Source organism: Pseudomonas sp. WS 5010 (genome assembly GCF_012985565.1).
Lineage (GTDB): Bacteria > Pseudomonadota > Gammaproteobacteria > Pseudomonadales > Pseudomonadaceae > Aquipseudomonas.
Window position 1 is genome coordinate 114,575 of the sequence record NZ_JAAQWQ010000008.1, and the last position, 57,671, is coordinate 172,245.

General features: G+C 63.3%; 32 protein-coding genes (2 of these 32 running past the window's edge). 13 read left to right on the forward strand and 19 right to left on the reverse strand.

The window, feature by feature from the left end; genetic code table 11:
• Together HBO11_RS24760 and HBO11_RS24765 are read left to right on the forward strand one after the other, a co-directional pair.
• Window positions 1-1,765 carry the final stretch of a non-ribosomal peptide synthetase gene (locus tag HBO11_RS24760; RefSeq protein ID WP_169954769.1) on the forward strand. 6,812 nt of this gene lie to the left of the window's left edge, so the window shows 1,765 of its 8,577 coding nt (coding positions 6,813-8,577); its start codon lies off the left edge, out of view; its stop codon occupies window positions 1,763-1,765.
• A gap of 69 nt (window positions 1,766-1,834) precedes the next feature.
• Window positions 1,835-2,791, forward strand: a complete 957-nt coding sequence (locus HBO11_RS24765; protein ID WP_169954770.1) for an alpha/beta hydrolase — start codon at window positions 1,835-1,837, stop codon at window positions 2,789-2,791.
• A gap of 67 nt (window positions 2,792-2,858) precedes the next feature.
• Here the strand turns inward: HBO11_RS24765 and HBO11_RS24770 are convergent, their stop codons facing one another.
• The 7 genes from HBO11_RS24770 to HBO11_RS24800 form a co-directional block, all read right to left on the reverse strand.
• Entirely contained in the window at window positions 2,859-5,402 is a 2,544-nt protein-coding gene (locus tag HBO11_RS24770) for a TonB-dependent siderophore receptor (protein WP_169954771.1), read from the reverse strand.
• Between the two features lie 245 nt (window positions 5,403-5,647).
• A complete protein-coding gene (locus HBO11_RS24775; protein WP_169954772.1) occupies window positions 5,648-8,134 on the reverse strand; it encodes a TonB-dependent receptor in 2,487 nt (828 codons plus the stop codon).
• A gap of 107 nt (window positions 8,135-8,241) precedes the next feature.
• A complete protein-coding gene (locus tag HBO11_RS24780; protein ID WP_169954773.1) occupies window positions 8,242-9,174 on the reverse strand; it encodes a FecR family protein in 933 nt (310 codons plus the stop codon).
• Window positions 9,171-9,677: an RNA polymerase sigma factor gene (locus HBO11_RS24785; RefSeq protein WP_262377088.1), complete on the reverse strand. Its 507-nt coding sequence runs from the start codon at window positions 9,675-9,677 to the stop codon at window positions 9,171-9,173. Before HBO11_RS24785 ends, HBO11_RS24780 begins: the two co-directional genes overlap by 4 nt.
• Before the next feature lie 125 nt (window positions 9,678-9,802).
• Window positions 9,803-12,973, reverse strand: coding sequence for an amino acid adenylation domain-containing protein (locus tag HBO11_RS24790; RefSeq protein WP_169954775.1), 3,171 nt, complete (start codon window positions 12,971-12,973; stop codon window positions 9,803-9,805).
• A complete protein-coding gene (locus HBO11_RS24795) occupies window positions 12,970-18,708 on the reverse strand; it encodes a non-ribosomal peptide synthetase (RefSeq protein ID WP_262381113.1) in 5,739 nt (1,912 codons plus the stop codon). The genes HBO11_RS24790 and HBO11_RS24795 overlap by 4 nt, the downstream gene beginning before the upstream one ends.
• Window positions 18,701-30,997 carry a non-ribosomal peptide synthase/polyketide synthase gene (locus HBO11_RS24800; protein ID WP_169954777.1) on the reverse strand — a complete coding sequence of 4,099 codons (12,297 nt, stop codon included), beginning with the start codon at window positions 30,995-30,997 and terminating at the stop codon, window positions 18,701-18,703. The genes HBO11_RS24795 and HBO11_RS24800 overlap by 8 nt, the downstream gene beginning before the upstream one ends.
• Window positions 30,998-31,193: 196 nt before the next feature.
• Here HBO11_RS24800 and HBO11_RS24805 point away from each other — a divergent pair, with 196 nt between their 5' ends.
• Both HBO11_RS24805 and HBO11_RS24810 read left to right on the forward strand, forming a co-directional pair.
• Entirely contained in the window at window positions 31,194-31,445 is a 252-nt protein-coding gene (locus HBO11_RS24805; protein WP_169954778.1) for a type II toxin-antitoxin system HicA family toxin, read from the forward strand.
• Complete coding sequence (locus HBO11_RS24810; RefSeq protein WP_169954779.1) at window positions 31,442-31,807, forward strand: type II toxin-antitoxin system HicB family antitoxin; 366 nt, start codon at window positions 31,442-31,444, stop codon at window positions 31,805-31,807. The genes HBO11_RS24805 and HBO11_RS24810 overlap by 4 nt, the downstream gene beginning before the upstream one ends.
• A gap of 1 nt (window position 31,808) precedes the next feature.
• On the opposite strand, the gene HBO11_RS24815 is transcribed toward HBO11_RS24810, so the two are convergent.
• Window positions 31,809-32,981: an MFS transporter gene (locus tag HBO11_RS24815; protein WP_169954780.1), complete on the reverse strand. Its 1,173-nt coding sequence runs from the start codon at window positions 32,979-32,981 to the stop codon at window positions 31,809-31,811.
• Window positions 32,982-33,112: 131 nt separating this feature from the next.
• Here HBO11_RS24815 and HBO11_RS24820 point away from each other — a divergent pair, with 131 nt between their 5' ends.
• Window positions 33,113-33,697 (forward strand): TetR/AcrR family transcriptional regulator, encoded by a 585-nt coding sequence (locus tag HBO11_RS24820; protein WP_169954781.1) that lies wholly within the window; start codon window positions 33,113-33,115, stop codon window positions 33,695-33,697.
• A gap of 22 nt (window positions 33,698-33,719) precedes the next feature.
• Here the strand turns inward: HBO11_RS24820 and HBO11_RS24825 are convergent, their stop codons facing one another.
• The 4 genes from HBO11_RS24825 to HBO11_RS24840 all read right to left on the reverse strand — a co-directional run bounded on the left by HBO11_RS24825 (window position 33,720) and on the right by HBO11_RS24840 (window position 38,714).
• Entirely contained in the window at window positions 33,720-35,240 is a 1,521-nt protein-coding gene (locus tag HBO11_RS24825) for an MDR family MFS transporter (RefSeq protein ID WP_169954782.1), read from the reverse strand.
• Window positions 35,230-36,381, reverse strand: coding sequence for an HlyD family secretion protein (locus HBO11_RS24830; protein ID WP_169954783.1), 1,152 nt, complete (start codon window positions 36,379-36,381; stop codon window positions 35,230-35,232). Before HBO11_RS24830 ends, HBO11_RS24825 begins: the two co-directional genes overlap by 11 nt.
• A complete protein-coding gene (locus tag HBO11_RS24835) occupies window positions 36,378-37,856 on the reverse strand; it encodes a TolC family protein (protein WP_169954784.1) in 1,479 nt (492 codons plus the stop codon). The genes HBO11_RS24830 and HBO11_RS24835 overlap by 4 nt, the downstream gene beginning before the upstream one ends.
• Window positions 37,857-37,970: 114 nt before the next feature.
• Window positions 37,971-38,714, reverse strand: coding sequence for a helix-turn-helix transcriptional regulator (locus HBO11_RS24840; protein WP_169954785.1), 744 nt, complete (start codon window positions 38,712-38,714; stop codon window positions 37,971-37,973).
• A 161-nt stretch (window positions 38,715-38,875) separates the two neighbouring features.
• On the opposite strand from HBO11_RS24840, the gene HBO11_RS24845 reads away from it, so the two are divergent.
• The 4 genes from HBO11_RS24845 (at window position 38,876) to HBO11_RS24860 (ending at window position 43,244) form a co-directional block, all read left to right on the forward strand.
• Window positions 38,876-39,676: a glucose 1-dehydrogenase gene (locus HBO11_RS24845; RefSeq protein ID WP_169954786.1), complete on the forward strand. Its 801-nt coding sequence runs from the start codon at window positions 38,876-38,878 to the stop codon at window positions 39,674-39,676.
• On the forward strand, window positions 39,669-41,495 hold the full coding sequence (locus HBO11_RS24850; protein WP_169954787.1) for a glycoside hydrolase family 15 protein: 1,827 nt from the start codon (window positions 39,669-39,671) through the stop codon (window positions 41,493-41,495). The genes HBO11_RS24845 and HBO11_RS24850 overlap by 8 nt, the downstream gene beginning before the upstream one ends.
• Window positions 41,496-41,701: 206 nt before the next feature.
• Window positions 41,702-42,274, forward strand: a complete 573-nt coding sequence (locus HBO11_RS24855) for a GNAT family protein (RefSeq protein WP_169954799.1) — start codon at window positions 41,702-41,704, stop codon at window positions 42,272-42,274.
• 37 nt (window positions 42,275-42,311) lie between these two features.
• Window positions 42,312-43,244 carry an alpha/beta hydrolase gene (locus HBO11_RS24860; protein ID WP_169954788.1) on the forward strand — a complete coding sequence of 311 codons (933 nt, stop codon included), beginning with the start codon at window positions 42,312-42,314 and terminating at the stop codon, window positions 43,242-43,244.
• Here HBO11_RS24860 and HBO11_RS24865 read toward each other — a convergent pair.
• The gene (locus HBO11_RS24865; RefSeq protein WP_169954789.1) at window positions 43,214-44,182 is read right to left on the reverse strand and encodes an AraC family transcriptional regulator; all 969 of its coding nucleotides are present in this window, start codon (window positions 44,180-44,182) and stop codon (window positions 43,214-43,216) included. The genes HBO11_RS24860 and HBO11_RS24865 overlap by 31 nt on opposite strands.
• Window positions 44,183-44,272: 90 nt before the next feature.
• Here HBO11_RS24865 and inhA point away from each other — a divergent pair, with 90 nt between their 5' ends.
• Window positions 44,273-44,953: an isonitrile hydratase gene (gene inhA, locus HBO11_RS24870; RefSeq protein WP_169954790.1), complete on the forward strand. Its 681-nt coding sequence runs from the start codon at window positions 44,273-44,275 to the stop codon at window positions 44,951-44,953.
• Between the two features lie 515 nt (window positions 44,954-45,468).
• On the opposite strand, the gene HBO11_RS24875 is transcribed toward inhA, so the two are convergent.
• From HBO11_RS24875 to HBO11_RS24900, 6 genes are all read right to left on the reverse strand, one after another.
• A complete protein-coding gene (locus tag HBO11_RS24875) occupies window positions 45,469-47,889 on the reverse strand; it encodes a TonB-dependent siderophore receptor (protein ID WP_169954791.1) in 2,421 nt (806 codons plus the stop codon).
• Between the two features lie 82 nt (window positions 47,890-47,971).
• Window positions 47,972-48,931, reverse strand: a complete 960-nt coding sequence (locus HBO11_RS24880) for a FecR family protein (RefSeq protein WP_169954792.1) — start codon at window positions 48,929-48,931, stop codon at window positions 47,972-47,974.
• Window positions 48,928-49,443: a sigma-70 family RNA polymerase sigma factor gene (locus HBO11_RS24885; RefSeq protein WP_169954793.1), complete on the reverse strand. Its 516-nt coding sequence runs from the start codon at window positions 49,441-49,443 to the stop codon at window positions 48,928-48,930. Before HBO11_RS24885 ends, HBO11_RS24880 begins: the two co-directional genes overlap by 4 nt.
• Window positions 49,444-49,572: 129 nt before the next feature.
• Window positions 49,573-50,127 (reverse strand): DUF4174 domain-containing protein, encoded by a 555-nt coding sequence (locus HBO11_RS24890; RefSeq protein ID WP_032862995.1) that lies wholly within the window; start codon window positions 50,125-50,127, stop codon window positions 49,573-49,575.
• Between the two features lie 164 nt (window positions 50,128-50,291).
• The gene (locus tag HBO11_RS24895) at window positions 50,292-50,924 is read right to left on the reverse strand and encodes a glutathione S-transferase (protein ID WP_169954794.1); all 633 of its coding nucleotides are present in this window, start codon (window positions 50,922-50,924) and stop codon (window positions 50,292-50,294) included.
• A gap of 50 nt (window positions 50,925-50,974) precedes the next feature.
• Window positions 50,975-53,332: a DNA polymerase II gene (locus HBO11_RS24900; RefSeq protein ID WP_169954795.1), complete on the reverse strand. Its 2,358-nt coding sequence runs from the start codon at window positions 53,330-53,332 to the stop codon at window positions 50,975-50,977.
• A gap of 227 nt (window positions 53,333-53,559) precedes the next feature.
• On the opposite strand from HBO11_RS24900, the gene HBO11_RS24905 reads away from it, so the two are divergent.
• The 3 genes from HBO11_RS24905 to HBO11_RS24915 form a co-directional block, all read left to right on the forward strand.
• Window positions 53,560-55,791, forward strand: a complete 2,232-nt coding sequence (locus HBO11_RS24905) for a TonB-dependent siderophore receptor (RefSeq protein WP_169954796.1) — start codon at window positions 53,560-53,562, stop codon at window positions 55,789-55,791.
• Window positions 55,792-56,026: 235 nt separating this feature from the next.
• Window positions 56,027-56,914 carry a LysR family transcriptional regulator gene (locus HBO11_RS24910; RefSeq protein ID WP_169957327.1) on the forward strand — a complete coding sequence of 296 codons (888 nt, stop codon included), beginning with the start codon at window positions 56,027-56,029 and terminating at the stop codon, window positions 56,912-56,914.
• A gap of 116 nt (window positions 56,915-57,030) precedes the next feature.
• Window positions 57,031-57,671 carry the 5' portion of a tartrate dehydrogenase gene (locus HBO11_RS24915; RefSeq protein ID WP_169957325.1) on the forward strand. Its footprint extends 466 nt past the window's final position, so 641 of the gene's 1,107 nt are visible here — the first part of the coding sequence; it begins with the start codon at window positions 57,031-57,033; its stop codon lies beyond the right edge, outside the window.

Below are 57,671 nucleotides of genomic sequence, written 5' to 3' on the forward strand. Positions count from 1 at the left end.
TGGCGGGGATGCGGTGGCTGATGCCAACTTTGAGCTGGTCAAGCAGTCCCTCAAACCTGCGTATTTGACCAATGGCTATGGCCCTACCGAAACCGTGGTGACGCCGCTGCTGTGGAAAGCCGCCGCCAATGAGACCTGCGGCGCGGTGTACGCACCGATTGGGACACGTGTTGGCAATCGCACATTGTATGTCCTCGACGAGCACCTCAATCCTTTGCCCGAGGGAGCAGCCGGTGAGTTGTACATCGGTGGTGAGGGCGTGGCCAGGGGTTACCACCAGCGTCCGGGGCTGACGGCCGAACGGTTTGTCATTGACCCATTCGCTGCCGACGGCTCACGTCTATACCGTACCGGCGATCTGGTACGACAACGCCATGACGGCGTGATTGACTATTTGGGTCGCCTGGACAACCAGGTGAAAGTCCGTGGATTTCGCATCGAACTCGGCGAAATCGAATCCAGGCTACGGGATATTCCTGGAGTGCAGGATGCGGTCGTTGTCGCTCACGAGACAGGGGCCAGCAAGCAACTGATCGGCTACGTCGTGACGCCAGCAGATGAGGCACCTGCAGAGCGGTTGCGGGGTTTGCTCCTGGCCGATTTACCGGACTATATGGTGCCCGCGCAGATCATCCGCCTGGTTGCTTTGCCGCTTAACCCCAACGGTAAGATCGACCGCAAGGCTCTACCCGATCCGGACTTCAAGGGCCGTGAGTTTGTGGCTCCGCGCAATGCAACTGAGCACGCCCTGGCGACCATCTGGCAGCAAGTGCTGGAACTGGAAACTGTAGGCGTGACCGACAACTTCTTCGAACTGGGCGGCGACTCACTACGGATCCTCAAGGTGCTGTCCAAAGTGCGCAGCATGCCTGAGCTAGGGCTTGAACTGAAATTGCGGGACATGATCGGCAAACCGACCATTGCCGAATTGTCGGGCTTTGCCCCGGCCACCGACCTGGATCCTTTGCTGCTGCTCAATAGCCGCGTCTCCCACGCCCAACCGCTCTTTTGCTTGCATGCTGGCTTTGGCACAGTGTTCGACTATGACACTCTCGCCCGTCGCCTGGAGGGCAAGCGCAGCGTCTATGGCCTGCAATGCCGGATGCTGCTCGACCGTGATTGGCAGGACGAATCGCTGGCGTCCATGGCTATCGACTACGCCCAGTACATCCGCCAGAAACAGGCCCAGGGGCCTTATCAATTGGTCGGTTGGTCACTGGGGGGAACCCTCGCGGTACTGGTGGCTCAGGAACTGGAAAAGCAGGGCCAGGAAGTAGAGTTCCTGGGACTGGTCGACAGTTTTATCCCTTGCGCCGCCCCGGTTGCGGCCGATCTGGATTGGGGCGAAGACTTGCGTGGTTTCCTCGCAGTGATCTTCGGCCAAGCTACCGAGCACCTGCCTGTAGTGGAATTGCCCGCCGACAGCCCTCATGCGAGGCTGGAGGGCTTGATCACGGATATCCGTCAACAAGTCACCGGCCCTTCAGCGTTCAGTGATATCAGCGTCGAGGAATTGGCCCATACATTTATGGTCGCGATGAAGCTCAAGGCACTTTCCCTGGGACTGACGGCGCTGCCCCAGACACGTGCCGCAGCCAGTTGCTGGTGGGCCTGCGACGCCAGTACCCCAGACTTCGCCAACCCGGTAGCGGGCAGTGTGCTGGACGAGCGGATCGTCGCCGGGCATTACCAGATGCTCAACAACAGCCAACTGCTGCACAGCCTGCTCCAGCAATTGACGCAGCGTGAAACGGTGACCGGTTAACCTGCTACCGCCCCGGACCTGTCGTGCGGGGCGTTTTTTTGTTTGGCACTACCTGATAAGGAACACGCAATGCCTCTGGACCCTGACCTCGAAGGTTTTCTGGAACTGGCCGAGATGGGCCGCCTGAGCGGCAAAAGCCAGCCGATGCACCAACTCACACCACAAGCTGCGCGTACCGAGTTCGACCTGACCTCAAAGATTCTCGACCCCAGCCCGCCCGGGGCGATCAGTGTCCACTCGTTACAGATCCCCACTCGCGACGGTCAACAGCTGGCTGCCCGCCTCTACCGCAAGACCGGTACAGAGCAGAGCGTGCTGCCGGTGATCCTGTATTTTCATGGAGGCGGTTATGTGGTCGGCAGTCTCGACTCCCATGACTCGATCTGCCGACGCCTGGCTGCCAGCGGCCGTCATGCAGTACTGGCGCCGGCCTATCGCCTGGCGCCTGAGTATCCGTTTCCTGCGGCAGTGAATGACGCTATAGACAGTGCAAACTGGCTCGCACGTCAGGGTGCCGAGCTGCATCTGGATTCACTTCAGGTGACCGTCGCGGGCGACAGTGCCGGTGCAACCCTGGCAACTGTCCTGGCCATCAGCGCCGTGCAACAGCCTGAAAATATGATGCTTATGCCCCAGGCTCAGTTGCTGTTCTACCCGGTCGCTGATACCCAGCGAACCCGCCCTTCCCACCAGCGTTATGGCGAAGGCTTCCTGCTGGAGAGCGAGACACTGCAATGGTTTTATCGACACTACACGCCTGACGCCGAGCAACGTGGCGACTGGCGTACCTCACCATTGCTGACCCAGGGACTGACTGCCTTGGCGCCGACCTATATCAGCCTGGCCGAATATGACCCTCTGTATGACGAAGGTCTGGAGTACGCGCAGCTTCTGAGGAACACGGGCACCCACGTGACCTTGCTGACACAAAACGGCCTGACCCATGATTTTCTGCGTATGTCCGGTATCACTGGAGACATTGCAGGGATTTACAGTGCGGTAGACAGTTGGCTGGACCAGCTTTAACCAGGTAAAAACAGGCAAAAAAAACCACCTCGATCGAGGTGGCTTTTTTGCGACGCCTAATGGGAACCTAGAACGTGCCGCGTACCGTCAACATGTAGTTGCGCGGTTCGCCATAGTAGTTACCGTACTCGGAAGTCTTCAGGGTCTCGAAGTACTTGCGGTCAAACAGGTTGTTGCCATTGAGGGCGACAGTCCAGTTTTCATCGACTTTGTACTCCACCATGGCGTCCCATACGGCGTAGCCGCCCTGAACCATATCAAAAGGCCGCTCATCGTAGACATCGTAGTAATTCTCCGTCGGATTTTTTCTGACTCGGTAGGCAGTCCCGCTGGCATAGCTGGCGCTCTGGATGTTGACACCACCACCGATTTTCCAGTCAGAAAGGCGATCAGGCAACGTGTACGCGGTCCACAACTTCGCCAAATGCTTGGGTGTAACCGTAGTGAGGAAAGTGTCCTTGGTACCATTGTCTGTAAGGTTCAAGGTGTACCCACCCATCACCATCCACCCAGGTAACACCTCACCACTGGCTTCAAGCTCAAGCCCCTTGCTGACGATCTCGCCTTGGGCGAGATAGCAGCAACTGCCGCCATACAAGACTGCTTCCGCCGCGTACCGCGGATCTTGAATCGCCTCCTTCTCTCGCTTGGTATAGAACAGCGCAGCCGAAACGTTCAGCGTTCCGCCGTAGAGTTCACCCTTAATGCCGGTTTCGTAAGTCTTGCCAACCATGGGTTCCAGGACTTTTCCAGAAGTACTTGGGCCTTGCAGTTGCTGGGCCTGGGGCTTGAAGATTTCCGAATAGCTGGCGTACGCCGACCATTCGTCATCAAGGGCATATACCAAACCACCGAAGGGAACCAACTTGGTGGGTTCACGATGATTACTCTGGGACTGAACATCCCAGGCGCCCGTACTATCATTTACGGTCTTGTAGGTCTGTTCGAACTTGTAGCGTTGCACTCTGGCACCGAGAATCAGTTTGAGCGGATCAGTCAATTGCAAGCGTAAGGTCGAGTACAAACCATACTGTTTACGAGTATTGGGGCTGTAGTCACGCTCCAGGGCACTACCGATACTGGAAGGCGGGAGTGCCGGTACATCCGGGTTGTAGACATCGATGGGATAGAACCCAGCCATGCCCCACGTCGAGCGCCAGCGACTGGTCACTTTCTGCGCATCCGCACCAATCAACAGCTCATGCTCACGATTGAACGCAGTAAATTTCCCGGACACGTTGGTATCAAACAACGACTGCTCGCTCCAACTTCTGACGAAACTCCCTCCCCAGGTAGCGCCTTCAAGGGTGATCGGGTCCGGAGCCCCCCATAGAAACACACCTTTGGTATCGGACTTGTTGAGGGTATTGGTGAAAGAAACGTTGAGTTTCCAGTCGTTCGCCAGATCCTGGTCGTATTTGGCGAACATTTCCTGGGTACTGATATCCGCATATGCCCAATTGGTCGTGTACCAGCTACTGCGCTTGAGTTTCAAATCCTCGCCGGTACTGAATCGAGGCAAACCATCCCCCGTGCCATTTTCATGGGTCTTCTCATAACGGCCACCGACGGTAACTCTGGCGGTGTCAGTCACGTCCGCCTCCAGTACCCCATAGATGAAAGGCTTCTCGGTACTACGCTTATCCATGAAGTATTGGCGGTCGGTATTGGCCACCACCACACGCCCTCGCAACTTGCCGTCAAAGGCCATCGGACCCGTTACATCAACTTCGCTACGGTAGTTGTCCCAGGAACCCGCCGAGGTATTGAACTTGAGTTGGAAGTAGTCCAGCGGACGTTTTCGCACAAGGTTGATAATACCGCCCGGATCACCAGTACCACCAAAAAGACCAGACGCCCCCCTCAGCACTTCGATATGGTCAAACTCGGCCATGTCATAGGTTTGGTTGGCATAGAACGTCCCTACACCAGAGCCGATGTCCATCGGCGAAGCACCATCAATCTGAATGTTATCGATGCGGAAACCACGAGAGATGAACTGCGGCAGGCGGTAGTTGGCATTTTTAACGGTGATGCCCGGCGTGCGTCGCATCGCATCGGACAGATCGACAATGCGCCGGTCTTCCAGAAGCTGCTGGGTGATGATCGACACCGACTGCGGCGTATCCTTCAAGCTGGTAGGCGTTTTGGAACCGGCACTGACAAGGCCGCTGGTATAGGAACCGGAGTTTTCCGTCATTTCTCCCATCCCCTGGCCCTGGATGGTGGTGGTCCCCAACTCCAGCGTTGTACTCGCGCCGTTTTCAGGGCTGAGGATAACCGTATTGTTTTCAATCCGAAAACTCAGGCCTGCACCTTTGAGCAGCGCTTCAAGCGCAACTGCAGGTTCCAGGCTGCCATTGACGGCGGTGGACTTCTTGCCCGCGACCATATCCGGCCCGAAAAGCACTTGCAGGCCGGTCTGCTTGCCCAGTTCGGTCAGCGCCTTGTCCAGCGACTGGGCTGGCACATTCACCTGTATGGGCTGGGCGAAAGCCACGCCGCAGACACTGAGAGCCAACCCAAGGACCGCCACCGACACGCAACTGCGGCAGGAAGAGAGGGGAGCACTGAAGAGTTTTTGCCTGAACCTTTTACTCTCGCGTTTCATTGTTTGGTTTAGCCCCAGATATGTCATTAATGTCGAAGGCCTCCCACTCTTGAGGCGGAATGACCTGAATTTAGTTAAACCGTCCAGACCCCACTCCCTGTTGCAGAGGGACGGTTTTGACTTGAATCGGTATCGAGCCATTAATGAACGTTCGGGATAAAAATAATTTAGAAGGATTCTCAATCACTTTGTAACAGAAACAAAAAAGGACATCTCACGATGTCCCTTTTCATTTCAAACCTTGCTTACCAGAAGGTACCGCGCAAGGTCAGCATGTGGTTGCGTTCATCGCCATACCAGTTGCCCGAGGACGGTGTCCCCAGTTTGCTGTAGTAATGCTTGTCGAACAGGTTATTGATGTTGTAAAGCACGCTCCAGTTCTCATCCAACTGATACTCGGCCATGGCGTCCCAGACGGCGTATCCGGACTGGCTGTATTTAAAATCGTAATACCGCTTTTGAGGGGCAAACCAGGTTGTCCCGCTGACATCCGTAGCACTCTGTAGATTCACGCCGCCACCCACCTTCAGGTCATTGAATACGCCTGGCAGACGGTAGGTAGACCAGAGTTTGACCTGATGCTTGGGTGTCACACTGCTGAACACTTTGGCTTGAGTGCGATTGCGGTTGTGGTTATAGGTGTAACCGGCCAGTACGTTCCAGTCCGGCAATACTTCGCCGGTGAACTCCATATCAACACCCTTGCTGGTTACCTCGCCTTGAGGTAGGTAGCAGCAGTTACCGCCGTGCAGCACACTGGACGCTTCGTAGCGAGGATCAAGTACTGCCTCGTTTTTACGGCTGGTGTAGTAAAGCGCAAACGACGTATTGACAGCCCCGCCCCACAGTTCTCCCTTGACCCCCGTTTCATAGGTCTTGCCCGTCATGGACTCGATAGGGCTGCCTGGATACGGCCCCATCAGTTTGGTTTGCTGTGGTTTGAAAATCTCGGAATAACTGGCGTATGTCGACCATTCATCCGTGAGGTCATAGACGATGCCGCCGTAAGGCACCACCTTCGTGGGTTCGCGAACAGAAACATCTGAATCAGTACCCCAGACCCCCTTGTCGCGAGAACGATAGAGTTGATCGAATTTATAACGTTGCGCACGAGCACCGACAATCAGGTGCAACGGCGCGGCCAATTGCAAACGCAGGGTGGAATACAGGCCGTACTGCACTTGGGTGTTAGGGCTAAAACGGTGGAAAAAATCTTTGTCGGTGTCGGGCTGTGGCCATGGTGCTGGGTTAAAGACATCGATTGGCACACCCGACCCAGTGGCCTGGGCAGTCCCCGCCCATGAACTGGTGATCTTCTGGTGATCCATCCCCACAAGGAGTTCGTGCTGCAACCCCATTGCCTCGAATTTGCCGGCGAGATTCACATCAAACAGCTTTTGATCGCTACGATATTTGTTATTAGAGCCCCCGGTATTTGGCCCTGTCATGGTCGCAGGATCAACCGCGCCAAATGAGAACGCGCTTTTGGAAAACCCTGAATCCAGGGTCTGGGTATAGGAAACGTTCCCCTTCCAGTTCTCGTTGAACTCATGATCGATCTTGCCAAAGATTTCCTGGGATCGACCATCCAGGTACGCCCAGTTCTGTGTCAGGCTGGCGCTTCGCGAAAGTCCTAGATCCCGGCCATCAAGGTAACGCGGCAAGCCCGTACCTGAACCCGTCTCGTGGATGCGTTCAGAACGCCCACCCAGGGTCAGTCGTGTGTCATCCGTGATATCCGCTTCCAACACCCCGTAGAAAATCGGCTTTTCCAGGGCGCGATCATCAGCCATGTATTGGCGATCCGTGTAGGCCGCCACCATGCGCCCACGAAGCTTGCCGTCAAACCCCAAAGGTCCGGTGACATCCATCTGCGTGCGGTAGTTGTCCCAACTCCCCGCCGAGACATCGATCTTTAACTGGTAGGCATCCAACGGGCGCTTGCGTACCAGGTTGATCATGCCGCCTGGATCGCCTGTACCGCCGAACAACCCGGACGCACCCCGCAAGACTTCAACGTGGTCATACTCCACCAGGTCGTAGCTCTTGTTGGAATAGAAACTTCCCGACGTGGTACCCAGGGCCATGGGAGCGGCACCGTCGATTTGAATGTTCTCGATGTTGAAGCCTCGAGAGGAGAAGTCTGACAACCGGAAGTTATTGTTGGTGACCGTAATACCTGGCGTGGTTTTCATCGCTTCGGCCAGGTCGGTCATGCGCTTTTCTTCAATAACCTTCGCAGTCACCACCGACACCGACTGCGGCGTCTGTCGCAGGCTGGTCGGAGTCTTCGAGCCGATACTGGTCAGGCCGGTAGTGTACGACCCCGAATTCTCCGTCATCTCCCCCATCCCCTGCCCCTGAATCGTGGTAGCCCCCAACTCCACCGCCCCTCCCTGCACCGGCGCCTTTTCAATCAAGATCACATCATCACTGAGCCGGGCGACCAGGCCGCTGTTCAGCAACAACCGGTCAAGCCCCTGCTGCACCGGGTAGTTCCCCTTCAACCCTTGCGACTGCTGACCCGCCACCCACTCGCTGACGACCATCAACCGCAACCCGGATTGCTCGGCAAAGCGCGTCAGTACCTGGTCAAGTTGACCGGCTTCGATATCGTAGGCCCGGTTGTCGGTCTTCTGCTGCTGCGCCGCCTGTGCCGGCAGGCTTATTCCCACGGCACTGGCCGTGGCTAGTGCCAGGCTCAAGGCGGTGTGCCTGATCAGATGCTGCATAACGCTCCCCCTGCTGAAATCAGCCAAATAAAAATCAATCTCAACAGGAAAGACGTCAGCCTTCTGAAACCCGACAGCGGCGGCCAGCGTATTTTTTGCGCACGGGGTTACTGTCGGGGCGAGTCGTCGCGCTCGATCACGGTCAGCCACGGCAGCAGGCGCACCCGCAGTGGCAGGGTGCGTTGCAGCAGTTTGAGTTGGGCGTCGGTATCGTCGGTGGCGATGATGCCGGTCACGGGCAGGTCGCGCAGGCTGTTGTCGCGGACCCAGATCACGCCGCGATGGTAGCGGCCCAGTTGCTCCAGCACCTCGCCCAGGGGTTGGCGGTTGAACACCAGTTTGTCGCGGCGCCAGGCCGTGGCGGTGCCGACATCGACCGGCTGGGTGCGCGCGTGGCCGTCCGGGCCGTATTGCACCGCCTGCCCGGCCTCGACATCGGTGGTCTGCGGGTCGCCGTCCAATGTCACGCGCACGGTGTGTTCGGTGACGACCATCCGCACCTGCTCGCCCTCGCGTCGCACGTCGAAGCCGGTGCCCAGCGCGCGCAGGCTGCCGCGCCCGGCGCGTACTTCGAAGGGGCGTTGGGTATCGGGGGCGACCTGGACGAACAGTTCGCCGGTATACAGATGCAGCACCCGGCGACCACCTTGCATGTCGATATCCACCCGGGTGCGCGGCGCCAGTTCCAGGTGTGAGCCGTCGTCCAGTGTGACGCGGCGGTGCTCACCCAGGCCGGTCACCTGGTCCGCCATCCAGCCGTGTTGCTCCGCCTGCCAGGACAAGCCGCCCGCCAGGCTCAATGCGACGACCAGCCCCAGTTGCAACAAGCGGCGTGACGATCCAGGTGGGCGCTCCAGTGCGCTGCCCAGGCTCTCCCACAGTCGTTCCGCCGCATGGGCGGCACGCTGGTGTTCGGGCGAGGTTTCGCACCACAGCAGGTAGGCATCCCAGGTCGGTGCCTCGGGGCTGCCCGAATGCAGGTCGACCAGCCACTGCAACGCCTGCTCGGTCAGCAATGGTGAAGGTTTTTCCAGTGTCACTCGGTCATCCCAAGACGCCGGGCGCAATGCAGCACCGCGCTCATGATGTATTTGCTGACCATACTGGGAGACACCCCGAGTTGCTTGGCAATCGCCGCATGGCCCAAGCCGTCGAGGCGGTTGAGCAGCAAGGCCTGGCGGCTGTTCTCGGACAATTCTCCCAACGCCTGCTGCAACAGCTGCAATTGCTGGCGCATTTCCACCAGTGCCGCAGGGCCCGGGCATGGGTCGAGCAACTCGTGTTGCACATCCTCCAGCGAGTCCATCGGCCCGCGCCGTGTGCGGCTGCGGCCCAGGTCGATGATCAGGTTGCGCAATACGCGAATCAGGAAAAAGCGCGGATTGGTGATGGTATGGGTGCGCTGCTGCCGGTCCAGGCCGACGTAGCGCACGAACGCGTCCTGCATGAGGTCGGCCGCCATTTCCCGGTCGCCCAGCCGACGGTAGGCAATCTGCTGCAGTTCGCGATGATAGAGGCGAAACAACCGATCCAGATTATCCAACGCACACTCCATGGGCATCCGTGTGCAGGGCACACATAGGGGGCGCTAGACTACAATTTATGAGAATCGTTCGCAACAGCATAAAACGTGCGGGCGCTGACTGACCGCCAGCGCCCGCAACCGTCTCAGCTCTGCACTGCCGCCTGTTGGCGCGCCTTCTCCAGCAACGCGGCCTTCTCCTCTGGGCTCAATGCATCCAGGCGCAAACGTGCCTGGGCCAGTTTCTCCAGTTGGCCAGGGCTGTCTTCCTGGGCGCGCAGGGCCTGGGCCAGCTCGCCGGGGCTTGGGTGGTCGAACACGATGCCGGGATGGACTTCGCAGTGCAGCAGTTTGCGAATCCCCGCCACCAGCTTGATCACCAGCAGCGAATGGCCACCGGCGGCAAAAAAGTCGCGGTCGCGGCCCAGGCGGTCACGACCCAGCAACTGGGCCATGCGGCTGGCCAGCAAGGCTTCGAGGGCGTCCTGGGGTTCGGCGAAGTTGTCGTCTTCATCGATGGGCTCCAGGCGCTGCAAGGCCTGGCGATCGACTTTGCCATTGCCCAGGCGGGGCATGTGCTGCACCACTTGGTACTGACGCGGCACCATCACCGCCGGCAAGTGCTCGGCCATGTGCTGCTTGAGGGTTTGCAGCCAGTGCGCTGGCGCGTCCTGCCTCGGCAGTACAAAGGCTACCGGCTCATCCTGCGCCAGCAGCACCACGGCTTCACTCACTCCTGGGGCACGCAGCAGGTGTTGTTCGATCTCTGCCAGTTCGATACGGAACCCGCGCACCTTCACCTGGTGGTCGCGCCGGCCATACAGGGCGATGCCGCCTTGGGCCAGGTAACGGGCCAGGTCGCCGCTACGGTACAGGCGCTCGCCAGGGACGAACGGACTGCTGATAAACGCGGCATCGGTCTGCACCGGGTCATTCAGGTAGCCTCGGCACAATTGCTGGCCGCCGATATACAGCTCACCCAGTTCACCGCTGGCCACCAGTTGCTGGTCCTCGTTGAGGATGTACAACTGGTTGTTTGGCAGCACCCGAGTCAGGGCAATCGCCATCTGCTGCAAGTCGTCCGGGCTGATCCCATGCACGGCGACGCCGACGGTGGTTTCGGTGGGGCCGTAGTGATTGAACAGGCGGCAATCGGCGCGCAGGTTGAAGATGCGCGCCACCAACCCCTGGCCGATGGCCTCGCCGCCGAGGATCAGGGTCGCCGGTACTGTCGGCTGCGGTGCTTCGAGCAAGGCCGCAAGATGGGACGGGACGATTTTCAGACAGTCGATGCCCTGGGTCTGGATAAACGCTGCAAACGCCTGCGGATCCTGCATCGTGGCTTCATCAGCGATATGCAAGGTGGCGCCGTTGTACAACGCACCAAACAGGCTGGTATTGCCCAGGTCGGCGGCGACGGTTGAGCCCTGAGCGAAGTGCCGGCAGGCGGCCAGGTCCAGCTCACCGCTGACACCCGCGACATAGTTGAGCAATTGCCGATGCTCAACCACCACGCCCTTGGGTACACCGGTGGTGCCGGAGGTAAACAGCACATAGGCCGCGTCCTGGCCTTGCAGGTTCGCGCTCGGCCCTTCCGGCAACGGCTGCTGCACCGGTTGATCGAGATCCAGCACCGCACAGCCCAATCCATCCGGCGCCGCGCCCTGGGTGACCAGCAGTTGCGCGCCGGCCTGCGCCACCAGTTGGGCCTGGCGGGCCGCGGGCCAGCTGGGGTCCAGCGGCAGGTAGGCGGCCCCTGTGCGCCAGGTGGCAAGAATGGTCAGCACCTGGGCCACGCCGCGCGGCAACGCCAGGGCGACGATACCGCCCGCAGTAACGCCGTGCTGGCGCAGACGGCCGGCCAGTTGGCGCACACCGGCGTCCAGCCCGGCATAGCTCAACGATTGCCCACCCGCCACCAACGCCAGCGCATCCGGGGTGATTTCGGCCCAATTGAGAATATGCTCGGGCAACAGCACCCGCTCTTCCAGCACTTGGGTCGCAGGATTGAATGCCAGCAAGCGTTGGCGCTCCGCTTCTCCCAACAGGCTCAAGGTAGCGATGGCCGCGTCCGGCTGCTCCAGCACACTGGCCAGCAGCACTTGATACTGCGCCAGCAGCGTGTGCATCGATGCCTGGCTGTACACGGCGGCGGCATAGTCCAGCGACAGCCCGGTAACCGCGCCGCCCTCCTCCACATCGACATTCAGCGCCAGTTCAAACAGCGGCCGCAGATCAGCACTGTAGGCGCCACTCCAAGTGCATGCCCCCACTGCGCGCGCTGCCGGCTGGCGGCGCACGCCAAAGCCATGGGTCAGCGGCAGGCCAGCGTCGAGCGGCGCATATTCCTGCCAGGTGCCATGGCTGTCCAGCACCCCCGCCAACTGCGCCAGGACGCTGCTGAACGAGGCCGTCGGCGCCAGGTCGAGGTGCAGCGCCAGGGTTCTTTGCAACAGGCCCACGGTCGGCGCGAAGAACTCATAGTCCGCGCGCGCGTCATGCCGCAGGCCTGCGACAAACCCTTCGCGCCCGCTGATCCGCGCCAGCAGCACCCACCAGGCGGCTTGCAAGAGCGTGGTCACCTGGGTGCCGTGCTGGGTCGCCAACTGGCCCAGGCGCGCCAACACGCGCGGGTCAAGGTCGGTACTCAGGGACTGCCCAACGGCCTTGCCCTGCACGGTATTGGCGTAGCGGCCCGGCAAGTCCGGCGCCAGCGCGCCAGCGCCCGCCAGGTAGGTTTGCCAATAGGCCTTGGCGGTATCCGCGTCTTCGTCAAGCACCACTTCTGCGTGCCATTCCAGGTACTGGGCAAACTGCCCCAGTTCCTCGTCCACGCTGCAACTGCCCTGCTCATAGGCTGTGCACAGGTCTTGATAGAGAATTTCCAGGCTGGCCTGGTCGCCGATAAAACCCGCCAGGCCCAGGGTCAGTTGCCAGTGCTGCGTGTCGATACGCTGCAACAGGCCCTCAAAAAACACTCCGGACGCCAAGCTCACCGGGCGCTGACACCACAGCGCCAGGACCTGCGCGGTGTTACTGGACTCATCCACCGCCAGTGCCCCATTCGCCGCCCCGGCATCAAAGAACTGCCGCAGGCCACGGTAACCGGGCGCGGTCGCCAAACGCGCCGCGAGCGCTGTGTGACGCTGGCGCAATCCACTAAACGCCGCTTGCAGCCGTGGCACATCGAGCGCGCCGCTGATCTGGATAGACAGCAGGTGCGCAATGTCGCCCCAGCTCGCGCCGCCCTGGGCGTCCAGCACCCGCTGCTGCTGTTCGGCGAGCAGCGCCAGGCCTGCATCGTTAAGCGTACTCATGCGTCAGTCCCTTCAGTTTGCATACGTGTGGAGGGCACTACCGTTTCCAGGTCGCGCCGTTCGATCATTTCGCCCATGGCCACGACGATTTTGCGTGGGCCTTCAAAGGGGTCGCGGGCGTGGGCGGCGAGCATGTTGTCCAGCAGGATCACATCGCCCTTGCGCCAGTCAAAGCGCACCGCACAGGCCTCGTAGAGTTCGCCCAGTTGCTGCATCACCGCGTCTTCAATCGGGCTGCCGTCGCCGTAGTACACGTGGCGCGGCATCCGCTCGGGGCCGAACAGGCCCAGCAAGTCGTCGCGCACATCGGGGTCCAGGCAGTAGATATGGTGCAGTTGCACCTGGTTGAAGAAGGTTTTCTCGCCGGTGCCCGGGTGGGTGATGATCGCCGGGCACGGGGTGCGGATCTGCAGTTCGTCGTTGTCCAGCCAGGTCCACTGGATGCCAGCCAGCGCGCAACGCTGCTCGACCTGGGCGCGGTCTTCGGTCTTGAAAAAATGCTGCCAGGACACGTCGAGCTTGTCGGCGAAGGTGCGCACATACAGCAGGCCCTTGCTTTCGAAGGTATCGCGCAACGCTTGCGGCAAACGCAGGTACATCTGCCGGCAATCGACCACCGGCGTGGCCCCGCCCACGGGCGACGGTTGCTCACAGAAAAACAGCTGCTTGCGCGGCCAACGATCCTGGTGCGAGCTCTCGTTATGGAACAGGATCATTTTCTTTTCCGGGTAAGGCGTGGAGCGATAGGTGTTCTTGCCGCCCTCTTTCTTCGGCAAGTCGCCGTACTGGCCGTACAGGCCCGGCTGGACGGCTTCGGCAAAGGCCTCGAAGTCGTGGATGTCACGCATGGCGAAGCCTCGGAACAGGATCCCCGCATGCCGCGCGAGTTTCTCTTCGACCAGGGCGCGATTGGCCTGGACCCAGGTCACCAGGTCGAGCCCCGGGTCGTTGGGTTCCATCAGCAACGGGAACACCTGGTCGGCGTTCAACAGCGATTCACGCATCGCCGGCAGCGGGGCCCTGGCCACCGGGCTAGATGGTTTCTTGAGGAACTTGCCCAGCTTGTCGGCCTTCGGGCTGGCAGGTGCGGCAGGAGCAACAGCGGTATTCGACGGCATGATGATGTCCCCTAATCGGATGTCTGGATCCATGACAATCTGTTGAAGAATTCCCATCCAGGCGCTCACAAGTTCGGTGATGCGCTCTTGTTTGAATAAGTCATTGGCGTACTGCCAGGTGCCCTGCCACTGGCCGTGGTCTTCGTCGATAAACAGCGCCATATCGAACTTGGAATAACCGCCCAGGCTGGGCACCATTTCCACCGCAATGTCCGCCAGGCCCGCGCTGTGCACCGGCAGGTTGTTCATCACGAACAGCACTTGCACCAAGGGGTTGAAACCCTTGTGGCGCGGCACGTTGCTGGCTTCGGCGATCATGTCCAGGGGCAGGTCCTGGTGTTCGAAGGCACTCAGGGAGGTTTCCCGGGCCGCGGCGAGGAAATCGCTGAAGCGCGCCCGGGCGTCGAAGCGCGAGCGCAGGGGCAGGATGTTGACGAAGAAACCAATCAGGCCTTCCAGCTCAGCATGCTGACGCCCCGCCACATCGGCGCCCACCAGCACGTCGTCGCTGGCGCCCAGGCGATGCAGCAACACCTGGAATGCGGCCAACAACGTGGTGTAAGGCGTGACACCCTGGCGTGCGGACAGGCTTTTCAGTGCCTCGCCCAACGCCGGCGGCACGCTGAATGACTCGCTGGAGCCCTCGAAGGACGGCATCGGCGGCCGCGCAAAGTCTGTCGGTAGCAGCAGGTGCCCAGGGTGACCGGCCAGGGCGTCCTTCCAGTAGCCGGCCTGTTGCTGCAACACCCCGGCCTGTTCCAACTCCAACTGCCATTGGGCGTAGTCACTGTATTGCACCGCCAGCGGCGGCAGATCGATGCCACGCCCCTGCTTGAGCGCAGCGTAGTGCTGCACCAGTTCACCCACCAGCACCGCCATCGACCAGCCATCGGAGATGATGTGGTGCATCGAATACAGCAGCACATGTTCATGGGCGCCCAGGCGCAGGATCTGCCCACGGAACAACGGCGCCTGCGCCAGGTTGATCGGGCGCCGGGTATTGTCCAGTGTGGCCTGGGCGACCTGGGCTTCCTGTTCGATACGGTCCAGGTGCGACAGGTCGACCACGGCGAAGTCCACATTCACTTCAGGCGCGATCACCGCCAGTGGATCGCCGTCATCGTCGGCGACATAGGCGGTACGCAGCACCTCATGGCGTTGCACCACGCACTTGAGGCTTGCGATCAACAACGCCAGCGAGACTTCGCCACGCAAGCGCAACGCCAAGGGCATGCCATACGCGCCGTTGCCGGCCGAGAACTGCTCGGCCACCCACAAGCGCCGCTGGGCCAGGGACAGGGGCGCAGTGCTGCGCGGGCCATGGGCGTGCAAGGCGATTTGCGCCGGCTGCACAACCGAGCGGCTTGCCAGCAATGCGGCAAAATCTTCCAGCACCGGAGCGTTGAACAGGTCACGCAAGCCTGGGTTGCTGGCCAGGGTTTGCTTGAGTCGCGCGATCACTTGGGTGGCCAGCAGCGAGTGCCCGCCGAGCTCGAAGAAGTTGTCGCTCACCCCCACTTGCGCCAGGCCCAGCACCTGCTGCCAGACCTCGGCGATCTGCTGCTCCAGGGCGTTGCGCGGCGCGATGTAGTGTTGCAGCAGGGCGCTGGCATCCGGTGCGGGCAACACCTTGCGGTCGAGTTTGCCGTTGGGAGTCAGCGGCAGGCTGTCGAGGAAGACCCAATGGCTGGGCACCATGTACTCCGGCAGGTCGCCCTTGAGCTGACGCTTGCACGCCTCACGCAGCGCCTGCTCATCGCTGACCGCTTGCACGGCAACCACGTACGCCACCAACTGCGGATGGCCAGCGACGTCCCGCACCACCACGGCGGCTTCGCGCACTGGCGGTTGCTCCAACAGCCGCGCTTCGATTTCCCCCAGTTCGATCCGCAACCCACGGATTTTCACCTGATGGTCCACGCGGCCGATGTACTCGATCACCCCGTCCGCGCGGTAGCGCGCCAGGTCGCCGGTGCGATACAGGCGCGCGCCGGGCGCACCAAATGGGTCAGGCAAGAAGCGCTCGGCGGTAAGTGCCGGCCGCTGGAAATAACCTCGCGCCAGGCCGTCGCCGCCAATCAACAATTCGCCGGCGACCCCGACCGGCACCGGCGCCAGGTTATCGTCGAGGATATACAGGCTGGTATTGGCAATCGGCCCGCCGAGCCAAGGCTGTGGCTGGGTCGGCGTGAGTGGGTACTGCGCCGACCAGATGGTGGTTTCGGTCGGCCCGTAGAGGTTCCACACCTGGGGCGAGAGCGCCAAAAGTCGGGTCGCCAGCTCCAGGGGCAGCGCCTCACCGCCGCACAATAGTTTGCAGCCCTTGAGGGCGTCGGCCTGGGGGTGATCGAGCAGCATGCGCCACGTGGAAGGCGTGGCCTGCAACACGCTGATGCGCTGCTGCTTGACCAGGGCCAGCAAGGCTTGCGGGTCGAGGTTGATGTCCTGCCCGGTCAGCACCAGGGTCGCGCCGACCAGCAGTGGCCCGTAGATTTCCAGGCCGAAAATATCGAACGAGAAGGTGGTCAGCGACAGCAACCGGTCCTGGGCGTGCAACCCCGGCTGGCGGGCCATGCTGCACACAAAGTTGGTCAGCGCACCATGGCGCACCATCACGCCTTTGGGCTTGCCGGTGGAGCCGGAGGTGTAGATCACGTAGGCCAGGTGTTCGGCGCTGCTGCGCGGCAGTGGGTTTTCGCAGCTGTAGCCATCGAGCCACGCACCCGGCTGGTCCAGGACCAGCGCACTAACCCCGGCCGGGATCGGCAAGCGCGCGAGCAACGGTGCCTGGGTCAGCAGCAGGGCCAGGCCGCTGTCTTGCATCATGTAGGCCAGGCGATCCTCGGGATACGCCGGATCCAGCGGGATGTAGGCGCCACCAGCCTTGAGAATCGCCAATAGCCCGACCACCAGGTCGACGCTGCGCTGCACCGCGATGCCCACCAGCACATCCGGGCCCACGCCGGCTTCGATCAAACGATGGGCCAGGCGGTTGGCCTGCTGGTTGAGCTGGGCAAAGGTCAACGACTGTGTATCAAACACCAACGCCACAGCGTCCGGAGTACGGGCGGCCTGGGCCTCGATCAACTGGTGGATGGCGCTGTGGCGAGGGTAGTCGGCGGTGCTGCTGTTCCAGCTTTGCAGCGCCAGGCGTTGTTCGGCGGCGGTAAGCATCGGTAGTTGGCCAATGCGCTGGCGGGGGTCATCGAGCATGCCCTGCAACAAGGCCTGCCAGTGCCGCGCCAGGCGCTCGACAGTCGAGGCGTCAAAGATGTCGGTGGCATAGGTGAGCGCCGCCGACAGGCCATCGGGCCCGTCGAAGGTATTGAGGGTCAGGTCAAACGGCGCACTGCGGTTTTCCGAGTCGACCGGGGTGCACAGCAACCCGCCCAGGGGCTGGCCATCGGCAAACCGGCCAGCTTCCATCTGGTGGTTGAACATGACCTGGAACAACGGCGTGTGCAGGCTGTTGCGCTCGGGTTGCAGCGCCTCCACCAACTGCTCGAACGGCAGGTCCTGCCAGGTCTGGGCCTCGTGGGCGGCGGCCTTGACGGTCTGCACAAAGTCCGCAAACGGCTGCTGGCTGTCGAGCGTGGCCTGCATCACCTGGGTGTTGACGAAAAAGCCGATGACCCGCTCCGTCTCGGCGCGGTTGCGGTTGGCGGTGGGCACGCCGACGCGGATATCCGACTGGCCGCTGTAACGGTGCAACAGCACCTGGAACGACGCCAACAGCAACATGAACGGGCTCACCCCTTGCTGCTGCGCCAGGCCCTTGAGGCCATCGCTCAGGGCGCGGTCCAACGCCAGCGGCAGCGTCGCACCCTGCTGGTCCGGCGGCCCCAGGCGCGGGCGATCCACCGGCAGCTCAAGCAGGACGTGCTCTGTACCCAGTTTGCCACGCCAGTAATCCAGCTGCCGGCGCCCTTCCCCGGCCTCCAGCCATTGCCGCTGCCAGGCGGCATAGTCGGCGTACTGGATGACCGGCGCCGGCAACGCGCATGGCGTGCCCGTGACCTGGGCGATGTACAGCGCCAGTAGCTCATCGATCATGATCTGCATCGACCAGCCATCGGTGATGATGTGGTGCAACGTCAGCACCAGCACATGCTCATCGTCCGCCAGGCGCAACATTGCGGCACGCAATAACAGATCGTGTTCCAGATCGAACGGCTGGCTGCTCTGCACCTGGACAAACGCCTTGATGACAGACTCGGGGTCGCCCGCCGCAGCGTCCTGTACCGCAAGTTCCAGCGCGTCAATCGGCCGAATGATGCACCGCACCCGCTCATCCTCCTGCACAAACCCGGCGCGCAGCCCTTCATGACGCGCCAGCACCTGCGACAAGCTGCATTGCAGCGCCTCGACATCCAGCTCGCCCTTCAAACGCAGGGCCGCGCAGATGTTGTAGGCACTGCCCAGGGGGTCGAACTGCCAGAGGAACCATTGCCGCTGCTGGGCATACGACAGGGCCTGGGGCCCGGTCTCGCTGGCCGGCACAATCGGGAAACGCGCGACATTGACCCCCTGTTGTTCCAGCTTGCTGAACAGTTGCGCGCGCTTGGGGGCGCTCAAGTCCTTGATGCGCGCCACCAGTTCCGCAGTTTTGTTAAGCATTGCTTTCCTCCAGGTTTTCCTGCTCCAGCTCATCGAGGGCATCGAAGATCAGGTCAAAGTCATCGGCCAGGCCATCGCCCTGGGCCGCGTCGGCCAGGGTTTTGGCCAACGCCCCAAGGCTGTCCTGGGCATAAAAGTCCTTCACCGCCACGTCCACCCCAAGCACCGCGCGCACGCGAGACAGCATCACCACCACCTGCAGGGAGTGCCCGCCCAGGTCGAAGAAGTTGTCGCCAAGCCCGATACGCTCGACCTTGAGCACTTGCTGCCAGATTTCGGCCAGTTGCTGCTCGAGCGGCGAGGCCGGTGCCACATAGGCCCGTTGCATCTGGCTGACGTCCGGCGCCGGCAGGGCCTTGCGGTCCAGCTTGCCGTTGGGGGTCAGGGGCATCTGCGTGACAAACACCAGGTGCGCCGGGACCATGTAGTCGGCCAGGTGCTGCTTGAGGCCGGCCTTGATCGACTCGCGCAACGCCGCGTGCCGTTCGGGGCTATCGCTAGGTTCGGCGAGTACCACATAGCCCACCAGTTGTGGCCCGCTGGGTCCGTCCAGGGCCAGCACCGCCGCTTCCCGCACAGCGTCCTGGGACTGGATGCGCGCCTCGATTTCCCCCAGTTCGATGCGAAAGCCACGGATTTTCACCTGGTGGTCCAGGCGCCCGAGGTATTCGATCACCCCTTCGGCGCGGTAGCGCGCCAGGTCGCCGGTGCGGTACAGGCGCTGGCCGGGCGCACCGAATGGGTCGGGCAAGAAGCGCTCGGCAGTCAGGCCTGGACGCAGGAAGTAGCCACGCGCCAGGCCATCGCCGCCGATCAACAACTCGCCGGGCACGCCGACCGGGGCCAACGCACCGTCCTGGCTGAGGATGTACAACGCGGTGTTATCGATTGGCCGCCCCAACCATGGCTGGCCGTCGAGGCGGTGGGCAGCCGACCAGATGGTGGTCTCGGTCGGGCCATAGAGGTTCCACACCGCGCCGCCGAGGGCGAGCATGCGTGCCGCCAGTTCGTCGGCCAGGGCTTCGCCACCGCAGAGCAAGGTACAACCCTGCAACGCCGCCACCTGCGGGCTGTCGAGCAACATGCGCCAGGTCGAGGGGGTGGCTTGCAGGGTGTTGACGCGCTGGCTCGCGACGGTGCTGAGGATCGCGTCCGGGTCGAGGGTGGTGTCTTTGTCCACCAGCACCGCACAGGCGCCGACGGTCAGCGGCAGGTAGATCTCCAGGCCGAAGATATCGAACGAGAACGTGGTCAGCGAGAGGATCCGTTCACCCGCCGCAAGCCCCGGCTCGCGGGCCATGCTCGCAATGAAATTGCCGAGGGCGCCATGGGGCACCATCACGCCTTTGGGCTTGCCGGTGGAACCGGAGGTGTAGATCGCATAGGCCAGGTTGTCCGGCCCGGCCGACGCCGGTGGGTTGTGGCTCGGGTAACCGGCGAACCAGCCCGCCTCGCCCTCCAGCACCAGCGCCTGCACGCCGCCCGGAATCGGTAGCGAACCAAGCAGCGGCGCCTGGGTAATCAATAACCTCAGGCCGCTGTCTTGCATCATGTACGCCAGGCGATCGGCCGGGTAAGCCGGGTCCAGCGGCACATAGGCGCCACCGGCCTTGAGGATCGCCAGCAGGCTGATGATCATCGGCAAGCCGCGCTCCACCGCAATCCCCACCAGACGATCCGGCCCGACACCTTCGGCCAGCAACCGATGCGCCAGTTGGTTGGCCTGCTGATTTAGCTCGGCATAGGTCAGCGATTGTTGGCCAAACACCAGCGCGACGGCCTCGGGGGCCCGCTTGGCCTGGGCTTCGAACAATTGATGAATGCACTGCTCGCGCGGGTAATCGACCGCCGGTGGATTCCATTGCGCAACCACCTGTCGTTGACGGGCCGCACCTTGCATCGACAAGTCACCCAGCGCCAGTTCGGGCTGATCGAGCATGCCCAACAGCAGGCGACTGAAATGCTCGCTGAGTTCATCGATGGTGCCCACGCTGAAATGGGCGTGGATGAAGCGCACATGCACGGTCAGGGTTTCCCCCAGGCTGACCAGCAGGCTCAACGGATAGTTGGTCTGCTCGACACTGCGCACCTCACCGAACACCAGCCCCTGGGGTGCGCCACGCTTGAGGGTTGCGGCCACCGGGTAGTTTTCAAATACCAGCAGGCTGTCGAACAGCGCGTCACCACTGTGCCCGGCCCAGCGTTGGATATCGAACAACGGCGTGTGCTCATGCTCGCGCAGGGCCAGGTTTTGCTCCTGTACGGCGTGCAGCCATTGGCTGACCGTTTGCTCGGCACGCGGGCTGGCAATCACCGGCAAAGTGTTGATGAACAGGCCAACCTGCTGCTCGATACCCGCCAGGTCAGCCGGGCGACCGGCGACCGTGGCGCCAAAGGCTACACTGTCCTGCCCGGTATAACGCTGCAACAGCAACAGCCACGCGGCCTGCACCAGGGTGTTGGGGGTGACTTTCTGCTGGCGGGCAAACTCGCCCAGGCGGCGGGTTTGCGTCACATCCAGCGTCAGGTAATGATCGCCATGACCACCGGCCAGCGCCTGCGCCGGGTCGCTGACCGCCTGGGCCAGCAGAGTCGGCTCTTCCAGTGCCGCCAGGTTGGCGCGCCAGAACTGTTGGCCAGCCTGCTGATCCTGGCGTTGCAGCCAGGCGATGTAATCGCGATAGCGCCCCACCGACGGCGTCGGCACCTGGCCGTCATAGCGTTGCAGCACCTCGCCCAACAGCTGGGAGTTGCTCCAGCCATCCATCAGGATGTGGTGGTGGGTGTACAACAATTCGCAACGACGCGCGTCCAGGCGCACCAGCACCAGGCGCAACAACCCGGGCTGGTTCAGGTCAAAACCCTGGGCCAGCTCGGCGGCGGCCAGCGCTTGCAGCGCCTGTGGCTGGTCGCTGCGTTCACGCCAGTCGAGCACGCTGAACGGTACTTCAAGCTGCTTGTGCACCACCTGCACCGGTTGCGGCAAACCACCCTGCCAGGCAAAGGCGGTGCGCAGGATAGGATGAGCATCGACCACCGCCTGCCACGCCGCCCGGAAGCGTTCGGGATCGAGGCCGTCGATGCTGACCTGCATCTGGTTGACATACTCGCCGCCGCCTTGCTCCAGCAGACTATGGAACAACATGCCCTGCTGCATGGCCGACAGCGGATAAATATCCTCGATGGCTTCGCAGGCGTCGGCCAGGGTATCCACTTGCACCTGGGTCAACGCCGCCAGCGGGAAGTCCGACGGGGTCACGCCGTGATGGCCGGCGCTCGTGCAGTGTTCAATCAGCGCCTTGAGCTCCAAGGCCAGGGCGTCGGCCAGGGGCTGGATGGTGGCGGCGTCGAACATCTGCTGGCTGAAGGTCCAGCCCAGGCACAACTCACCGTCGAACACCTGCCCGTTAAGGGTCAGCCAGTTGCCCAGCGGCGCGTCCGGGTGCTGCTCAAGCCCGGCACGTTCGCCACTGGGTACGAACAGTGCGCTGTGCTCGCCTTCAAGGCTACTGTCGAACTGGCCCAGGTAGTTGAAGGTGATACGCGGCACCGGCAGTGCCGCCAGGGTGTGCCGCACCGATGCGTCGCCCAGGTAACGCAAGGCGCCAAAACCCACGCCCCGATTGGGGATGGCGCGCAGTTGCTCCTTGACCTGCTTGATCGAATCGTCCAGCGCCTCGGCGGGTACCAGGCGTACCGGGAACAGGCTGGTGAACCAACCCACGGTGCGGGTCAGGTCCAGGTGGTCGAACAGCTCTTCACGGCCATGGCCTTCGAGCTGGATCAACACTTCACGGCGCCCGGTCCAGCGCGTGATGACCCGCGCCAATGCCGTCAGCAGCAGGTCATTGACCTGGGTGCGATAGGCCGCTGGTGCGTCCTGCAACAGGCGCCGGGTCAGGTCGGCGTCCAGGCGCGTATCCAGCGTAATGCCGTCGCGGCTGCGCAGGCTGGCGTCCACCCTGGCGCCCGGCAGGTGGTTGTCGGTGCCGTGCAGTGCTTGCCAGAACGCAACCTCGGTGGGTAGCGCGGGACCGCGGGCAAGACCTTGCAGTTGCTCGGCCCAGGTTTTGAACGCGGTGGTCTTGGCCGGCAAGCTCACGGTGGGCTGGCGGTAAGCGTCCTGCAGGTCTTGCAGGAGGACGCGCCAGGACACGCCGTCGACCACCAGGTGATGGATGATCACCAGCAGGCGCTGGCTGCCATCAGCCTTGTCGAACAACACCGCGCGCAGCAGCGGACCTTGTTGCAGGTCCAGGCTGGCCTGGGCCTGGTCGGCCAGCGCCTGAAGCTCGGCGTCGTGATTGACCCGGTGCTGCCAGAGCAGCTCCTGGGTTGACGCCGCGCCGTGGCTGGCGAGCCACTGCGCGCCGTCGTGCTGGAAGTTCAGGCGCAGCGCATCGTGATGGGCGACCAGCACCTGCAAGGCCTGGGCAAGTCGCGCCCCGTCCAGGGGCTGGCGGGGCGTCAACAGTACGGACTGGTTCCAGTGTTGGCGCTGGGGAATATCCTCGTCAAAAAACACCTGCTGCACCGCCAGCAACGGCATGCCACCGACCACCGGGCCCTGGTCGATGCTCGGCAGGCCATCGCCACTGCGGGTGACACTGGCCAGGCCTTGAATGGTCTGCTGCTCGAACAACGCCTTGGCAGTGAAGTGCAGCCCCGCCTGACGGGCTCGGCTGACCACCTGCATCGACAGGATCGAATCACCGCCCAGCTCGAAGAAGTTATCGCCAAGCCCCACCCGCGGCAGGTTCAACACTGCTTGCCAGATAGCCGCCAGTTGCTGCTGCACGGCGGTGACCGGCGCCACATAGTCCTGCTGCAACAGGCTGGCGTCCGGCTTGGGCAGGGCCTTGCGGTCGAGCTTGCCGTTGGGGGTCAGCGGCAAGTGGTCGAGCAGCATCCAGTAGGTCGGCACCATGTAGTCCGGCATGTTCGCCTTGAGACTGGCCTTGAGGCGCTCGCGCAACCCAGGCTCGGCCTGCGCCGGCACGATATAGGCCACCAGTTGCTGCGCGCTCGCGCCCTGATGGGCCAGGACTACCGCGTCACGTACACCGGGCTGTTGCAACAGGCGCGATTCGATTTCGCCGAGTTCGATACGGAAACCACGGATCTTCACCTGGTGGTCGATCCGCCCACAGTAATGCACCACCGCCGCCGCGTCGCGTCGCGCCAGGTCGCCACTGCGGTACACGCGGCTGCCGGCCACAGCGGCGAATGGGTCGGGAATGAAACGCTCGGCAGTCAGTGCCGCACGCTGGTGATAACCCTGGGCCAAGCCCTCGCAAGCGGCGATGCACAACTCACCGACCACGTCATCGGGCAGTGGGTTGGCGTCGCGATCGAGCACATACAGCGCCCGACCCGGCAAGGCACGGCCAATCGGCACACCATTGGCCGCGTCGGCATCCATCAGTTGGCACAGGTGGGTGCTGGACACCACCGTGGCTTCGGTCGGGCCATAGGTGTTGAGCAAGCGCACGCCGCCTAGGCCTGCGGCGTGCCAGAGCTTGAGCCCTTCCACCGACATCGCCTCGCCCCCCACATGCACCTGGCGCAGTTGCCCGCGACTGCGCTGCGGGTCGGCGGCCCAGTCCTGGGCCAGCAGGAACCAGTACGCCGCCGGCAAGTCGGCCAGGGTCACGCCGTGCTCGATGATCTGCTCGTACAGGGTCACGGTGTCCCAGGTGTCGTCACCGCGCAGCACCAGGCAGGCACCTTCGCACAGCGGCGGGAAGCATTGTTCGACAAACCCGTCGAAGCTGAATGTGGCGAATTGCAGCACCCGCTCCTGAGGGGTGAGTTGCGAGTACTCGGCGGCTATCGTGCAGAACTCGCGCAGCGCGCCATGGGCGATGGACACCCCCTTGGGCTGCCCGGTGGAGCCGGAGGTGTAGATCACGTAGGCCAGGTGCTCGGCCAGCGCCAGGTTGGCGAGGTTGGTGCACGGATAGTCGCGCTCCGATCCGTCGAGCAGCAGGCACGGCACGCGTGCATCGGCCAGGGCGTCGTCGAGCACGCCGGGCTGGCGCAGCAGCAGATCCATGGCGCTGTCATCAATCATGTAGGCCAGGCGCTGGGCCGGGTAATCAGGGTCCAACGGCACATAGGCGGCGCCGGCCTTGAGGATCGCCAGCAGGCTGGCAATCATCGCCCCACCGCGACGCACCGCCAGCCCGACGCGCTGGCCGGGCACTACACCCTGCTCGCGCAAGCGATGGGCCAGGCGGTTGGCGCGCTGATTGAGCTCGGCATAGGTCCAGCGCTCGTCACCGCTGATCAAGGCCAGGGCATCCGGGGTCGCCGCAGCGCGGCGCTCGATACGCTGGTGCGCCAGCAACGGGTCGACGGCCGGCTGCACCGCCGCCCGCTCCAGGGCCGGAGCGCGCAGGCTCAGGTTGCCCAGTGCCTGGCCGTGCGCCTCGACAAACTGCTCAAGCAGTTGCAACAGGCTCGCGCCGATAGTGTGTATTTGCTGCGGGCTGAAGGCGGCCCGGGCATAGCTGAAGTCCAGGCTCAGGGTTTCACCCAACTCGATGCCCAGGGTCAGCGGATAGCTGGTCTGCTCGTGGTTGTGCAGCCCGCTGAAGCTCAAGCCGGCCGGTGCACCGGCTTGCAGCGCCTGGGACACCGGGTAGTTTTCGAACACCAGCAAGGTGTCGAACAGTGCGCTGCCCGGCTGCCCGGCCCAGCGCTGGATGTCGTACAGCGGTGTGTGCTCGTGCTCGCGCAGGACCACACTGTGCGCCTGCACCTGTTGCAACCAACTGGCGACGCTCTGGGTGGCCTCCGGGCTGCAAATAATCGGCAACGTATTGATAAACAGACCGACCTGCTGCTCGATCCCCGGCAAATGGGCCGGACGCCCGGCCACCGTGGCGCCAAAGGCCACGCTCGGCTGGCCGCAATACCGTTGCAGCAAAATCGCCCATGCCGCTTGCAGCAGGGTGTTGAAAGTGACCTTATTGTGCCGCGCGAACTCCCCCAGCCGCGCGGTGGTGCTGGCGTCCAGCAGCAGGTGGTGACTGGCCTGACCGCTGCCCCCGCGCGGCGCCGGCAGAGCGGTGGCCAGCAGGGTCGGCGCGGCCAATGCTTGCAGTTGCGCGCTCCAGAATTGCTCGCTGGCCTGAGGGTCCTGGGCCAGCAGCCAGCCCACATAGTCGGCATAGCGCCCGGTGACCGGCGCCGGCACCTGCCCGGCGTAACGTTGCAGGACTTCGCCCAGCAACTGCGCGTTGCTCCAGCCGTCCATCAGGATGTGATGGCTGGTGTAGATCAGTTCATAGCGCTGAGCCGCCAGTGGCACCAACACCAGGCGCAACAACGGCGCCTGGTGCAGATCGAAACCTTGTTCACGCTGTTCAAGGGCCAGTTGGTCAAGGTCGTCGGGGGCGACGTCGAGCACCGTCAGCGGCAGTTGCACCGCACGCTGGATCGCTTGCAACGCCTGCGCCTGGCCTTCCCAGACAAACCGCGCACGCAGTACTTCGTGGCGCTCCAGCACCGCTTGCCAGCATTGGCCAAACCGCTCCACGTCCAGGCCATCGATGGTCAGGCGCAGTTGGTTGATATAGGCGCCAGCCCCGGCATCGTAGGCACTGTGGAACAGCATGCCCTGCTGCATGGGCGACAGCGGATAGAGGTCCTCGATCTGCGTCAGGGGCAAGCCCAGGCCTTCCAGTTGTGCCTGGTCGAGGCTGACCAGCGGGAAGTCCGAAGGCGTGGCCCCGCCCTGCTGCGGGTCGAGACAGTGTGCGATCAGCTCGTGCAAGGTCCGGGCGCAATGATCCACCAGGGCCTGGATGGTCTCGCGACGGTAGACTTCGCCACTGAAACTCCAGTCCAGTTCCAGCTCGCCGGCGTACACCCGCCCTTCCACGCTCAGCCAGTTGGCCAGGGGCGCCTCCGGGCTCTGGGCCTGGCCGCCGCCTTCGCTGGCCGGTACGAACAGCGCATCATCGCCAAACTGCTGGTCGAACTGCCCCAGGTAGTTGAAGGTGATCCGTGGCTGGGCCAGCGCCGCCAGCTCTTGAGCCGCAGCACCGTAGCGCAGCACGCCGTAGCCAATGCCTTTGCGGGGCACCTGGCGCAATTGCTCCTTGATCGCCTTGAGGGTCGCGCCCGCCTCGTTGCCAGGGGTCAGGCGCAGCGGGTAGAGGCTGGTGAACCAGCCGAGGGTGCGGGTCAGGTCGATATCGTCAAACAGCTCTTCGCGACCATGGCCTTCGAGCTGGATCAGCGCCGAGGGGTGGCCGGTCCATTGGCAGATCGTGCGGGCCAGGGCGGCCAGCAGCAGGTCGTTGACCTGGGTGCGGTAGGCCGCTGGCGCCTGTTGCAGCAGTTGCCGGGTGTGTTCACGGTCCAGGCGCAGGCGGATGTGTTCAGCCACCGCCTGGGTCTGCCGGCCGTGGGGATTATCCCGTGGCAAGTCGCTGGCAGCGCCCTGCAACTGCCCGCGCCAGTACGCTAGCTCGGCCAGCAGCGCCGGGCTGCGGCTGTAGTCGTCCAGGCGCGCGGCCCACTGCTGGTAGGCACTGGTCTTGTGCGGCGTGGTCAGCGGTGCGCCGGCCAGGCCCTGGGCGTAGCCGCGCTGCAAGTCTTCCAGCAGCACACGCCAGGACACCCCATCCACCACCAGGTGATGCAGCACCAACAACAGGCGCTGGCTGCCATCGGCCATGTCCACCAGCAAGGCCCGCATCAACGGGCCGTGTTGCAGGTCCAGGCTGGCCTGGGCCAGATCACACTGCTCGCGCAATGCCTCGACGCTGGCGGCCTGGCGCTGCCATAGCTCCACCGTCGTGGATTGCGCATGCGCTTGCTCCCAGCCCTGCCCACCCTCGACGAAACGCAGGCGCAAGGCATCGTGTTGTACCACCAACGCCTGCAACGCAGCGGTCAGTGCGGCGACCTGTATCGGCTGGCGCGGGGTGAGCAGCAGCGATTGGTTCCAGTGCTGGCGGGCGGGAATGTCCTGGGCAAAGAACCATCGCTGCACCGGGGTCAGCAGCACCGGGCCCTGGGCCGGGCCTTGCTCGATGGCCAGCGTCGACACTTCACGGGCGGCGGCGGCCAGGCTGCGCAGGGTCTGGTGGCGGAACAGGTCGCTGGGCGCCAGTTGCAAGCCGGCCTGGCGGGCGCGGCTGACCACCTGGATCGAGACGATGGAGTCGCCGCCCAGCTCGAAAAAGTTGTCATCCAGGCCAATCTGCGGCTGGCCAAGAATGTCCTGCCAGATCCCGGCCAGCAGCAATTGCCGAGGCTCCTGTGGTGCGCTGAAGGCCTGTACCTTGACCTCGCCGGCCCGTGGCAAGGCCTTGCGGTCCAGCTTGCCGTTGGGGGTCACGGGGAATTGCGCCAAGGCCATGGTTACCGTCGGCAGCATGTATTGCGGCAGGGTTTCGGCCAGGTGCGCGCGCAGGGTCTGCTCAAACGCACCCTGGTCTTCAGGCATCGTCGCCGGTACCACATAGGCCACCAGCAAGCGCCCATCCTGGGCAATCACCAGCGCTTCCTTGACCTGTGGGTGGCTGAGCAGACGGGCCTCGATTTCCCCCAGCTCAATGCGCAGGCCACGGATCTTCACCTGATGGTCGATACGCCCGACGTACTCGATCACCCCATCGGCGCGATAGCGGGTCAGGTCGCCGGTACGGTACAGGCGCTCGCCGGTGGTGGAAAAAGGATTGGGCACGTACTTTTCGGCGGTCAAGGCTGCCTTGCCCAGATAGCCACGGGTGATCCCGGCGCCGGCCAGGTGCAGCTCGGCAGCGGCCCCGGTAGGTACGGGCTGCAGGTCGGCGTCGAGGAGGTAGGCCTGGGTGTTGCTCAACGGTCGGCCAATACTCGGCTGGCCCAAGGCTTCGCGTGGCGTCCAGGTGGAATAGGTGGTGTCTTCGGACGGGCCATACAGGTCATAGACCTGCTTGATCGACGGCTGCTGGTAGAGGCGGTCCACCAGGGATTGCTTGAGCGGCTCGCCGGCCAGGTTAATGATGCGCACGCTCTCGGGGATCTGCCCGGCGCGCTGCAAGGCATTGATCGCCGACGGCACGGTGTTGATCAGGCGCACCTGGTCGCGGGCCGGCAGGTCGGGCAGTTCCAGGGCATTGCGCGCGAGGATCAGCGAGCCGCCGTTGGCCAGGGTGACGAAGATTTCCCACACCGACAGGTCAAAACACACTGAGGTCGAGGCCAGCACGCCCTGGATATCTTCGCGGCTGTAGACCTGCTGCGACCAGTGGATCAGCGCCAGTACGTTGCCATGGGCAATCGCCACGCCTTTGGGCTTGCCGGTGGAGCCGGAGGTGTAGATCACGTAGGCCAGATTATTGGGCGCCACGGCGGTGACCGGTGCTGTCAGCGGATAGCCGGCCAGTTGATCCATCAGTAGCACCCGGGCCTGAGTCTGGGGCAAGTCGGCGAGCAAGTCGGCCTCGGTCAGCAGCACCTGGGCGCGACTGTCTTCGAGCATGTAGGCCACGCGGTCGGCGGGGTAATCCGGGTCCAGCGGCACATAGGCGCCGCCGGCCTTGAGCACCCCGAGCAAGGCGACGATCAACGCGTCGGAACGCTGCATGGCCACGCCGACCCGCACTTCAGGGCCTACGCCCAGCTCGATCAGCTGGTGCGCCAGTTGATTGGCCTGGCCGTCCAGCTGGCGATAGCTCAGGGTCTTGGCGCCGTAGGTCAGGGCCAGGGCATCCGGTTGACGCTCGACCTGCTCGGCGATCAGTCGATGGATGCTGCGCTCTTGCGGGTACTCAGAAGCTGTGGCGTTCCAGTCATGGATCTGCTGCTGGTAGTGCGCAGCGTCGAGCATCGGCAGTTCGGCCACGCGCTGCTGCACGTTGTCGACCATGCCAGCGAGCAAGTTGCTCCAGTGGCGGGCCATGCGTTCGATGGTGGCGGGCGTGAACAGGTCGGTGGCGAAGGTCAGTGCGGCCCGCAGGGTGCCGCCCTGCTCCCAGGTGTCGAGGCTCAGGTCGAATTGGGTGGTGCGGCTTTGCCACTCCACCAGGCTCAAGGACAGGCCGGATTCCAGCACCAGCGCCTCAAGATCAGCCACCTGCGGCTGATGGTTGTACAGCACCTGGAACAGCGGCGTGTGGCTCAGGCTGCGCTCCGGCTTGAGGGCTTCGACCAGGCGTTCGAACGGCAGGTCCTGATGGGCCTGGGCGCCGCTGACCACGTCCTTGAGCACCTGCAATAAGTCACTGGCCCGCGCCTGCCCATCGACGTGCGCGGCCATCACTTGAGTGTTTACGAACAGGCCGATCAAACCCTCGGTTTCACCGCGATGCCGGTTGGCAATCGGCACGCCCACCCGCAGGTCGGTCTGGCCGGTGTAGCGAAACAGCAGGATCTTGAATGCAGCCAGCAGCACGGTGAACAACGACACATTCTGCTGGCGCGCCAGCAAGCGCGCGCCCTCAGCCAGCGGCGCCGGCACCGCGAACTCATAGCGTTGGCCCTGATGACTGGCCACGGCTGGGCGCGCAAAGTCCAGGGGCAGCTCCAGTACGGGGTGCTCATCGCCCAACTGCTCGCGCCAGTAATCCAGTTGCCGCGCCTGCTCCCCGGCTTCGAGCCAGCGGCGCTGCCACAGGGCATAGTCGCTGTACTGGATCGGCAGGGCCGGCAGTTGCGGCGCCTGGTTGCGCTCAAAGGCGTCATAGCAGCGGATGAACTCGTCGATCAGCACGTTCATCGACCAGCCGTCCGAGACGATGTGATGCAGGGTCAACAGCAACACATGCTCCTGCTCGGCAAGCTTGAGCAATTGCACGCGCAGCAGTGGGCCCGTGGCCAGGTCAAAGGGCTGCAGCGATTGTGCGGTAGCGGAGGCCATCACGGCCTGTTCGCGCTCGGCCAGTGGCAAGTTGCCAAGGTCCAATGGCTCAATCGCCAGCGCCGGTTTGCAGGGCACTTGCAACAGGCGCTCATCGGCCTGGCGCTGGAACACCGTGCGCAGGGTTTCATGGCGCGCGACCAGGCTGGCAAACGCCTGCTCGATGGCTGACAGGCTCAAACGGCCCTTGAGGCGCACCGCTCCCGGCAGGTTGTAGGCGGCGCTGGCCGGATCCAGTTGCCAGAGAAACCACATGCGCTGCTGGGCGTAGGACAACGCCTGACGGTCCTCGGCCTCGACCTGGGCCGGAATCGGAAAACGCGAAAAATCGATCCCTTCCTTTTGCAGCGCCTGGAGGAACATCTGGCGTTTTTCCAGGGGCAACCCGATAAACCGGCGAGCAAGTTTCAAGGAGTCTTCAGCGTTCATTTCTTGGGATCCGGAGCAATAGGCAGGAAGCACAAAGGCACGTCGTCCCTATAAAACGAATCCAGACAGGAAAAATTAGCGCAGGCGAGTGCAGTCATCGGGCGTTACATCAAACCCGACAGAGGCCCGCGAAGGCGTCCTATCATTGACGGATCAACGCATTTGCAACTACATTTAGTTACACGCAGGGAACGCCGTGTCCAAAAATGAAAAGCTGCTCGCCAAACTGCTCAACCTGCAGATGGCATTTACTTGGCCTGAGCTCGTCACGTTGCTGGGCTGGCTGGGTTATCGACAAATCGAAGGGGCTGGGAGCCGCGTCAAGTTCGACATTGGCGACCCGAGTGCAATGATCACCCTGCACAAGCCCCACCCTGGCAATGAGCTGAAGTACTACATTCGGCGCCAGATCATTGAACAGTTGGAATCAGGAGGCTTGACTCAATGAGCAACCAGTTGAGACACAAAGGCTACATCGGCTCCATAGAAGCCAGCGTCGAGGACAATTGCCTGTTCGGCAAGCTGCTGTTTATCCGCCCGCTGGTCAGCTACGAAGGCCAGACCGTGGCCCAGTTGGAAGCGGCCTTTCGCGAGGCCGTGGAGGATTACCTGGCTACTTGCCAGACCCTGGGCCAGACACCGGAAAAGCCCTGCAAAGGCTCGTTCAATGTGCGGGTCGGCCATGATCTGCACCTGGCCGCGGCCCTGGCGGCGACGCAGAAAAAGGTCACGCTCAACGACCTGACGCGCCAGGCGTTGCACGAGTTCCTGCGCCATCACGGTGCGGACAGTCACCCCGCCCTGGGGTGACTCATCCCAGGCGGCGGTAGCCCAACACCGCGGCCACCAACACCACCGCGCCGGCCACCAGCGCCACCCAGAACCCGCTGGGGGCGCCAGATTGGTCGATCATCCAGCCGGAACTGGCAGCACCGATGGCCACGCCGATGCTCAGGCCCGTGATCAGCCAGGTCATGCCTTCGGTCAGGCGGCTGGGTGGCACGACCCGTTCCACCAGGGCCATGGACACAATCAGCGTCGGCGCAAAAAACAGCCCGGAGACAAACACCGCCAGCGACAGCCCGAGAATGTCCCCCACCCACAACAACGGCAGGGTGGTCAACGCCGTGGCCAGGCCACACAGCAGGAACTGCCGGGGCAACGGCATGTGCAGTTTCAACGCGCCAAAGGCCAACCCCGCCAGGCACGAGCCAATGGCATACACCGACAGCACGATGCTCGCGGCAGCCGGCTGGCCCTGATGCTCGGCAAACGCCACGCTGACCACATCCACCACCCCGACAATGGTGCCCATGGCCATCAGCAGGATCATCAACACCAGCACCGAAGGTTGGGTGATCAGCCAGCGGCCATGCTGCTCAAGCTGTGCATGGACGGCAGGCTCCGTCTGTTTTTGCAGGACGAACGTGCTCACCCCGACCGCCAGCAAGGCCGCCCCCACCAGGGGCCCGGCTTCCGGAAACAGCAGCACACACAACCCCACCGACAGCGGCGGGCCGAGGATAAAACACACCTCGTCGAGCACCGATTCCAGGGCAAAGGCGGTTTGCAAACGCGGCTGGCCGCGATAGATCTCGGTCCAGCGCGCCCGCACCATGGCCGACATGTTGGGCATGCACCCGGCCAGGGCGGCAAAGATAAACAGAGTCCAGTCCGGCGCCTGCAAGCGGGTGCACAGCAATAGCAACAGCAACGCCCCCCCGCCAATCATCGCCGCCACCGGCAAGACACGGCCCTGGCCGTAACGGTCCACCAGCCGTGAAACCTGCGGCGCGCAAAAGGCCGTGGCCAGGGCAAACGTCGCCGCCACCGCGCCCGCCAGCCCATAGCCGCCGCGAAGCTGCGACAACATGGTGATCAACCCGATACCGGTCATGGAAATCGGCATGCGGGCGAGCATGCCAGCCGATACAAAAGCCCTGGAGCCTGGCGCCTTGAACAGCTCGGCGTAGGGGTTTGCCATGGTGCGTGACCTCTTGCTGGGAGCCCTGGAGCTGGCCATTCGATGAAATATATACGGTGCGTATGTGACAAATCATGAGTAATATACGCAGCGTATGTCAACCACTCACCCGCAAATAACGAGCGTTTCCCATGAGCCGAGCCCGCGCCGAGATGATCGAACAAACCCGTGCCCGCCTGCTTGCCAGCGCCCGCCAGGCCTTTGCCGCCCAAGGCTTTGCCAATACCTCGATGGATGATTTCACCGCCCGCGCCGGCCTGACCCGTGGAGCGTTGTACCATCACTTTGGCGACAAAAAAGGCTTATTGGCGGCGGTAGTCGCGCAACTCGACGGCGAGATGGATCAACGTCTACAGCAGATCAGCGCCCAGGCCGAAAACCCCTGGGATGGTTTTTGCGAACGCTGTCGCGCCTATCTGCGCATGGCCCAGGACCCCGAGATCCAGCGCATCGTGCTGCAAGATGCACCGGCAGTACTTGGCGAAAACACCGCAGCCCAGCAGCAATGCATCCAATCATTGCGCGGGCTGCTGGAGGGGTTGATGCACGCCGGGCTGGTTGAACAGGCCCCCAGCCTGGCGCTGGCCCGATTGATCAATGGCAGCCTGGTGGATACGGCGCAATGGATTGCCCATGCCGAACGCCCGGACGAACGCCTGGAGCAAGCGCTGCAAGGCTTGGAGTTGCTGCTGCGGGGGCTGAAACCCAATCGCTGAATTGCTCAACCCGCGACAGCCATCAAGTGCGACGAAGCAGCAACGCCGCCACCGCACACAAGGTCAGCGCCACACACGCCAGGTAGAACGCGTCGCTGTAAGCCATCAAAAATGCCTGGTGCCGCACGCTCTGGTCGAGCAACTCCAGCACTTGCTGCTGCTGCGGCCATTGCTCCTGCAACACGCCGCCGCCCGGCAAATGTTGCTGCAAAGCAGGTTCGAAAATGCTCAGCGACTCACCGATGCGCGCCGAATGCACCTGCTCGCGCACCACCACCAGTTGCGCCAGCAAGGCCGTGCCCACCGCACCGCCCAGGTTGCGCAGCATCGAGAACACCGCCGAGGCCGAACCGGACTGCGCCTTGGCCAGCCCATGCACGGCCAGCACCGACAGCGCCACCATGATCAGCGGCTGGCCGATGCCGCGCACTACGATCGAGGGGATGATCACGTTACTGGCGCTGTCTGCCGACAAATGCGCGCCCATCCAACAGCCCAAAGCCATGATCGCAAAACCCGAAGCCACGAGGATTTTCGCGCTCAACCACTTCATCAGCCGCGGCAGGAACGGCGCCAGCACCAGTTGCACCAAACCATAGGCAATCAGGCTGATGCCAATTTCACTGGCGTTGTAGCCCTGCATCTGGGACAGGTAGTTGGGCACCAGAAATACCAGGCCATACGTACTGGCGCCGAAGATAAACATCGCCACGCTGGCGACGCCAAAGTTGTAGTGCGCCAACAACCGCAGGTTGATAAAACTCTTGCTGCCCCACAATTGCCGGCCGACAAAACCCACCAACCCCACTACCGCCGCCAGGCTCATCCACACAATAAAGGAGGAGCCGAACCAGTCCTTGCGCCCACCCTCCTCCAGCACGATCTGCAATGCCCCCAACCCCAGCACCATGCAGGCGATGCCCAGCCAGTCGCCCTGGCGCAGCAACCCAAGGTTCATCGGCTGGCGGTCGATGGACCAGGCCACGGCCGCCAACAGGGCAACGCCGGGAAACAGTTGCAGGTAGAAGATCCAGCGCCACGAATAAACATCAGTCAGCCAGCCACCAATGGACGGCCCCGCAGCCTGGGCCACACTGTTGGCCAGGCTGAACAGCGCCATGCCCAGGGGGATCTTGCTGGCGGGCAACTCAGTGATGATCAACTGGAACGACAACGGAATCAGCACCGCCCCCGCCGCGCCCTGGATGACCCGGATGATGATCATCACCGGCAGGTTAGGCGCCATCGAGCACGCCACCGAGGCCACCAGAAACACCCCGGAGCCCCACAACATCACCCGCCGCAACGAAAACACCTGCACCAGCCAGGCAGTGAGCGGGATCATGATGATTTCCGCCACCAGATAGGCCGTGGAAATCCACGAACCCTCCTCGAACGTAGCCCCCAGGGCCCCTTCGATTTCCGGCAGGGCGGCGCTGGTGACATGCACGTTCATGCCGGCCATGAAACACCCGAACAAGCCACCGATCACCGCGACCCAGGCGCGAAACGATACGTTCGAGGTGCGTGCATCAGCCTCCATGGGAACCGTCCTGCTGGCTGGCCGGACGGGTGTCCACCGTGGCGATCACCGACATTCCCGGCAAGATGACGGGCGCATTCGCCGCGTCGGTCACCAGGCGGATCTTCACCGCAAAGCGCTGCACGATCTTGGTGAAATTGCCGGTGGCGTTATCCGGCGGCAACAAGGCAAACACCGCGCCGGAACCGGGCGCGATGCTTTCTACCTGGCCGCGCCAGTGCTGGCCGGAAAAACTGTCCACCGCGATATCCACCGATTGCCCCGGCGCCATGTGTTGCAACTGGGTTTCCTTGTAGTTGGCGATCACATAGGCCTGCTCCACCGGCACCACCGCCAGCAACGGCAGGCCCGGCATCACGTACTGCTGGCGACGCACCTTGCGCTGGCCCACGACCCCATCGAACGGCGCGCGGATCGCCGTGTCATTCAAGGCGTTGCGAGCCAGGGCCAGTTTGGCCTGGGCCTCGCCCACCCGGGCCTGGGATTGGGCAATCCGCGCCTGGGCCTGTTGGCGGCGCGCCTGCAACACCTGGCACTGGGCCTGCTGCCGGGCCACTTGGGCACGGGCCTCGGTCACTGCCGCCAGCGCCTTGGCCTGGCCGGCACTGGCGGTTTCCAGGCGCTCACGGGTAGCAATCTGCTGGTCCACCAGGTCGCGATAACGCAGGAAGTCCAGGCGGGCACGATGAGCCTCGGCCTCGCTGCTGCTCAACGCAGCCTGAGCCTGGACGATGCGTTGCTGCTGCTCGCCCAGGCGTGCGTCCAGGGTATGCAGGCTGGACTGGCGCGCCGTCGCCGCTGCCCGGGCTTGCTGCAACTTGGCCTCGGTGCTGTGCAACTGTTCGATAAAGTCGCGGTCATCCAGGCGTACCAGCACATCCCCGGCCTTGACCGGCTGGTTGTCCTCCACCAACACCTGGGCCACGTAGCCGGCGATGCGTGGGCTGATTGCCACCCAATCGGCGCGCACGTAGGCATCGTCGGTTTCTTCAAGGAATCGCCCCCATTGCCACCAATACCCGGCAAACAGCCCCAGCCCCAACAGCGTCGCCAGGGATGCGCCCGTCAACAATGCGCGGCGATGGCGTTGCATCAAGCTGGGAGTGGATTGCAGGATGGCGGGTTCAACAGCCTGGTTCATGGCGTGGCTCCAAGGGTCGCAAGGGGGATGGGTTGGGGGTGATCGTCACGTTGCCAGCCGCCACCTAGGGCCTGGAACAGGTCGATCTGGCGGTTGATCAAGCGCAGGTCGGCCTGGGCCAGGGTGGCCTGCAGGTTGACCAGGCTGCGCTCACTGTCCAGCAGTTGCAGGGCATCGAGGGCGCCGGCCCGAAAACTGCGGTTGGCCAGCTCAAACGCCCGCTGGCTGCTGTCCAGCGCGGCTTGCAGGGCCTGGCGGCGTTGCTGTTCGCCCTGATACAGGGCCAGGGCTTGCTCGACCTGTTTCAAGGCATTGAGTACCGTGCCGTCAAAACGCGCCTGGGCCTCGCGCGCCTGGGCCCGGCGCTGGCCCACCTGGGCCTGGGCAACGCCGCGATGGGGAAAGCGCCAGGACAGCAACGGCCCCACGGAATACACCAGCGCCTCACTGTCCCCCAACTTGCCCAGGCTGCTGGCGGAAGACTCCAGCGCGGCACCGAACGTCACCCGCGGATACAAATCTGCGCGCGCGACACCGATGGCCAGCGTGGCCGCTTGCAGTTGGCGCTCGGCACGCCGGATATCGGCACGCCGCTGCACCAGCGCCCAGCCGTCCCCCACCGGCAGCGGCGCCTGCAATTGCGGGGGTCGGGCACAGCTGTTGCGGGCCACGTCCTGGGGCGCCACCCCACTGAGCACCGCCAATTCATACAGGGCGGCCTGACGGCGGGCAGTCAATATCGGCAACGGCGCACGGGTTTCTTCCAGCAGGCCATCGAGGCGCGCCAGGTCCAGCGCCGTCGCCGCCCCGGCTTTCTGCAACGTGCGGGTGACTTCTACACTGCGCTCCAACACTTGCACCGAATGACGCTGCACCTGGCGGCTGAACTCATAGACGCAGGCCTGGCCATAGGCGCGGGTGATCTGCGCGGCCACCGTCACCCGCCATTCATCTTCCAGCGCGCGCGCCGCATCCGCATCGGCGCGGGCGGCGGCCAGGCGATAACGCACCTCGCCCCACAGGTCCAGGGTGTAGCTCAGGGCGAATCCGGGCGTATGGCTCCATTGGGCGTCGGCATGTTTACCGCTCGCCTGGGCCAGGGTCTGGTCGTCTCGGCTGCGGCCATAGCCCACGCCGTAGGTCAGCAGGCTCGAGGGTTGGCGCTCGCTGTCGACCTGTTCCAGGCGGGCCAGCAACGCGTCGACATGGGCGGCGGCAGCCTCCAGGTCTTTGTTGTGGCTCAAGGCCTGCTCGACCAGCCGGTCCAATTGCGGGTCGCGGTACAACTGCCACCAGCGCTGGGGCAGCGGCTGGGTGGCCGAGCCACTGGACAATTGCGGCGCCGCCTGGGCTGTCAACTGCGCGGCTGGCTCGTCGGGCAGGCCGCTGCATCCGGCCAGCGCGCCCAGCAGAAGCAGGGTCAGGGATGCCGGGGATCGATGGCTAGTGGGTGGATGAACGACAAGGCTGGGCATCACAAAGCTCGCTGAAGAATGAGCTTTGCAGATTAGGCATGCACCCTGGCGGATTCGCCCGCGCCAGGGCCATGTATCGTCGCCAAATGGACAATTGGGTTACATGAAGCAACATCAGGCCCCGGGACGGAAATGACTCGGCGGATACCCCAGCGAACGACGGAACATCGCGCTGAACGCGCTCGGGCTCTGGTAACCATGCTCCAGCGCCACCTCCAGGATCGAAGCGCCCTGGGCCAGCAGCTTCAGGCTCAGGGCCAGGCGCGCACGCTTGCGCCACTCGCCAAAGCTCATGCCCAGTTCCCGCTGGAAAATCCGGCTCAGGGTGCGCGCGCTCATGTTCAGGGTCTCGGCCCAGGACTCCAGGCTGCTGTCATCGGATGGGTTGCGGATAAACCGGTTACATAGCCGGGCCAAGCGCGCTTCGCCGGGAACCGGCACATGCATGGCCACCACCGGTGCAGCCAACAGCTCCATGCGGATCAACTCCACCATGGCCTGCAAGCGTGGGCTGTTCTGGCCGGCGATCTGTGTGGCGGCCACGATCAGCTCGCGCAGCAGGGCCGAGACCTCGATCACCTGGCAGGTCCGGCCCAGGCTTGGCTCCACCTCAGGCATCAGGAACAAGGTGCGCATGTGCACCTCGCCGGCCATACGGATCTCGTGGGGCGTCCCGGCGGGCACCCACAACGCATGCCCGGACGGCACCAGCCAACTGCCCTGGGCGGTGCTGACCACCATCACTCCGGTGACCCCGTGAATCAGTTGCGCCTGGGTATGACAATGGGGGTGGACCACTTCGTCGTTGCGGTAGTTGTCGGCATAAGCCTCAAGCCAAGGCCGGTGCGCAGTTGTCATGGGCAGCGTCTCACGTCATCGAGCCGCTGATTCTAACCAAAAGCCCGCTGGCGAAAACGATAGATATAGACAGCCATCGTCGCATTTCAGACAAGCCGCTGAACTTGTGCCGCGCACCATCAGTCAGCTCAATGGACTCCTGAAGAAAGGTTGGGTGGACAATGCGCATCTCGTTGGAACAACAAGTGGCCGTGGTCACCGGGGCCAGCTCCGGCATCGGCGCGGGCGCCGCCAAAGCGTTGGCCGCCGCCGGCGCGGCGGTGGTGGTGAACTACAACAGCCAGGCAGAACCCGCCCAGGCCCTGGCCGCGCAGATCAACCAGGCCGGTGGCCGGGCCCTGGCGATCGGTGCCGACGTGTCCAGGGAGGCCGATGTCGAGCGCCTGTTTGCGCAAACCCTCGACGCCTTCGGCCACCTGGACATCCTGGTGGCCAACTCGGGCCTGCAGAAAGACGCCGCCATCAGCGACATGACCCTTGAGCAATGGAACGCGGTGATTGGCGTCAACCTCACCGGCCAGTTCCTCTGCGCCCGCGCCGCCTTGCGCATTTTCAACCGCCAGGGTGTGCGAGTCGGCGTATCGCGGGCTGCCGGCAAGATCATCCATATGAGTTCGGTGCACCAGTTGATCCCCTGGGCCGGCCACGTCAATTACGCGGCCTCCAAGGGCGGCGTCGAGATGCTGATGCGCAGCCTCGCCCAGGAAGTCAGCCACCAGCGGATCCGCATCAACGGCATCGCGCCGGGGGCGATCCGCACGGCCATCAACCGCGCCGCCACCGAGGGCGATGCCGAGCAGCAGTTGCTCAAACTGATCCCCTATGGCCGCGTTGGCGACGTGGAGGATGTGGCCAATGCCGTGGTCTGGCTGGCCAGTGATGCGTCCGACTATGTGGTGGGCAGCACCTTGTTTATCGACGGCGGCATGAGCCTTTATCCGGAGTTCAAAGACAATGGTTGATCTGAAAAACGAAGCGCAAAGCGCCATCGACGCCCACGGCATCATCGGCGACATGCGCAGTGCAGCGCTGATCAACGACCAGGGCAGCATCGATTTTTTCTGCTGGCCGGAATTCGACAGCCCGTCGATCTTCTGCTCACTGCTCGACTCCCCCGCCGCCGGGATCTTCCAGCTCACCCCAGACCTGCCCGAGGCGCGCCGCGAACAAATCTACCTGCCGGACACCAACGTCCTGCAAACCCGCTGGCTGAGCGATGAGGCGGTGGTGGAAATCACCGACCTGCTGAGCATCAGCGACGACGTCGACGACCTGCCCCTGCTGATCCGCCGCGTGCGGGTGGTGAGCGGCAAGGCCACCCTGCATATGCGCTGCGCGGTACGCCATGACTATGCCCGGGCGCCCACCCGGGCTACGGCGGATAAGACCGATGTATGTTTCCAAGCCCCGGGCCTGCCCGGCCTGCGCCTGGCCAGCAGCCTACCGGTACAGATCGAGGACGATGCCGCGGTCGCCTGCTTTACCCTGGACCAGGACCAGGGCGCCGAATTTGTCCTTGGCGGCCTCGACGATGTGCGTGTCGACAGTGGCGGCACCGACCTGTGCCTGCAACGCACCCTGCAGTTCTGGCGCGGCTGGCTGGCGCAGTCCAACTACCGTGGCCGCTGGCGGGAAATGGTCAACCGCTCGGCCCTGGCCCTGAAGCTTTTGACCTCGCGCAAACACGGGGCGATCCTCGCAGCGGCCACCTTCGGCCTGCCCGAAAGCCCCGGCGGCGAGCGCAATTGGGACTACCGCTACACCTGGATCCGCGACGCCTCGTTCACCGTCTATGCCTTTATGCGCCTGGGGTTTGTCCAGGAAGCCAATGACTACATGCGCTGGCTGCGCGGGCGCGTCAGCGACTGCTGCGGGCAGCCGATGAAAATCAATATCCTGTATGGCATCGACGGCCGCCAACAGCTGCCGGAAACCGAGTTGACCCACCTCAGCGGCCACGGCGGCGCGCAACCGGTGCGCATTGGCAACGAGGCCTTTGACCAGGTGCAACTGGATATCTTTGGCGAACTGATGGACGCGGTGTACCTGGTCAACAAGTACGGCGAGGCCATCTCCCATGAAGGCTGGAAACACACCCTGGAAGTGGTGGACCAGGTGTGCGAAACCTGGAACCAGAAAGACGTCGGCATCTGGGAGATGCGTGGCGAGCAGCATCACTTCCTGCACTCGCGGCTGATGTGCTGGGTGGCGCTCGACCGGGCGATACGCCTGGCCTCCAAACGCTCGCTGCCAGCCCCGTTCGCCCGCTGGGACCAGACCCGCCAGGCGATTTATGAAGATATCTGGAGCAACTTCTGGAACGCCGAACGCGGGCATTTCGTGCAGCACATCGGCAGCACTGCACTGGATGGGTCGATGCTGTTGATGCCACTGGTGCGCTTCGTGGCGGCTACCGACCCGCGCTGGCTGTCGACCCTGGAGGCCATCCAGAAAAGCCTGGTGCGCGACGGCATGGTGTACCGCTACCGCAATGACGACAGCCAGATTGACGGCTTGCAAGGCACAGAGGGGGCGTTTACCGCCTGTTCATTCTGGTACGTCGAATGCCTGGCCCGCGCGGGGCAAGTGGAAAAGGCCCACCTGGAATTCGAGCAACTGCTGCGCTATGCCAACCCGCTGGGGCTGTATGCCGAAGAGTTCGACAGCCAGGCACGGCATCTAGGCAACACGCCCCAGGCCTTGAGCCATTTGGCGCTGATCAGCGCGGCGACGTTTCTGGATCGCAAGTTGAGTGGGGAAAAAACCGTGTGGCAACCTTGAGAATCGAGCAGCGAAGTGAAACCCTTGTAGAAGCTATCAGGCAACCTCCACATTGGCTGCACCGACGCCATCGCTGCCTCGCTAAAGCTCGACCGCTCCACCTTTGATCTTTGCTACCTTGAGCAAGCTATCTGCCTGCCCCCTCCTGTATTCAAGGAACGAATATGAACCCGCCCCTGGCGCCCGACAATGTTCAGTCGATACCCATGCCAACCGCGCCACACCACAGGGATGTGTTCCCCACCCTGCACACTGAACGTTTGCACCTGCGGGAGTTGACCCCCCACGACGCCCCGGCGCTGTTCGCGATCTATCGCGACGCCGAGGCCATGCCCTGGTTTGGCATTGATCCCATGACCGATGTATCCCAGGCCCACGCCCTGATCGCCACCTTCGCTCAATGGCGGACCCAGGCCAATCCGGGCACGCGCTGGGGTCTGGAATGTGAAGGCAGGTTGATTGGCACCTGTGGGCTGTTCAAATGGAATCGCCAGTGGAACAGCTGCGCCCTGGCCTGCGAGCTGGCGCCGGCGGCCAGGGGCAAAGGCTTGATGAACGAGGCCCTGGGCAGCGCGCTCGACTGGGGCTTTGCGCAGATGCAACTGCATCGTGTCGAAGCGCTGGTTCATCCGCGCAACCTGGCGTCCCAGGCGCTGCTGGGGCGCCTGGGTTTTAGCCGCGAAGGCGTGCTGCGCGAGGCCGGGTTTTGGGCGGGGCGTTATCAGGACCTGCAAGTGTTTTCGCTGCTGGCCCATGAACACGCAAAGGTTTCGCGCTAAAGTCCAGGCTCCCTGCTGTGACCCTAACGGAGTCCCAATGAGCCCCTCGATCGCGCTGCTGTATATCCGCACTCCCATGCTCGATATCGCCTACGAAGCCCATGGCCCGGCCGACGGCGAAGTGGTGATTCTGCTGCACGGTTTTCCCTATGACCCTCGCGGCTACGATGCCATCGCGCCGGTGTTGGCCGAGGCTGGCTATCGCGTGCTGGTGCCTTACCTGCGCGGCTACGGCCCGACCCGTTTTGCCCACGCCCAGGTAATGCGCTCCGGCCAACAGGCGGCACTGGCCAAGGACCTGCTGGATTTCATGGACGCCCTGTCCATCGGCCAGGCAGCCCTTGCTGGTTATGACTGGGGCGGGCGCGCCGCGTGCATTGTCGCGGCGCTTTGGCCCACGCGCGTACGCTGCCTGGTCACAGGTGATGGCTACAACATTCAGGACATTGCCAAGTCCGTCCAGCCACGCGCGCCGGTCACGGAGCATCGGTTGTGGTACCAGTTCTATTTCCACACCCAACGGGGTGTCGATGGCCTGACCGCCAACCGCGGCGAGCTGTGTGAACTGCTGTGGTCACTCTGGTCGCCCTCCTGGGCCGAGGGGCCGAGCCTTTACCCGCAGACGGCGCCCTCGTTTGATAACCCGGACTTTGTGGAAGTGGTGATCCACTCCTATCGCCATCGTTTCATGTATGCCGAGGGTGATCCGGCGCTGGAAGGGATTGAACAGGCGCTGGTGCAGCCGCCGCCGATTTCGGTGCCAAGCATTTCGCTGTGCGGCGCCGACGACGGTGTCGGCCCGGCTCCCGAGGTGGATGACGACGTGGGCAATTTCAGCGGATTCTATCGACGCCAGGTGCTCGCCGGGGTGGGCCACAATATTCCCCAGGAAGCACCGCAGGCCACCCTCGATGCATTGTTTGAACTGCTGGAGCAGACTCACGCCGGCGCCGCAAACCGCTCGCGATAAAGCTGCGGGGTGATCGACAACGCGCGGATAAAACTGCGGCGCATGGTTTCTTCGCTGCCAAAGCCGCATTGCGCCGCGATGCGCTTGATTGCCACGGTGCTGTCGGCCAGTTGCCGGCGTGCGGTTTCCACGCGGATCAGTTCCACCGCCCGGGCCGGGGTCTGGCCGGTTTCAGCGCGGTAATGGCGTACGAAGCTGCGTTCGCTCATGCCACACGCAGCCGCCAGGGTCGGGATGTTCAAGTTAAGGTGCAGGTGCTCGGCAATCCACGCATGCAATTGGCTGAAGCGGCTGCCGCCCTTTTGCAGGGACAGGGTGACGCTGAACTGCGACTGCCCACCGGGTCGCTTGAGAAACACCACCAGGTGCCGCGCTACTTCCAGGGCCACCGCGCGGCCCAGGTCCTGTTCCACCAGGGCCAGGCACAAATCGATACCGGCCGTGACTCCCGCCGAAGTCCAGAGCGAGCCCTGCTGGATAAAGATCGGGTTGGCCTCGACCCGCAGCCTGGGGTATTTACGCGCCAGTTCCTCGCAGCGCGTCCAGTGGGTGGCGACACGGCAGCCGTCCAGCAGGCCACTGGCGGCCAACAGGAAGGCACCGGTACACACCGAGGTGATGCGCCGCGACTGCTTGGCTTTTTGCCGCACCCACTCCACCAGTTGCGGATCATCGGCCGCCCCATACACGCCCCAGCCACCAGCGATCACCAGGGTGTCGCAAGGCGTATCGGCGGCAGGCAACGGCTCGGCCACCAGGGCCAGGCCGGCAGAGGTCATCACCGGCTCGGCCTGGGCGGCAACCACGTTGACCGCATAGGGCAACGGCAAACCTTGCTGGCGTGCCAGGTCGTTGGCCGAGGCAAACACTTGCAACGGCCCGGTGACGTCGAGTACCTGCACGTTGGCAAAGGCCAGCACATGGATGATTTTCGGCATGATTGGCGTGATTCGTGGGCTCAATGGCGTATGCGCCAAAGCCTAGGCCACTAGAGTGAAGCCGTCCATCCCCTCTCCTGGAGTTTCACCATGACCTTGCAGATCGGCTTTGTGTTGTTCCCCGGCATCCAGCAACTGGACCTCACCGGCCCCTACGACGTACTGGCGTCATTGCCGGACGTAAAGTTGCACCTGATCTGGAAAGACTTGGCGCCGATCACTTCCAGCAGCGGGTTGGTGCTGTCGCCGACCATCACCTACGACCATTGCCCGACGCTGGACGTGATCTGCGTACCGGGCGGCTCGGGGGTTGGGCCGCTGATGGAAGATGAGCCGACCCTGGACTTTCTGCGGGCACAATCCCAGACCGCGCGCTATGTGACGTCGGTGTGTACCGGCTCGCTGGTGCTGGGAGCGGCGGGTTTGCTGCGCGGGCGGCGAGCCACCACGCATTGGGCCTATCACGAGATGCTGGCCACTTTGGGCGCGACTGCGGTGCAGGAGCGTGTGGTACGCGACGGCAATCTGTTCACCGGGGGCGGCATCACGGCGGGGATCGACTTTGCCCTGACCCTGGCCGCCGAGCTGTACGGCGAGGCGGCGGCGCAGTTGGTGCAATTGCAGCTTGAATATGCGCCAGCCCCGCCCTTCAATGCCGGCCGCCCGGACACCGCGCCACGGCCGGTGCTGGACGAGGCGAATAAGCGCACCGCTGAATCACGCAAGACCCGGGGCGAAATTGCCGCACGGGCGGCGGCGCGGCTGGGCTGAAGGCCGGACGCTTTTCCCCTTGCAGGAGCGGGCTTGCTCGCGAAGACGTCGGCCCAGCAAACATTGATGTTGACTGAACCACTGCTTTCGCGAGCAAGCCCGCTCCCACAGGGGATGTGCGTCGAGGCAGTAGTTTGGGCCACACCACAAATCAAAGGTAGGAGCTGGCTTGCCTGCGATGGCGGTGTGTCAACTAGCGGAAATGGTGCCTGGACTACCGCTATCGCGGGCAAGCCCGCTCCTACAGGGGATCTCTGTTGGGCATAGGATTTTTGCCACACCGCAGATCAAATGTAGGAGCTGGCTTGCCTGCGATGGCGGTGTGTCAGCTAGTGGAAATGGTGCCTGAACTACCGCTATCGCGGGCAAGCCCGCTCCTACAAGGGATCTCTGTTGGGCATAGGATTTGTGCCACACCACAAATCAAATGTAGGAGCTGGCTTGCCTGCGATGGCGGTGTGTCAGCTGGCAAAAATGGTGCCTGAACCAGCTTCCACAGGGGGGCGTGGGTGGATTTAGAAATCGTATTTGACGCTGGTCATCAGGTTGCGCGGTGCGCCGTACATCCCGTGGTTGCCGGCATAGCTGAAGTACTCGCGGTCAAACAGGTTGTTGAGGTTGACCGAGGTGCTCAACTGCGGTGTCACGTCATAGCGCAGTAGCAGGTTGGTGATGGCGTAGCTGCCCTGGCTGAACGTGTGCAGGTCTTCACCGACTTTGCTCTGCCAGTTCACCCCGCCCCCCACGGTCACTTTGTTCAACGCGCCCGGCAGGCGGTAGGTGGTGAAGGTCTTCAGGCTCTGGCGGGGCAAGGTGGTGACGATGCGTTTGTCGTCGGCATCGGTACTGACCGCATAGGCATAGCCCGCAGAGGCTTGCCAGCCTTCAGCCAATTGACCGTTGAGTTCCAGCTCGACGCCCTCGGTGGTGGTGCCCTTCTCGTTGCGGTAGGTGTTGCCGCCCGGGGTGTCGATCCAGATCGCCAGGTTGTCCTGCTCCAGCTTGAACAGCGCCAGGCTGGTGTTCAACTGCTCGTCGAAGAAGCTGCCCTTCAAGCCAAGCTCGTAGCCCTTGCCTTCCATAGGTTCCAGGGCCTTGTTGTTGATATCGCGCACCCAACTGGCCTGGGGATTGAAGATCTTGGTGTAGCTGGCGTAGGCCGACCAGTTGTCGGTCAGGTCGTAGACCACGCCGGCGTAGGGAATGTACACGCCGGTCTCCGATTCATCGGTGCGGGTGGCGACGCCGCCATAGGGGCTGTCTGCGGTTTCGCGCTTCCAGTCGATGACCCGGCTGCCGAGGATCACACTCAGGTCGTCGGTCATGCGCAGGCGCGTGCTCAGGTAGGCGGCGTACTGGCTTTCATCCACCGAGGATTTGCCGGTCACCGGGAAGTCCGGCTTGGCCGAGTGCCCGTCCCAGTTGAACAGGTTGTCGATGGCGCCCGCCGGGGAACCGGAATACGCGTAGTTCCAGCCGCCATGGCTGGGCACGTTTTCCTTGTACTTGGACAGGGTCACGCCGGCGATCAACTCGTGCTCGCGGCCCAGCAGGCTGAACGGGCCGGTGGCGTACAGGTCGAGGTTGTCCTGGCGCGGCGTACCGGAGAAGCGCACCGGCAACTGCGTGGTGCCGCTGCCATCGCTGTTGAGGTTGCCATTGACGTAGTTGAACACCTCATCGAACTTGTTTTGCGAATGGGTGAACTCGGCCTTGGCGCTCCAGCCACTGTCGAACTTCTGTTCGATGGAGGTAAAGAAACTGGTCTGTTCATGGTCGTTATAGGACCAGGCCGGTGCGGTATTCAGGGAACGGCTGAGGTTGCTGCGCGAACCGTCGGTAAAGCGCGTGGGCAAACCGGAACGCGCCGGGGCATCCACGTCGGTACGCAGGTAGCTGAAACCCAGGGTCAGCAAGGTGTCTTCGCTCAAGTCGAATTCCGTGATGCCGTACAGCAATTGGGTCTGCTGCTTGTAGCGGTCGACCCAGGCATGTTCGCTCTTGTAGTCGGCCACCAGGCGCCCGCGCACGTTGCCGGTTTCGGTCAGCGGGCCGGACACGTCCAGGCCACTGCCGTAGCGGTCCCAGTTGCCCGCTTCAGCGGTGACACTGGCCCGCGCCTCGGCCGTCGGGCGCTTGCGGATCAGGTTGATGGTGGCCGAGGGGTTGCCCATGCCGCTGATCAAGCCGGTGGCGCCGCGCACCACTTCCACCCGGTCGTACATCGCCATGCTCTGGGTGTAGTTGTCCATGCGCGTGACGGTGGGCACGCCGTCGATTTCGAAGTTCTGGATCTGGAAACCCCGGGAGAAATAGCTATCGCTTTCCGAACCCAGGCCATCACGCAATACGATGATGCCGGGGGTGGCATCCAGGGTATCGGACAGGTTGGTCAGGCGCTGGTCATCCAGGCGCTGGCGGGTCATGACGGTCAACGATTGCGGGGTTTCCCTGGGCGTCAGGTTCAGGCGCGTGGAGCTGCTGGACGACTGCGTGGTGTAGGAACCGGTGCCTTCGGTGGTCGACCCCGGCGCCTTGCCGGAGATCGACACGGTGCCCAGTTGCAATGCGCCGTCGGTAGGCCGGGACTCCAGGGAGTAGTTATCGCCACTGCCACGCACCGCTTGCAGCGAGCTGTTGCTGAGCAGGATCGCCAGGCCGCTGTCGAGGTCATGCCGCCCTTGCAGGCCCGGGCTGGTCTGCCCTTGCGTGAGGGCGGCCGGGTAGGACAGCAGGATCTGCGTGGCCTGGCCAAACTGGTTCAACGCGCCGGCCAGTGAGCCTGGGGCGATATCGAATTCCTGCTGTGACGCGGCCATTGCCCAGGCCGGCGCCAGCAACAACGGCGCAGCCACGCCGAAGCTGGCGATGCCACGGACGACGGCCACGGCCAGTGATTTTTTCAGTGTTGCCCGGATGGTGCGTTGCGGGTGCATGCCCTGTTCCCCAGATAAGTGAGTGTCTGGGGATATAAGTCTCGTGAGATTGGGAAACGGACCACAGGCATGCAAAATAAATTCATACCTGTGCCCGACGCGGTTTCAGCGTGACCCAGTACCGCGTGAAATGCTGCACATCCAGCTTGAGGGTCTGTTGCAGCGCCACCAGAATGCGGTCGGTGTCGGCCAGTGGATAGGTGCCAGACACGCGCAGTTCGCGCACGCTCGGATCACAGTCCAGATGCCCGCGCCGGTAGCGGCTCAATTCATTGAGGAAGTCTTCCAGGCGCAGATCCTCGGCGACGATCATGCCGCGGCTCCAGGCCAGTTCGCCGGCGCGCTGGGAGCGCCGCGCCAGCAGGGTCTGCGGGTCAAAGCTGATGATTTCGCCGGGAGAAAGGCTCAGGTTGCGCGCTGGAATCTGCGCCGCCAGCGGCTGCTGGTCAGCCCCCAACTGGGTAAAACCATCGCGCTGGCGCACGCTGAAGCGCCCGCCCGTGGCGTGGGTCAGGCCTTCGGCGGTTTTCACCCACAGCGGGCGGCTGTCCAGCGGGTTGGGCAACACCAGGATCTCCCCGCGCAGCAGATGAATCTGGCGCTGGTCGGGGCCGTAGTTCACATCGACAGCAGTGTCGGTGTTGAGCTGGATTTGGCTGTTGTCCGCCAGGTCGATGCGCCATTGCTCACCGACCGAGGTGCTGAAATCGCAGGTCCAGGGTTGCAGCAGGCCGGCGTCCCGGGCGGTCCATGCCACACTGCCGGCGGCCAGCAACAGGGCCAGATTTTTCAGCACCCGGCGCCGGGACATCGCCGGCAACAGGGTGGCGCTGACCAGCGCCTGGTGCGCCGGGTCGCGCACCTCGTGCATACGCTGGAAAAATCGCTGGGAATACTGCCATGCCTGCTCGTTGAGCGGATCCTGCTGGCGCCACGCCAGCCATTGCGCACGGGTCTGTTCGGTGACATCCGGCGCCTGCAACTCCAACTGCCAGTGCATGGCCTGCTCGGCGGCGTCCAGGGTCAGGGGCGAGGGATTCATGGGCGCTGGCTGTCGAGCACAATGCACTGCGCACCGGCCTTGACGATGTAGCGCTTGACCGTGGTGATGCTGGTGCCCAGGCGCTCGGCAATCTCGCCGTGGCTCAAGCCGTCGAGCTGCGACCAGAGGAAGGCCTGGCGCACCGGCAATGCCAGGCGGCTGAGCACTTCGTCGAGAGCCATCAGGGTTTCCAGGAGTAGCCATTGCGTCTCGGCGCTGGGGGCGACCTCTTCGGGCAACAGCGCCAGGGCTTGCAGGTAGGCCTTTTCCAGCTTCTGCCGACGAAAGTGATTGGACAACACGCTCTGTGCGACCTTCGCCAGAAAGCTGCGAGGCGCCTGGACTTCCAGGGGTTGGTTCTTGGCCAGCAGGCGCAGGAATGTATCCTGGGCCAGGTCGGCGGCGCTCTGCGAGCAGTTCAGGCGACGCCACAGCCAGTGCTGCAGCCAGCGGTGTTGCTGCTGATACAGGGTGGCCAGGTCAGTAGGGCTTGTCGCAGGGTTCGGGGGCATGGAGGGTGCGCGCAGAAGGTAGGCCGTAAATGATAACGGTTATCATATGCTTCATGGCGCAATGCCTGCAAGTGGCATACAGCTTGTAGGGTTCGCTGGCACCTCCCCTGTAGGCGCCAGCGAGGAGCATCAATCTTCCAGTGGTTGCGGCGCGTGCTTGCCAGGCTTGGCTTTGGCGCCAGGTTTGCCCGCTGCCGGGGCGGCGGGTTCCGGCTCGGCGGGGGCGGCGGCTTCTTTTTCTGCCATGGGCATCTTGTCGACAGCCGCAAAGAACTCTGCAAGGTCAAGGGTATCGGGGGGCACGGTCTTTTCGACTTTCTTCTCGCCATCCTTGCCCACCAGGATCACTTTGGTGCCGGCACTGGCGCCAAGCTTCAGGGCGCGGATCAGCGCGTTGGTGTCCTGGGCGCCGAGGTCCTTGCCGTCACGCTGGCCGACGGTGCCGATGCTCGTGTAGTTCACGGTGTAGAGCACCATGTTGCGCTCGGTGAACTTCTGTTTGTTCTCAGGCTGTTCAAGGTCTTTCTTGAGCTGGACCTGAGTCGGGTCGATGGAGCTGGGTGCAATCACGATCAGCGGGCGGAATTTGCCTTGATCCTGTTCCAGCGGGCCTCGGTTATCCGCAGCCAACAACGGCCCCGTAAACGCCATCAAGGTAGCCAGGGTCAGCGACCGGACGAGCATGCGTACCTCCTTCCAATTCCATGCAGAGTTTTTGAGTTTCATGTCTGCGACAGTCAATTTCAAGGATGATTCCTACGCGACTATCAGAAAGAGTAGGCCAGGACGCCCGCGACGCAAGGGCTTGAGGCGCTTCGAGGCTCATTGTTTCTTCTGATTGCCAAGGCTCACTGCCCGGGCCAATCCGGCCAGTGCCAGGCGAACACCGGGGCCACCTGCGGGTCGGCATCCACCTGCGCCAGGGCCTGGGCGCACGCGGGGTGGGAGTGTTGCAGGACGTCGCGCGCACCCTCCCAGCGGGACACGGCCGCCGCCATGATGCCCAAGGCATTGGGCAGGCCCTGCGGGGTAAAAAGTTGCCCGGCAAATTGCTCGGCAAACAACTGCCAGGTGCGGTGCAGTTTCTGCTGGGTACCTGCAATCAGTTGCGCCTGTACCGCCTCGTCGGCGTCGTCGAGAAAGCGCTGGGGGTAGTCGATGATGGTGATTGCCGAGTAGCAGTTGGCGGCGATATACACCAGGCCGCGAATGATCTGCGCACGGTTGCCGGACAGCAATCCGCTGGCCGGATACGCCAGGCCCAGGTGGATCAGGATCGCCGCGCTCTCCGTCAACACGCTGCCGTCGGGCAGTTGCAGGGTGGGGATTTGCCGCAGCGGGTTGATCTGCCCGAGGGCCTCCATCCCCGCCGCATCGCCCCAGGGGCTGGCATCGACCTGCTGCCACGGCACGCCGCAACGTTGCAAGGCGATTTCGACGATGCATGAGCCAGAGCTTTGCGTACCGTAGAGCGTGTACATGGGCCTTCCTCCTGGAGATTCAGCGTCCAGAGTGAAACGTGTTCCAGGGGTTAAAACAAGCCCATCTGACCACCGACCAGGGTGCTGAAATCATCATCGACAAACGGCAGGATCGCATCGGCCACCGGCTGCAATTGCCGGGTGACGTAGTGGTCGTAGTCAATCGGCGCCTGGCGTACTTCCAGGGGCTCGGGGCCGTTGACGGTGATCACGTAGCGAATCCAGCCACCGTTCTGGTACTGGCGCGGGCGGCCCTGGCGGTCGTTGTATTCATCCGCCAGGCGCGCGGCCCGTACATGGGGCGGCACGTTGCGTTCGTAGTCGCCCAGTTGCCGGCGCAGGCGCTTGCGGTAGATCAGCAGCTCATCGAACTCGCCGCTGATGGTGCGGCGCACGTAGTCACGCACGTAATCCTGATGGGGCTGGCGATGGAAGATGCGCTGGTACAGCTCCTGCTGGAACTGGCGGGCCAGGGGCGACCAGTCGCTGCGCACGGTTTCCAGGCCTTTGTAGATCATTTCTTCACTGCCATCGGCGCGGGTCACAAGGCCTGCATAGCGCTTCTTGCTGCCCTCTTCCGCACCGCGGATGGTCGGCATCAGGAAGCGGCTGAAGTGGGTTTCGTATTGCAGTTCGAGGGCGCTTTGCAGGCCGAATTCGCTGTGCAGGCGCTCGCGCCACCATTGGTTGACGTGTTGCACCAGGTCCTGGCCGATGCGCGCGGCGTCCTCCTGGGAATGGGCACTGCCGAGCCAGACAAAGGTGGAGTCAGTGTCGCCATAGATCACCTCATAACCCTGGGCTTCGACCAGTTCGCGGGTCTGGCGCATGATCTGGTGGCCGCGCAGGGTGATCGACGACGCCAGCCGCGTGTCGAAGAACCGACAGCCGCTGGAGCCGAGCACGCCGTAGAAGGCATTCATGATGATCTTCAGGGCCTGGGACAACGGCGCGTTATGCTCGCGCTTGGCCACTTCGCGGCCTTCGGAGACCCGCGCCACAATGGCCGGCAGGCAATGCCGGGTGCGGGAAAAGCGCGCGCCGCGAAAGCCTTCCACCGACTCGCTGTCGTCAGGATGGCGCAGGCCTTCGATCAGGCCCACGGGGTCGATCAGGAAGCTGCGAATGATCGACGGATAAAGGCTTTTGTAGTCCAGCACCAGCACCGACTCGTACAGCCCCGGCCGCGAGTCCATGACAAAACCGCCGGGGCTGGCCTGGGGCGGTTTGTCCCCCAGGTTGGGCGCGACAAAGCCCTGGCGATGCATCAGCGGCATGTACAAATGGGTGAACGCCGCCACCGAACCACCGTTGCGATCTGCCGGCAGGCCGGTAACGCTGGCCCGTTCCAGAAGGAACTTGAGCAACTCGGTTTTCTCGAAAATCCGCGTCACCAACTCGCAGTCCTTGAGGTTGTAGCGCGCCAGGGCGGGCTTGTCCTCGGCGAACATGCGGTTGATCTCGTCCATGCGCTGATACGGCGTTGCGATCGACTTGCCTTCGCCCAGCAGGGTCTGGGCGACGTTTTCCAGGCTGAATGACTCAAAAGTCCAGGTCGCCGAGCGCAAGGCCTCGATGCCATCGATGATCAACCGCCCGGCAGCGGCGGCGAAGAAATGGTGGCGGCTGCCGTGCTCGCGCCAGGCCATGGCCTCGCCGCCACGGCCAAGCAGCAATGGCACGTTAAGGCGTTGGGCATGCTCGTGGAGGACCCGCAGGTCGAACTGCACCAGGTTCCAGCCGATGATCGCGTCGGGGTCGTATTGCGCCAGCCACTGGTTGAGGCGCTCCAGCAGTTGGGCGCGGCTGTCGCAGTATTCGAGCTTGAAATCCACCGCGCAGGTTTTGTTCGGCGGGCCGAGCATATACACCTGGCGCTCGCCGCAGCCTTCCAGGGCGATGGAATACAGCTCGCCGCGCGCGGTGGTTTCGATATCCAGCGACACCAGCTTCAACGCCGGGCGGTAGTCGGGCGCAGGCTTCATCTGCGCCTCCAGCAACATCCCGCCCTCGCCGGGCGTGCCGCCAAATGCCACCGGTGCGGTGATGAAGCGCTCCATCATATAGCGCTCGGGCGGGCGCACATCGCCTTCGTAGACATCCACGCCGGCCTGGCGCAGGCGTTTTTCCAGGTCCATCGCTTGGCGATGCTGGCGGGTGTAGAGGCCCAGGACCGGGCGGTGGTGGAAGTCACACAGTTGCAGCGGGCGCAGTTCCACGTCGCGCTCGCCCTTGAGCACCCGTTGCGCGTGCTCGCGATGGGCCAGCGGAATAAACATCACCGAAGGCTGCACCGGTAGACGGATATACCGCGGCCCCTGGTCGGTCGCCAGCCAGAAGCTGACCTGCGTGCCCGCCGGGGTGTCGTGCCAATGCCGGGTCAGGACAAAACCCTGCTGTAAATCCACCTTGCCGCACCTCAGGAATCGCTTTCAGGGCGCGATTCTACTCGGCATCCGCCATCAGGCCTTAATAGAAATTTTTTGCCCTTCAGAAAAGTCATACACCACAAATCAGTTTGTGAAATATCATTTAGCATTTATTATCATTTGCACTGGAGTCGTATTCGCGCAACGAGGAAGCGCAACGTTGTTGCCCCCTTCCTCACATTGACGCTTCGCCGTCCGGATCGACCATGCCCACTTGTACCCGACTCGCCGTGCCGTTTCGCCCGACCCTGCTCGCCCTGTGCTGCTCCCTGAGCTTTGCTGTCCACAGCGCCCCCCAACAAACCCCGCAGGATGCGGGCAATGGCCAGGCCCTGGAACTGGGGGCAACCAGCATCAGCGCCGAATCCATCATCCCCGGCGCCCTGCCCCCGGTGTACGCCGGCGGCCAGGTCGCACGCGGCGGGCAGTTGGGGGTCTTGGGCAACCAGGACATCATGGACGTGCCGTTCAGCATGGCCTCCTACACCGAACAACTGATTCGCGACCAACAGGCCGAGACCGTGGGCGATGTACTGCTCAACGACTCGTCCGTGCGCCAGGCCTCGGGTTACGCCAACCAGTCGCAATTGTTCGTGATTCGTGGCCTGCCATTGAATGGCGACGACATTTCCTACAACGGTCTGTACGGCATCCTGCCCAGGCAGATCATGTCCACCGACGCCCTGGAACGGGTGGAAGTGTTCAAGGGCCCCAACGCTTTTATCAACGGGGTAACGCCCTCCGGCTCCGGTATCGGCGGCGGCGTGAACCTGCAACCCAAGCGCGCCGACGACGTGCCGCTGCGCCGCTTCAGCACCGATATCAGTAGCGAAGGCCGGATTGGCCAGCACCTGGATCTCGGCCAGCGTTTTGGCGAAGACAATCGTTTTGGGGCGCGGGTGAACCTGTCCCAGCGTGAAGGCGATACCGCCACCGACAATGAGAACCAGCGCTCCAAGCTGTTTGCCGTCGGCCTGGATTACCGTGGTGATGCATTGCGCCTGTCGGGGGATTTCGCGTATCAGAAGCAGCGCGTCAATGGCGGGCGCAACTCGGTGTTCCTCGGCCCCCTGGTGACCCACGTACCCGACGCCCCTTCCGCCGACACCAACTACGCGCCGCGCTGGAGCGCAACCAATATTGAAGACACCCTGGGCATGCTGCGCGCCGAGTACGACCTGAACGACAACTGGACCGCCTACGCGGCGGGCGGTGCCAAGCATACCCGGGAGATGGGCCGGTATTCCTCGGTGACCGTCAACGACAACCTGGGCAATGCCCAGACCAGCGCCTCGACCATCGCCCACGAAGAAGACAACAGCAGCGCCATGGCCGGCTTGAAGGGCAATTTCCAGACCGGGCCGGTGAGCCACCGCCTGAATTTCGGCCTGGCCGGGATCTGGACCGAGGCGCGCAACGCCTATGTGTTCGACAGCGCCAAGACCAGCACCAATATCTACCACCCGGTAACCGGCGCCGAACCGCGCCTGAACAGCCCGCGCAATACCCCTGGCACCGACTTCAGCGACCCGACCATCACCGCCAAGACCTTCATGCGCAGCGCGGCGGTGTCCGACACCGTTGGTTTTATCGATGATCGCTTGTTGGTCACCCTGGGCCTGCGCCATCAGCAAATGGTGGTGCAGGGCTACAACTATATGAGCGGCAGCCGCACGGCCAACTACGATCAGTCGATCACCACACCGGTGTACGGCATTGTGTTCAAGCCTTGGGAGCATGTGTCGCTGTATGCCAATCGGATTGAAGGTTTGGCCAAGGGGCCTGTTTCGCCGGTTAACTCCTCTGGGCGTACGGTGATTGGCGGTGGCCAGGCGTTCGCGCCGGCACGCTCCAAGCAGATCGAGGCCGGGGTCAAGGTTGACATGGGCACCTACGGCGCGACCCTGGGTGTGTATCGCATAGAGCAGCCCGGCGCCGGCTACACCCAGATCATTGATGCCACCACCGCACGCTTCGTGCGTGAAGGCGAGCAAATCAACAAAGGCGTAGAGCTCAACGTATTCGGCGAACCGCTGGCCGGCCTGCGCTTGCTCGGCGGTGCGACGGTGATGAAAACCGAGCTCAAGGGCACCCAGAACGGCGCCAACGACGGCAACCGCGCGATTGGCGTGCCGTCGTTCCAGCTCAATGCCGGTGTGGAATGGGATGTGCCGGGCCTGCAAGGCGTGACCCTCAGCGGGCGCATGTTGCGTACCGGCGGGCAGTACGTGGATGCCGCCAACAACCTCAGCCTGCCGGCCTGGAACCGCTTTGACCTGGGCGCACGCTACAACTTCAAAGTGGAGCAGCGCGACGTCACCCTGGGGCTGAACGTGGACAATGTGGCCAATACCAAATACTGGGAGTCGGCAATGGGCGGCTACCTGACCCAGGGCGACCCACGGGTGGCCAAGCTGTCGGCGAGCATCGAGTTCTAACCGGCACTTTACTCAAGGCAGCAAAGATTAAAGGTGGGAGCTGTCGAGCCCCGGCGAGGCTGCGATGGCGGTGGGTCAGTCACCATCAATGCTGGCAATGCCGCCGCCATCGCAGCCTCGCCGGGGCTCGACAGCTCCCACAAGGGATCGGCGGCGCCTCCAACGTTGTATCAGACGATTGGACAGTCCTGTCCCAACTGCGTAGTTTTCACAGACCGCGCACAAGGACTCTGGCATGGCCCCCGATCTCACCTCCATCGAGCTGTTCCTCAAGACGGTCAAGCTCGGCAGCCTGTCCCGGGCGGCCGAGCAGTCGCACCTCTCGCTGTCAGCGGCCAGCCGGCGCCTATCGTTGCTCGAGCAGCATTTCAAGGTCGCCCTGTTACACCGCTCCTCCACTGGCGTCTCGCCCACGGCGGCCGGCGAGGTGTTGGCCGAGCATGGGTTGGCGATTTTGCGCGCAGTGGATGTGATGCACGCTGACCTCGCGGACTACGCCAAGGGCGCCACCGGCCGCGTGTGCCTGTATGCCAACAGTTCGGCGATGAGCCAGCAACTGCCCCGCCAACTGACCCAGTGGAACGCTCTGCACCCCGGCATCCGCCTGGATATCCGCGAAGAGCGCAGCCGCGAAATCCTGCAGGCGGTGCGCGATGGCGTGGCCGATGTGGGCATCGTCACCACCCAGCCGGGCGGCGAGGACTTGCGCTTTGCCCCGTACTGCCAGGACCGCCTGTGCCTGCTGGTGCCCGATGATCATCCGTTCAAGATGCGCCATGCGCGCTTTGCCGATTTACTGGGCTATGACTTTGTGGGCCTGGAGGATAACGCCGCCATCACCGCGCTGATCACCGAAGCCGCCGCCGCGATTGGCATGCCGCTGCGCCTGCGGGTGCAGGTACGCAGCTTTGAAGCGGTGTGCCGGCTGATTGCCGCCGGGCAAGGGGTTGGCGTGTTGCCCCAGGGCGCGGTGCAGATCTTTCGCAAGGAGATGGCCTTGCGCTTTATCGAAATCGACGACCCTTGGGCCGACCGCCAGATGTACCTTTGCATGCGCCAGCAACAGCCGTCTCCGACGAGTCTGGCATTATTCGACTACCTGGTTGCCTGCCACTGCGACTGATCACTGGCCTTCGATTTTTGCGAAGGCCGCTTCTGTAATCAGCAATTCCCCCACCGCTGCACCTGTGCCAAGAATGTCCCCGCCTCACTGACAACAACAAAAACAGGAGACACGGCGTGTCCAATTCCACGACCAGCACCCGCCATCGTATTGCGGTGATTCCCGGCGACGGTATCGGCCGCGAGGTGGTGCCCGAAGGCCTGCGCGTACTGGAGGCCGTCAGCCGGCGCTTCGGGATTGCGTTTGAGTTCGATCACTTTGCCTGGTGCAGCGAGCACTACCTGGCCCACGGCACCATGATGCCGGACGATTGGGCCGAGCAGATCGGCAGCCATGATGCGATCTTCTTCGGCGCCGTGGGTGCCCCGGACATCATCGCCGACCATACGGCGGTGTGGGAGTCACTGCTCAAGATCCGCCGCCAGTTCGACCAGTACGTCAACATCCGCCCGGTACGCCTGATGCCCGGCGTGCCCTGCCCGCTTGCCGGCCGTGTGCCGGGGGATATCGACTTTATCGTGGTACGCGAGAACACCGAGGGCGAGTACTCCAGTGTCGGCGGGCGGATGTGGGAAGGCACGCCGCGCGAGATCGCGGTGCAGGAGTCGATCTTCTCCCGCGAAGGCGTGGACCGGGTGGTGGACTACGCCTTCAAACTCGCCCAGCAGCGACCACGCAAGCACCTGGTGGCCGCCACCAAATCCAACGGCATTTCCATCACCATGCCGTTCTGGGACGAGCGGGTGAACCTGATCGC

Bases quoted from the DNA above. Each gene is read 5' to 3' on its own strand.
- HBO11_RS24810 (WP_169954779.1), top strand. From the start codon at position 31,442: ATGAGCAACCAGTTGAGACACAAAGGCTACATCGGCTCCATAGAAGCC.
- HBO11_RS24890 (WP_032862995.1), bottom strand. From the start codon at position 50,127: ATGCTCGTCCGGTCGCTGACCCTGGCTACCTTGATGGCGTTTACGGGG.
- HBO11_RS24820 (WP_169954781.1), top strand. From the start codon at position 33,113: ATGAGCCGAGCCCGCGCCGAGATGATCGAACAAACCCGTGCCCGCCTG.
- HBO11_RS24775 (WP_169954772.1), bottom strand. From the start codon at position 8,134: ATGCAGCATCTGATCAGGCACACCGCCTTGAGCCTGGCACTAGCCACG.
- HBO11_RS24815 (WP_169954780.1), bottom strand. From the start codon at position 32,981: ATGGCAAACCCCTACGCCGAGCTGTTCAAGGCGCCAGGCTCCAGGGCT.
- HBO11_RS24800 (WP_169954777.1), bottom strand. From the start codon at position 30,997: ATGAACGCTGAAGACTCCTTGAAACTTGCTCGCCGGTTTATCGGGTTG.
- HBO11_RS24845 (WP_169954786.1), top strand. From the start codon at position 38,876: ATGCGCATCTCGTTGGAACAACAAGTGGCCGTGGTCACCGGGGCCAGC.
- HBO11_RS24830 (WP_169954783.1), bottom strand. From the start codon at position 36,381: ATGAACCAGGCTGTTGAACCCGCCATCCTGCAATCCACTCCCAGCTTG.
- HBO11_RS24835 (WP_169954784.1), bottom strand. From the start codon at position 37,856: ATGCCCAGCCTTGTCGTTCATCCACCCACTAGCCATCGATCCCCGGCA.
- HBO11_RS24910 (WP_169957327.1), top strand. From the start codon at position 56,027: ATGGCCCCCGATCTCACCTCCATCGAGCTGTTCCTCAAGACGGTCAAG.
- HBO11_RS24895 (WP_169954794.1), bottom strand. From the start codon at position 50,924: ATGTACACGCTCTACGGTACGCAAAGCTCTGGCTCATGCATCGTCGAA.
- HBO11_RS24795 (WP_262381113.1), bottom strand. From the start codon at position 18,708: ATGCTTAACAAAACTGCGGAACTGGTGGCGCGCATCAAGGACTTGAGC.
- HBO11_RS24880 (WP_169954792.1), bottom strand. From the start codon at position 48,931: ATGAATCCCTCGCCCCTGACCCTGGACGCCGCCGAGCAGGCCATGCAC.
- HBO11_RS24860 (WP_169954788.1), top strand. From the start codon at position 42,312: ATGAGCCCCTCGATCGCGCTGCTGTATATCCGCACTCCCATGCTCGAT.
- inhA (WP_169954790.1), top strand. From the start codon at position 44,273: ATGACCTTGCAGATCGGCTTTGTGTTGTTCCCCGGCATCCAGCAACTG.
- HBO11_RS24855 (WP_169954799.1), top strand. From the start codon at position 41,702: ATGCCAACCGCGCCACACCACAGGGATGTGTTCCCCACCCTGCACACT.
- HBO11_RS24875 (WP_169954791.1), bottom strand. From the start codon at position 47,889: ATGCACCCGCAACGCACCATCCGGGCAACACTGAAAAAATCACTGGCC.
- HBO11_RS24840 (WP_169954785.1), bottom strand. From the start codon at position 38,714: ATGACAACTGCGCACCGGCCTTGGCTTGAGGCTTATGCCGACAACTAC.
- HBO11_RS24885 (WP_169954793.1), bottom strand. From the start codon at position 49,443: ATGCCCCCGAACCCTGCGACAAGCCCTACTGACCTGGCCACCCTGTAT.
- HBO11_RS24825 (WP_169954782.1), bottom strand. From the start codon at position 35,240: ATGGAGGCTGATGCACGCACCTCGAACGTATCGTTTCGCGCCTGGGTC.
- HBO11_RS24765 (WP_169954770.1), top strand. From the start codon at position 1,835: ATGCCTCTGGACCCTGACCTCGAAGGTTTTCTGGAACTGGCCGAGATG.
- HBO11_RS24790 (WP_169954775.1), bottom strand. From the start codon at position 12,973: ATGAGTACGCTTAACGATGCAGGCCTGGCGCTGCTCGCCGAACAGCAG.
- HBO11_RS24865 (WP_169954789.1), bottom strand. From the start codon at position 44,182: ATGCCGAAAATCATCCATGTGCTGGCCTTTGCCAACGTGCAGGTACTC.
- HBO11_RS24905 (WP_169954796.1), top strand. From the start codon at position 53,560: ATGCCCACTTGTACCCGACTCGCCGTGCCGTTTCGCCCGACCCTGCTC.
- HBO11_RS24770 (WP_169954771.1), bottom strand. From the start codon at position 5,402: ATGAAACGCGAGAGTAAAAGGTTCAGGCAAAAACTCTTCAGTGCTCCC.
- HBO11_RS24850 (WP_169954787.1), top strand. From the start codon at position 39,669: ATGGTTGATCTGAAAAACGAAGCGCAAAGCGCCATCGACGCCCACGGC.